We start from the raw sequence: 52,812 nt of genomic DNA on the forward strand, positions 1-52,812 counted from the left end.
ATCCAGGGCGAACACTGCGCTTGCAGTGACAGCGTTGATGGCCTTTTCGAGCGCGCTCAAGATATCGCTGACCATCGCAGCGTCCATCACCTCCCGCGCGTAATCGATGTCGAACACCAAAGCCCCTTCGGCGTTGGCCGAGAAGCGGATATCCATCGCCACTTGAGGCGTCTGGGTCAGCCCGCCACACAGGCTCATGGGGCTGTCCAGCGACGTGACCGGCCAGGAAAACCCGTTGGTGATCACCACCGGCAGCACCGGGCCCGGGCCATGGGATTCAAACAGCAATCGCGCCAGGTCCACACCGGAAAATGCCAGATGCTGCAGCCCTTCGAGCACGTCCACTTGCAGCTGGGTCGCCCGCTGCGCAAAACCGCCTGGCTCGGCGCTCCAATTGATCGCGATAAAGCTTGAGCGGTTGGCGAATGCACCTGTGGTTTGCGGCGCAACAGGTACCGCGACACACAAGTCACCCTCATCGACCCAGTGGGACAGCACTTCAAGCACCAGCGCCATCAGGGTGGAGTTCTTGAACAGTCGTTGCCGCGCGCCCAGTTTGCAGAACGCGCTGAACGCTGGCTTTGGCACCAGCAGGCTCTGTCGCTCATAACGCGAAGCACCCACCTGGTCCAGCGGTGTGGTCCATGGCAAGCGTGGCGCACCGCTGACGGCGGCGAGTTTGGCTTTCCAGTAAACGGCGTCCGCCTTGCGTTGGTCGGTGAGGTCTTGCGGCTCGGACGCACTCTCTGCGACGGGCTCTTCGTCTGTTGCACCGTCGAACAGTTCGACCATCAGCGTGGCGATTGAGCGTCCATCGAGGATCAACGCATCCAGGCGTACAAAGACGTGTAACTGGTCTTCCGGCAGCTTGAACAGCGTGACGTTCCAGGGCGAACGGTCGAGTTCGAACAGCCCGTGCGCATATGCCTCGCGCACTGCTGCAATGTGGGCCAGCGCATCTTCCGGCGACCTCTCGGTGAGATCGACTTCATCCAGGTTCAACTCCCCCACCTCACTGACACGCTGCACGAACTTCTGCGCATCGATGTGTGTCCGCAGGCTGGGGTGACGTTGCACCCTCTCGGCCAAACGACCGCGCAGCAGCGCAGGGTCCATGGCGCCGCGGTACTCGCGAAACTCTTGCATGGCCACGCCACCGAGTGGCATCTGCGCGCTGCGTCCCAGCAGATAAGCTTGCTGAAGCGAGGTCAATGGCTGCTCGACAACCGCCTGACGCAAGGGTTGATCCAGCACCGAGGCGCATACCGCGACCTCGCGCACGATTGCCACGAAACGTTCGAACACGTCCGACACCCAGGCCTGCGGCAGCGCATCCAGACGGATGTCCCAATTGATCAGAATGCCGCCGTCAGCGCAGGCGATCTGCGCATCGAGTGCCACTTGTGGCCCCTGGGAAATAACCCAGTTCATCGGCCCGAACACACGCCGCACGCGCGTTGAAAGAAGATCGCCACCGGGCATGTCCAGCGCCGCCGTAAACACCACCGGTGCCAGTTGCGGCGTGCCATGGTGGCGGGACAGGTCGCGCATCAGGTTCACCCCGGGATAGGCGCAATGTTCAAGCAGTTCGACCATCTTGCCCGCCAGTTGCGTACACAGCATGGCCGGGCTGCGGGAGGCCGCGATATCCACGTCGAGCATCAGTACGTTGGCAAAATCGCCGATCACACGCTCCACGTCATCAACCAGCGGCGGGCGCCAGAACGTGGGGACGTTGAGGCGAAAGACGCGGTCGCCGGTGTGCGTACCAAGGGCCGTTGCAAACAGCCCCATCATTAAGGTGGACAGGGTGATTCTGCGCTCGCGGGCTACCTGCTGCAGCGCGTGACGCTCGTCGGGGCCCAGCCATGTACTGAGACGATGACTGCGCGCCTGATCCGGCTGCACGTCGAGAAACGGCAACGTCGGCGCAGGGGCGACGTCCGCCAGCCGATCACGCCACCAGAGACGGTCGCGCTCGCGGGCCGTTTTCAGTGACGGGTCGGTGCGCGCCTTGTCGTACCAATCGAAGAAAGACGGCGTAGGCAGCGCGGCGCCTTCGGGGTCCTCGTAGAACTGTGCGAGGTCCTCCATCAACGTGCGGAAACTCGATGGGTCGATGGCGATCATGTCGGTATCGACATGCAGGCGGAACGCATCGTCCGCCAACAGGCTCACGGAAAATCGGGCCCCGCCCTCCTGGCTCAGATCCAACTGCTGATGGGTCCATTGCTCACGCTTGGACAACAGATGCTGCGTCACTTCCTGCTCGGTCATCGCACGCAGGTCTTCGACCTCAAGCGGCGGTGACGCGTCTGGCGCGGCAATGGATTGCAGTCCTTCGACATTCACTCTAACCCGCAGCATTGGGTGCAGCAGGCAGACCCGTTCAAGTGCTTTGCGCAGCCGCTCGAGATCAATGGCGAGGCCATCGAACTCGGCATACAGATGAGCCGAAACTCTCCCTAAAGACGCATGAGCAGTGCGCCCGATCCAACAGGCGGCTTGCATTGAAGTTAACTCTCTCATGGCTCACTCATATGATTGACAAATCTAAATGATTAGCGTCCCCTATTAGAAACAATAATGATTATATTTCAACATTTAATTTTTTGACTCACTGGCCACGGAGGCTTCCCCCAAAATGAGAACGGGTACCCTTAGAACGAACGAGATAGATGAGGTGCAAATCTTTGATGAAAAACGAAGTTTTTCATTCACCTCCGGCGACCGCGAGCTAGCGGTCACCGGGACACTGCAGAGAATCGAAACACCGGCCATTGGCGGTGATGACGCCAATAGCCTGTTTCAAAAAACGATTGCGCAGGCCTTCGATCGAGCGCGCAAGGCCGGCCAGAGCAACCCTATTATCGTCGGTGCAATCCCCTTCGATCCCACCGAAGCTTCTTGCCTCTACATTCCCGAACACGCGCACTGGCAACCCCGCAACACCCTCGCGCCAATCACCACGGCAACGTTGCCTGAACTCATCGAACAGAAAAACATCCCGGACGAGCACGCCTTCAAGCGCGCGGTGGAACACGCCATCGTCAACTTCCGCCTGAGCGACGTGCGCAAGGCTGTGCTGTCTGTGCAGCGCGAATTGGTCTTCGCTCAGGATGTGGACGTGAATGCCATGCAAACCAACCTGCGGGCGCAGAACCCCAGCGGCTATCACTTCCGTGTGCCGATGCCCGATGGTTCTACGCTGATCGGCGTCAGCCCCGAGTTGCTGGTGCGCAAGGAAGGCCTGAGTTTCCTGTCCAACCCGCTGGCAGGATCGGCCAAGCGCATGGCCGACCCGAAAGCCGACCGCCGCAACGCCGATTGGCTGTCAGCCTCGGAAAAGGATCATTACGAACACGGTTTTGTGACGCAGGACATCGTCAGCCAACTCGGCGAGCTGTGCACCCAACTGAACGTGCCACGGCGCCCCTCCCTCATCAGCACGCCTGCACTCTGGCACCTCTCCACACGCATCGAAGGCACGTTGGCCGACCCGAGCGTGTCGGCCTTGCAGCTTGCCTGCCGCCTGCACCCGACGCCCGCCGTCTGCGGCTTTCCCACTGAGCGTGCGCGACGCCTGATCCGCTTCGTCGAGCCCTTTGAGCGCGGCCTGTTCACCGGCATGGTCGGTTGGTGCGATGCCCAGGGCAATGGCGAATGGGTCGTGACGATCCGTTGCGGCACCGTCAAGCGCAACAGCGTTCGCCTGTTCGCCGGCGCCGGCATCGTCGAAGCGTCCAGCCCCGACGCCGAATGGACAGAAGTCCAGACCAAACTCGGCACCATGTTGCGCGCCTGTGGATTGGCCCACTAACTCGAATTTTCTGACGTGTGAACACTATGACTATTGAATTTAACCACTGGCCCCTGGACAGAGCGCAACGCTATCGGGACGAGGGCTACTGGATCGACAAACCGCTGACCCACATTCTCCAGACCCGCAGCCAGTCGCAACCCCACGCGCTGGCGATCGTTTGCGGCGAGCGCCGCTTCAGCTACGCCGAGCTGGATCAACTCTCCTCCAACCTGGCCACACGGCTGGCCGCCAGCGGGCTGGGCAAAGGCGACACCGCCCTGGTGCAACTGCCCAACATCGCAGAGTTCTACATTGTTCTGTTCGCCCTGCTCAAGGCCGGGATCGCGCCCCTCAACGCGCTCTACAGCCACCGAAAACTGGAGCTCAAGAGCTACGCCAAACAAATCGTGCCACGGCTGCTGATCGCCTCCCGCGAGCATGAGGTGTTCCGCAGCGACAGCTATATTGCCGACTTCAAGGAGGTCGGTACAAACCCTGAAATCACCTTGCTGCTGGGTGAAACACGTCACGAAAACAACCTCGCTGAGTGGATCGAAACCTCAGGCCGGCGCGCCGCGAACTTCTCCCCCACCGAGCCAGGTGAAGTGGCGTTGTTCCAACTGTCGGGCGGCAGCACGGGCACGCCCAAACTCATCCCGCGCACGCATAACGACTATCACTACAACGCCCGGACGAGTGCGCAAGTCTGCGAGCTCACAGCACAGACGCGCTTTCTGTGCGCCCTGCCCGCAGCGCATAACTTCCTGCTCAGCTCACCCGGCGCTCTGGGCGTCCTGTATGCCGGCGGCGCTATCATCATGGCCCCCAGCCCGGAGCCGCTGACCTGCTTTGCGCTCATCCAGCGTCATGAAGTGAATACAGTGGCCCTGGTGCCCAGCGCCGTCGCGTTGTGGTTGCAGGCAGCGCCGGAACATCGGGAACAGTTGCACTCCCTGGAATTCCTCCAGGTCGGTGGCGCCTGCTTCGCCGACTCGCTGGCCCACCAGGTTCCCGGCGTACTCGGCTGCAAGCTGCAACAGGTGTTTGGCATGGCTGAGGGGTTGATCAACTACACCCGCCTGGACGATTCCGACGAGCAGATCTTCACCACCCAAGGCCGGCCCATCAGCCCTGGTGACGAAATCAAAATCGTCGACGAACAAGGCATCCCCGTCGCCGACGGTGAGCCCGGCATGCTCGCCACCCGTGGCCCCTATACCTTCTGTGGCTACTACCGCAGCCCCGAGCAGAACGCCCAGGCATTCGACAATGAGGGTTACTACTACTCCGGCGATCTCGTCCAGCTCATGCCAACCGGCGATTTGCGCGTGGTCGGCAGGGTCAAGGACCAGATCAACCGTGGCGGTGAAAAAGTCGCCTCGGAGGAAATCGAAAACCTCATCGTCCTGCACCCGGACGTAACCCACGCCGGGTTGGTGGCCATGCCCGACGACCGCCTGGGGGAGAAGAGCTGCGCCTTCGTCGTGTCGCGCAACCCCAACCTGAAACCGCCCACGCTGCGCCGCCACTTGATGGAACTGGGCATCGCCGAATACAAGCTGCCGGACCGCATCCGGCTCATCGAAACCATGCCACTGACGGCCGTGGGCAAGATCGACAAGAAGCACCTGCGCCAACTCCTGGCAGCGGAAACCACGCGCACTTGGTTGCAAACCCGCGTGCTGCAACTGGTCGAAGACTGCGAAGACCTGGACCCGGAAGAAAACCTGATTTTCTACGGTCTCGACTCCCTGCAAGTGATGAAACTCGCCGCCGAACTCAAAGAGCGTGGCATCGCCGTCAGCTTCGAAGAACTGGCCGACTCACCCACGCTCGCCAGTTGGTGGTCGCTGGTAGACACACGGCAGAAAGCCGCCTGACCGAGCTGCTTCGCCCAGTCAATTTAAAAGGAGTTGAAAATGACCTTGTCCACTGCCGACCAACGTAAGCTTGAGAGCTTCTGGCAGCACTGCGTGACGCACCAATACTTCAATATCGGATACCCCGAATCCGCCGACTTCGACTATTCGCAACTGCATCGCTTCCTGCAGTTTTCGATCAACAACTGCGGGGACTGGAACGAGTACAGCAACTACCTGCTGAATTCGTTCGACTTTGAGAAGGACGTCATGACCTACTTCTCCGAACTGTTCAACATCGCGCTCGAAGACAGCTGGGGCTACGTCACCAACGGTGGCACCGAAGGCAACATGTTCGGCTGCTACCTGGCCCGCGAACTGTTCCCGGACGGCACCCTGTACTACTCCAAAGACACCCATTACTCCGTGGCGAAAATCGTCAAATTGCTACGCATCAAATGCCGTGCAGTCGAGTCACTGCCCAATGGCGAAATCGACTACAACGACCTGATGGCCAAAATAGCCGCCGACCAGGAACGCCACCCAATCATCTTCGCCAATATCGGCACCACCCTGCGGGGCGCAATCGATAACATCGCGATCATCCAACAACGCCTGCAACAGGCGGGCATTGCCCGTCACGATTACTACCTGCACGCCGACGCCGCGCTGAGCGGGATGATCCTGCCCTTCGTCGAACACCCGCAACCCTTCTCGTTCGCCGACGGGATCGACTCCATCTGCGTCTCCGGCCACAAGATGATCGGCTCGCCCATTCCCTGCGGAATCGTCGTGGCCAAACGCAAAGACGTCGCGCGTATCTCGGTGGAGGTGGACTACATCCTGGCTCACGACAAAACCATCAGCGGCTCGCGCAATGGCCACACCCCGCTGATGATGTGGGCGGCGCTGCGCAGCCAGTCACTGGCCGATTGGCGCCACCGGATCAGGCGCAGCCTGGACGCCGCGCAATATTCGGTCGACCGCTTCCAGGCTGCGGGGATCGATGCCTGGCGCAACAAAAACTCCATCACGGTGGTGTTCCCCTGCCCGTCAGAGCAAATCGTGAAGAAATACTGCCTGGCCACCTCCGGCAATACGGCCCACCTGATCACCACGCCCCATCATCACGACAACCGCATGATTGATGCCTTGATCGATGAGGTGATTGCCGAAACCCAACTGACAGCCTGGCAATCCGGGAAAACATCCAAACGAGCCGCCGGCTAAAGACGGCTCACTCATCTATTGATGGAGACACACCATGCAGCCACTGAAAGCACCTGAAGCGTGCGAAAACCTCAACGACATTCGAGCAGGCATCGACTTCTTCGATCGCCAGATCCTCGAATCACTGCAAAAACGCCTGCGCTATGTAAAAGCTGCCGCACAATTCAAAGCCAATGAACAAGACATCCCGGCCCCGGAACGGGTGGCGGCGATGCTGGAAGAGCGGCGTGAATGGGCAATGGAAGCGGGGTTCGACGTAGCGTTTGTGGAAAAACTCTACGAGCAGATTATTCACTGGAATATTCAGCAGCAGATTCTGCACTGGCGCGCGACCTATCCCGAGAGGGCTCAAGCATAAAACCCTATCAGGCAGCCAAGGCGCGGGGGCGCAGCGATCCCGCGCCCTGCGCTTTACATGTCGTAACGCAAAACCAATTACAGCCAGCGAATTCAACCTCCGGCTAAATCAGAACGTCACACTGGCAGTCAGGCGAGCGGTACGCGGCTCGCCCTCGTTCACCTGCAATTGACCGCTGCCCGTATTGGACGGGTAGTAGTGCTTGTCGAACAGGTTGTCCACGTTTAGCTGCAGGCAGGTCTTGTAGTCCGACACCGGCAAGTCCCAGCGCAGAAACGTATCGGCCACGGTGTAACTGTCCATCCAGAAGCTGTTGTCATTGTCGACAGGGCGTTTGCCTACGTAACGGCCCCCGCCACCGACGTGCCATTGCCCGGTCGCTTCTGGAAACACCGTGAGGTGGTGGCTCACATAGAGGCTGGCGGTATGCATGGGGGCGTTATTGAAGCGATTCCCCTCATCCTTGGGGTCGTCGAGGATTTCGGTGTGGGCATAAGCATAGGTGCCGATCACATCCCAACCTGGCGCCAGACGCCCAGTGACATCCAGCTCGATGCCGCGCGAGCCGACCTGGAAGTGCGCTGGCCGGAGATCGCCTGGCGCTGACCGGACAAGACATGCTGCGCCAATTACCGGGCGTCAGTCATGCCTTCCAGACGCTGGCGACTTTTATGCTTGTGGGTCAGGGCTTGCCTGTCGAAGCGCTGAAAACTGCTTTGCGCAATGCCCTTCCCGCTCATCCCGACAGCTATTTGGGGGTCAGCGCATTGCCCAACGATTGCGGGGTTGCATTACGCATCATGACCCTCGATGCCGTGTCGCTGCGCAACAGCCTTCACAACGCCTGGGCGTGTGTGCGTGAGCATCTGACCGGCGTGGCACCCCGTATGCGTCGCAAATGAGCGCTGCTGCAGGTCTTACCGGATAGAACACGCCGAGTTTCCAGGCAACCATGGTTGCGTTTGACCCATTCGCCTAGCCTAACAATGCAGTACTGACGCCACTGTAATACCCCGGCCGGTCCAAAGGCGTTAGAGCGGCGCCGGCTCCACCTCGTTGAATGTCAAACCCTGGCTATCACTCAGTTGCCAGGGGTTGGCAACACCCGTCTCGCTGAATACCACGCGATCAAAGCGCGAGTCTTTCAACCCATCGATACGCGCCCTGGCCGGGCCGCTGAACCGAACGCGCTCGAAGACCAGGCCCTGGTGGTAAGCGTTGTGCTCGCCGTCACCCTTTACCTCGATCGCAGCACCTTGGGCATTCTCGACGCTGACATCGCTCACGCGGATGTCCTTGAACTGCCCGGCAATTGTCGAGCGCCGGTAGTCGAGCTTCGCATTCGGGTCGTTGTAGTCGAGGGTAAAGATGAACGCCTGCTTGACGGTGTTGCGGATGGCAGAATCGCGGAACGTCACGTTGCGTGCCCCGCCCCCCATGAAATGGGTGCTTTTCATGCGCAACCCGGCGTCCGTACCGTCAGAGACGTTGTCCTCTGCCAGGATGTTCTGGATCCAGGCCCCGGTGTGGCTACCGGCAACCACCATGCCATGGCCTTTGCGGAAGTAGTTATTGAAGATCCAGGCATCTTCCTGGGGCCGCTGGTGCACCGCATCGGCGCCGGTACCGGCGGCGAAGTTGACGCAATCATCCCCCGTGTCGAAAAAGTTGTTGAATACCATCGCGCCCTTGCTGTTGGCGAACTCAATGCCGTCGCCGTTATTGGCGTCGTAGGTCTTGTGGGTGGTGTTGGCCAGCACCACGTTCTCGGTCTCAAGGTTCATGATCCCGTGGTACGCCGGATTCAACACGGTGAAGCCGCCATAGAACACGTTCTTCACATTACGCAGGGTGATCAGCGAGGAGCGCATTTGCCCATAGGCGTCTTTGACGTTCATGCCTCGCGCGACGGCCTGCTCCACCTGAGCCTTGGCCAGGACCCCGTCCTGCAAGTAACGGGTATTGTCGCTGGGCAGGTAGAACGGCAATGCCTGGCCACGCTCGTCACGGACGTCGGCGTTGCGCTTCCAGCCATTGCCATCAATCGTGCCCTTGCCAACGATGCGAATATTCTCGAACACCTGGTGCTGACGCGGATCGCGGGGCAAGGCGTTGATCAGGGAAGCCGGGCGCACCGTGCTGGAATAGGGATATTGGATGTAACCCGCCAACGGATAATCTTCAGCGCGTTCGGAACCCAGCAAGGTCGCGCCTTCGGCGATCTCCAGGGTCATGTTGCTCTTGAGATAGAGCGCACCGCTCTTGTACGTGCCCTTGGGCAGCAACACCTTGCCGCCCACCGGGCACGCATCGATGGCGCTCTGGATTGCCAGGGTATCGAGATGGATGCCATCGCCTTTGGCGCCGTAGGTGGTCACGTCGAACACGGCCGGGACTTTTGTGGTGCGCTGCACCACGGCGGCACTGTCGGCAGACTCTTTGCCGCTGCCATCTACCGAGCGCACGGTGAACCGGTATTGGGTGTCCGGCTTCAGGCCTTGCGCGGTGTAACTGTGAATGCCGATGCGATGGTGAAAGTTCGCGCGGTCCTGCTGGTAGAAATGGTCTATGTAGGGCTTGGCGGGTGACACCTGATCGTTATTGCCGTTGGCACTGCCCAGCAGTGTGCCGTTGACGTAGACCCGGTAGTCCTTGATATCGGCATGTGCGAGGGGCTTTTCCCAGACCAGGATAATCTGCTGGTCGTCATAGGCCAGGGTTGGCACTTGCAGCCTGGATGGCGCCTGCAGCGCCCAGGACAACGGGCTGCAACTGATTGCCACGAGGGCCAGCGCCCAACGGGCCGAGGTCTTTTGAAGGGGTTGATACGGCATATTGTTCTCCTTGTTTTTGCCAGTTATCACACCGGGGCAGTGTTACGCCTGCCGCCCGGCTGCTTCGAGGTAGTGGGGCATGGTGCAGATCCTTGCTAATGAACAGGACCGCGGCGCCACCGGGGCGCCGCAGACTGACGGGTTACTGGGCGCCCAGCGCCTGGATCAGCCCGTCCAACTGCTCCACTTCTTCGGGCAGCAGATCGGTCAGCGGCGCACGCACCGGACCTGCGTCGCGCCCCACCAGCCGCGCCCCGGCCTTGACGATACTCACGCCATAGCCTTCGCAGCGGTTGCGAATCGCCAGGTACGGCAGGAAGAAATCATCGATCAAGCGCCCCACGGTGGCGTGATCGTCGGCGGCCACAGCCTTGTAGAAATCCATGGCCGTCTTCGGGATGAAGTTGAACACCGCCGAGGAGTACACCGGCACCCCCAGCGCCTTGTACGCGGCCGCATAGACTTCGGCGGTCGGCAGCCCGCCGAGGTAAGTCAGGCGATCGCCCAGGCGACGGCGGATGGACACCATCGACTCCACCTCACCGATGCCATCCTTGAAGCCAATCAGGTTCGGGCAGCGCTCGGCCAGTTGCTCCAGGCTGTCGGCGTTCAGGCGGCACAGGTTGCGGTTGTACACCACGACGCCGAAATCCACCGAATTGCACACCTGCTCAACGTGAGCCACCAGGCCTTTCTGGCTGGCTTCGGTGAGGTAATGGGGCATCAGCAGAATACCGGCCGCGCCCAGGCGCTCAGCCTCTTGAGCGTAGGCGATGGCTTGGCGCGTAGGGCCACCGGCACCGGCGAGGATCGGCACCTGGCCTTTGCAGGTGTCTACAGCGGTCTTGATGATCTGCGTGTATTCCCTGGCTTCCAGGGAAAAGAATTCCCCGGTGCCCCCAGCGGCGAACAGTGCGCTGGCGCCGTACGGGGCCAGCCATTCCAGACGACGGGCGTAGGTGTCGGCGCGGAAGTCGCCGGCCGCATCAAAGTCGGTAACAGGGAACGACAGCAAGCCGGAAGACAGGACCGTTTTTAATTCTTGTGGAGTCATGGTTCGCAAACCTCAAATCGGAAAGTGAATGTATACCTCGAGAGGTACGTCATCGTACAACTACAAATAAAGATATGCCAACGAGATATTTCAGTTATCGAAATATTCCAAAAAAACTCAATTAAACAATGGCATTAGCACTGGATGCGCGAATTAGCACCCAGTAATCAAACCCTATGTTGTACGATGACTGCAGGTTTTTAGCCTATTTGGCGGCGCTCGGACTCCTGACTGAAGTCACGACTGGCCTGCACCAACATCCGCGTATAGTCGTGCGTTGCCAGGTCTTGGCTCAGCCCCTGGCTGTCCATCAGCTCGACAATCCTGCCCTGCTGCATCACCGCCACGCGGTCACACAAATGCGTCACGACCCCCAGGTCATGGGTCACCATCAGGTAGGTCAGCTTCTCTTGCTGACGCAGGTCCGTGAGCAAGTTGAGGATCTCGGCCTGAACGGAAACGTCCAGGGCCGAAGTCGGCTCATCCAGCAACAGCACCCTGGGCTGAAGGATCAGCGCCCGCGCAATGGCCACCCGCTGACGCTGGCCACCGGACAATTGGTGCGGGTAACGGAAACGAAAACTGTCGTTCAGGCCGACCTTGCGCAGAATCTCGTCGATCCGGTCGTCCTTGTCCCCTACCCCATGAATAATCAGCGGCTCACGCAACGCGGTGTCGATGGTGTGCCTGGGGTGCAAGGAGCCGTAGGGGTCCTGGAAGACCATCTGCACCTTGCGAAAGTGCTCCTTGGGAATCTTGTGCTGCAGCGGCACGCCAGCAATGCTCAGCTCGCCATGCCAGTGCCGGTATTGCCCGGCCAGGCAGCGCAGTACAGTGGTCTTGCCCGAACCGGACTCCCCCACCAGGCCAAAGGATTCGCCGTCGGCGACGCTGAGACTCACATCGTGCAGCACCTGATTGAGGGCAAGGCCTGTGCCGAAACTCAGGTTCAGCGCGTGGGCTTGGATCATGGGCATGGTCAGGTTCCTCAGTGGGTCAGCCAGAGCGGATCGCGCTTGAGCACCGGCAGGTGCACACGGCGGTTGTCCATGCTTGGCAGCGCAGCCAGCAGGCCACGGGTATAGGGATGTTCGGCGTATTGCAGGTCGCAGGCAGCCAGGGATTCCACGACTCGCCCGGCATACATCACCAGCACGCGATCGCAGTAGTTACGCACCAGATTCAGGTCGTGGCTGACGAAGATCAGCCCCATCTGCTGTTGCTCCACCAACTCCTCCAGCACGCTGAGCACTTGCTGGCGCACCGAAACGTCCAGGGCCGAGGTAGGCTCGTCGGCGATGATGACTTCCGGGCGGGTGATGACCATCATCGCGATCATGATGCGTTGCCCCATGCCGCCGGAGACTTCGTGGGGGTACAGGTTATAGACCCGCTTCGGGTCACGGATATGCACCTGCTCCAGCATCTGCATGACCCGCTCGCGGGCGTCGCTGCGGCTCGCCTTGTGGTGGGCCAGGTAGGCTTCGGCGATCTGGTCGCCTACCTTCACCACCGGGTTCAGCGAATACTTGGGGTCTTGCATGATCATCGAGATACGCTGGCCGCGGATCTTTTGCATGGCCTTCTCGCTGGCCGAGAGCAGGTCGATCTCACCGAACGCCATGGCCTTGGCGCTGATCCTGGCACTGGGCGGGTGCAGCTTGAGCAGGCTGCGCCCGACGGTGGATTTGCCCGAGCCGGACTCGCCGACGATGGCGAGTTTTTCCCGGCCCAGGGTGAACGACACATCACGCACGGCATGGGTTTCTTTCTGGCCGTTGACGAAGCGCACATTGAGCCCTTCAACGTTCAATTTGATGGCGGACATAAGGTGTACCTCCGTTATTCGCTACGCGGGTCAAGAATGTCCCGCAGGCCATCGCCCAACAGGTTGAATGCCAGGCTGACCAACATGATCGCCGCACCGGGCACGGCCACCAGCCACCAGCACTCCAGCATGTAGCGCCGCCCCGTGGAGATCATCGCCCCCCACTCCGGCAGTGGCGCCTGCGCGCCCAGGCCGAGGAAGCCCAAGGCGGCGGCGGTGAGGATGATCCCGGCCATGTTCATCGTCAGGCGAATAATCACCGACGACAGGCACATCGGCACGATGTGACGCAGGATAATCCGCGCCGGTGTTGCCCCTTGCAGTTCCACCGCCACCACAAAATCCGCGTTGCGCAAGGACAGGGTTTCCGCCCGCGCCAACCGTGCGATGGGTGGCCAGGAGGTCAGCGCAATCGCCACTACCGCGTGTTCCAGGCCAGGGCCGAGGGCCGCGATAAAGGCCAGGGCCAGCACCAGGCTGGGAAAGGAAATGAAGATGTCGGTCAAGCGCATAAAGACCGTATCGACGGCACCACCGAAGTAGCCCGACACAGTGCCGACAAACAGCCCGATGGGGCCGACAATCACGGTCACCAGGGCGATGATGTACAGGGTGATCCGCGAGCCGTAGACCAGGCGACTGAAAATATCCCGGCCATATTCATCGGTCCCGAACCAGTGCGCCGCACCTGGCGCCTGTAGCGCATTGGCGAGGTTTTGCGCGACCGGGTCATGGGTGGCGATCCAGGGCGCAAACGTCGCCACGACGATCAACAGCAGCGCCACCAGCAGGCCGGCCAGGGTCATCGGGTTACGCAACAGGTGGCGCAAAATCCGCACACCGCTTCTGCACAAGGCATCGAAGCTGGAGCCGGGCGTACGCTCCACCTGCCGCTTCGCCGTGGAATCAATGGAAGACAGATTGGCATTCATCAGCATGTTCTCTGTGTGAAATCAGGATTGCCAGGCAGGCCCGGCCCAACTCAGCGCTGCTTGTAAACACCCAGGTAGCGGGTGGCCTCGGCGTCGTCACCGGTAAAACCCTTGACGTCGGCGGCACTGACCACGGTGTCGGTCATCTGGGAAACCATCATGATCGGACCCACTTGCTGGTCGTAGAGCGTCTGCGCCTGCTGGTACAGGCTCAGGCGCCGGGCCGCGTCGCGCTCCACACCGGCCTGGTCGATCAGGTTGTTGAGCGGCGGGCTGAAGAACGAGGCGCGCCAGCCCTGGAAGTTCGGCAAGCCGGCGTCATCGCTGTTGTTGGGGTTGTAGGCGAAGGTACGCAGGCTGAAATAAGGGTGCGGATAACGCTCGGCACCCCGGGCAACGATGATGTCGAAGTTGCGTGCGCGCATCGCGCCATACACTTGGTTGCCAGTGCCGGTGACGATAGTGGCCTTGATCCCGCCTTCCGCCAGGGTCGATTGCAGGCGCGCCGCGATGTCGATAAAGGGCGGCTCGGACAAGGTGCGAATGGTGGTGCTGAAACCTTCGGGATAGCCGGCTTCAGCCAGCAACTGCTTGGCCTTGGTCACGTCCAGGTGATAGCCGGGATCCGGCAGGCGCGCCTCCAGGCCCAACTGCATCGGCTGCTGGTTTAGCGTGCCGTAGTAAGGCATTACCTGCTCATCAAGGCCTTTGTAGTCGATCAGGTTGCGCACCGCTTCGCGCACTTTGAGCTTGGCAAACTCTGGCTGTTTCATGCTCATGGCCACGTAATACATGGTGCCGCGCGGCAGGGACTGCACCTGGATTTTGTCCGAGCCGTCGATAGCCCGAATGTCCGGCGCGGCCATGCCGTAAGCCAGGTCCAGATCGCCGCGCTCGAGCATCAGGCGCAGGGATTGGGATTCGGTCATATGCCGTACCACCACGCGCTTGAGCTTCGCGGCGCCACCCCAGTAACCGTCAAACCGGGTCAGCAGCAGCGAGTCATTGGCACTCCATTTGGTCAGCACGAATGGCCCGCTGCCCGCCTCGTTGGTCACCAGCCAGGCAGCCCCCAGGTCAGCGTTTTTTTCATGGCCCAGCACCGTCTTGCGGTCCACTACCACGGCGCTTGGCGAAATGGCCAGGGAGTCCACCAACAATAGCGGGTCCATGACTTGGGGCAGATCGATGACCAGGGTGTGTGTATCGCTGGCACGAATCAGCGACTGGATATTGTCGACGCTGTAACCGTAGGCCTTCCACGTGGTGGCCAAGCCGAAGTTGAGCTTCATCACCCGGTACAGCGACCAGGCCACATCCTCGGCGGTCAGCGGGTTGCCGGAATGGAACTTAACGTCCTGGCGCAAATGGAACGTCACCTGCTTGCCGTCTTCGCTGATCGCCCAGCGCTCAGCCAATTGCGGCAAGTGCTTTTCCGGGTTGCCATGATCGCGCTTGATCAGCGTGTCGTAGAGATTGGCGTTGACCCCCGAGGCATCGAGACCCGGCGCGTTGGCCGGATCAATGGAGAACAGGTTGACCATGCTCATGCCAACGATCAGTTGATCGGCCGGCGTCTTGGCCTGGGCCAGTGTGATCGGCCCCAGCGCCAGGACGGCCGCCAACAAGCCCATGTGCAGTTTGCAACGTTGAGTCTTCATTCAAGGATCCTTCTTCTTATAGTTTTATCGGTACTGCCACGGCGCGACGCTTAACGCGTGCGCGGGTCGAACACTGTGTAGAGCGCATCGCTGATCAGGTTGAGCGCGACGAAAATCAGGCCGATCACCAGCACACAACCCATCACCGCGTTCATGTCGCCGAGCATCAGGCTGCTGGTCAGGTACTGGCCAAAGCCGGGCCAGGCGAATACGGTCTCGATGAGCACCGCGCCTTCGAGCAGCGAGCCGTAAGCCAGGGCCACCACAGTCAGCAGTTGCACGAGGATGTTGCGAAAGGCATGGCCCCACACCACCTGGCGCCGGGACAAACCCTTGACGCGGGCGGTGATGATGTATTCCTGGGACAACTGCTCCAGCATGAAGCTGCGGGTCATGCGGCTGATGTAAGCCACCGAGTTCAGCCCCAGGATCAGCGCCGGCAGTACGATATGCCGCAGTGCGCTGGCAAAGGCTTCCCAGTCACCGGCCAGGGCCGAATCGACCAACAGCAAGCCGGTCACGTCGGGCACCATGCCGTCGTAGGCCAGGTCAATGCGCCCCGCCCCACCGGCCCAGCCGAGCCAGGCGTAGAACACCAGCAAGCCCATCATGCCCAGCCAGAAAATCGGTGTGGAGTAACCAAACAAGGTGATCACCCGGGCCACATGATCGCCCATGCGCCCCTGATTGCTGGCGGCACACACACCCAGCGGCAGCCCGATGACGATGCCGAACAGGATCGCCAGGGTGGCCAATTCTATGGTTGCCGGAAATACCCGGCGAATATCATCAAGCACCGGGTGACCGGTCAACAGCGCATTGCCAAAGTTGCCGTGCAGCAAGTCGTTGAGGTACAGGCCGAACTGCGTCCATATCGGTTTGTCCAGGCCCATGGCCCGGTACACCTGGTCGTAGGTGGAGCTGTCGGCGTCCGGCCCGACCACCGCCAGCACTGGGTCCAGCGGCATGACCCGGCCAATGATGAAGGTAAGTGCCAGCAGGCCGAGCAAGGTCACCAGGACCGTGCCGGCACGTCGGGCAGTATTGGAGGCGCGAGCCCCCAATACCGAGGCAGTCAAAACAAACATGGTGAGCTCCTGATCAGTCGGTCACTAGGACGCGAGGCCAAATCCCGCGCCGCTTTCAGCGCGTCTTGTAAACGTTTTTGTAGCGGGTGGTAGCCGCCGTATGCCCCTGGAAATCGGTGACGTCGCTGTAGACCAGCACCGTGTCGGTCATCTGTGACACCGGCAGGATTGCGCCCACTTGCTCATCCAACTGCTCTTGAATCTGCCGGTACTGAGCCAACTGCTTGCCCGCATCGGGCTCGACCTCGGCACTCTCGATCAACTGGTTCAACTCGGGGCTGTAGAACGAGGTGCGCCAGCCCTGGAAGTTGCTCAACTTGGCTTCGTCGCGGTTGTCCGGGTTGTACACCAGGGTGCGCAAGCTGGAATGAGGATGGCGCTCCGCGCCGCCACCGCCGCGGCCGACAATGATGTCGAAGCTGCGCTCACGCATGGCACCGTAAATCTGGTTGCCAGTGCCGGTGATGATGCTGGCCTCGATGCCGGCCTGGGCGAGGGTCGACTGCAGGTTGGACGCGATATTGATAAACGGTGGCTCGGCCAGCACGCGGATCGTGGTCTTGAAACCTTCGGGGTAGCCCGCCTCGGCCAGGAGCTTCCTGGCGTCGTCGACGTTCAGGCGGTAGCCAGGGTCCGGCAGGCGCGCGGCCAGGCCCAGGGGCAGCGGGCGCTGGTTGATCAGGCCGTAGTGCGGCATCACCGTCTGGTTGATGCCCTGGTAATCGATCAGCGAACGCACCGCTTTACGCACCCGAGCGTCCGCGAACATCGGCTGTTTCACGCTCAGGGCCACGTAGTACAAGGTGCCTCGCTGCAGGGTCTGGGTGCGCACCTTGGGGTTGTCTTGCAGGGCCTGGATATCGGGAGCGGACATGCCTTTGGCAATGTCCAGGTCACCGCGCTCGATCATCAGCCGCAACGACTGGGACTCGGTCATGTTGCGCATGACGATCCGCTTGAGCTTGGCCGGGCCGTCCCAGTAACCGTCGAAGCGGGTCATCAGCAGCACGTCGTTGGCGCGCCAGTCGTTGAGCACGAAAGCACCGCTGCCGGCGGCATGGGTCACCAGCCAGGCGGCACCCATGTCGTTGCCCTTCTGATGTTCGAGAACCGTTTTACGATCAAGGATAAACGCGCTGGGCGAGGTCGCCAGGGTGTTGAGCACCAGGAGCGGATCGGTCGGTCGTGGCAGTTCGATCACGAAGGTCGTGGGGTCGGTCGCACGCATATAGCGCTCGACGTTTTGTGCACTGAAACCATAGGCCTTCCAGGTCGAGGCCAGCGCGAGGTTGAGCTTGAGCACCCGGTGCAGCGACCAGGCCACATCTTCGGCACTCAGCGAGTTACCCGACTGGAATTTCACATCGGAACGCAGGTTGAAGGTCAGCGTCTTGCGGTCCTCGCTGACCTGCCAGCGCTCGGCAAGGGCCGGCACTAACTGGTCGGGCCTGGCCACGTCCTGCACCAGCAACATGTCATAGAGATTGGCATTGATCTCCGACACATCCAGCCCGGTAGCCGCTGCGGGATCCAGGGACAGCAAATTGATCATGCTCATGCCGACAATCAACTGGTCGGCCGGAGTCTTGGCATGCGCAGCCGGCACTGCGCCAACCACCAGGGCCGCTGCCAGCACCCGCGCCCACAACGAAGGAAGAATGCTCATAGTAAAAACGCCTTTCTTATATTTATAGGGCTCTTGGGTTTCCCGGCGGTGGCCGGGAAACCTGAGTTCACATCAGAAGCGGGTGAGTGTGTTGGCCTCGATAAACTCGAAATCGATGTCCTCTCCCAGGCCAGGCAGGTCAGACAGATGAACAAAACCATCGCTGTCCATCGGGTCCACCAGGCGCTTGAGGTAAGCCGGGACTTCATCGTAATCCAGGTACGGATGCAGCAACCCGCGCTCGTACCAGGTGCAGTTCTTGATGGCCCCGACCACCGCCAGATTGGCCGCGCCATTGCCGTGAATTTCGCAATCCATCCCAAAGGATTCGGCCATGTGCGCCACCTTCAAGCAGGGTGCAATACCGCCGACTCCAGCCACGCCGGCACGCAGGATGTCGCACACATCATTCTTCACCCAACTGGCACGACTCAAGTGCTTGCCAGCCAGGGTTTCCGGCCCCAGCACCGGAATGTCCAACTGGCCGGCGAGCCACGCATAGGATTCGGCGGAGTCCTCCATCATGGGTTCTTCGAACCAGGCGAAATCTAGCTTCTGTAACTCGCGACCGATGTACAGGGCGTCAGTGCGGTTGTACCAGTGATAGCCGTCGAGCATCAGCGCGATGTCCGGGCCCACCGCCTCGCGCACTGCGGCACAGGCTTTAACGTCGATGCGCGGGCTCGGGGCGAATGACACCGGCGGCATCCAGGTGTGCAACTTGATCGCCTTGTAGCCGCGCTCGACCAGGGTTTCGGCAAAACGCCCATAGTCTTCAGGGGTTGCCAGGCCGCCGGGTAATTCGTCGCCACACATGGTTGAGCCGTAAGCGGGAACCTTGTCTCGGAAGCCGCCGATAAGTTTGTGCACCGGCACACCCAGCTTGCGCCCGGCCCAATCCCACAGCGCCTGTTCCACCAGGGCCAGGGCGCGGTCGGTCAACTGACTGGCGCTGCCACGCTGCCAGTGCACCAGGTCGTGCCAGATTTTTTCCCGATCAAAAGCGTTCTGCCCCAGCAGCACCTTGCGCACAAAACCATCGAGCACATAAGGGCGGATCAATTCCGGCGGCCCAAAGGCATAACCCTCGGCGCCCTCCTCGGTCTGAATGCGCAGCAGGGCCATCTTGGCCGGGGCGACTTCGCCTGGATGGGCGTGGCCGGCACTGTCTACGGCACGGCGAGTCGGATAGGAAAATACCTGGACGTTGACTGCGGTAATTCTCATGGACGTCTTTAGCCTTCTTATTGAATTTGTGACAGGAGCGTCGCCTGCTGAAAACGATCATAGGTCATCGTACAACATTTGAAAAGCCGCCAAATTCGCACCTTAATCCCTCCTGAATAACCCGCAAACCCGCTAAAAACCTCATTATTAAAGACAACTACAAATAACCTGATCCGATAATATCGCCGTATTCATTGAGCATATGTGTATCAATATGTTTCAAAATGACCATTAGTACGTAGACCATCGCCTAGTCATACGATAACGTATCTCTGCGCGCAAAATGTAACCAACCCGTAACAACTCACGGTCGATAGACCGGTAAAAAACTCCAACAAAAACAATAAAAGAAGACCGTATGAACACCACCCTACGTACACTTTTGACTGTCGCCACCATCAGCCTGCCCTTCTGCGCCAGTGCCGATTCCGCCAACATCAACTACCGCCATCAGTTCACCGAGGACGACAGCGCTCACGCTGACCGGATCAAGCTCGGCTACCGAATGGATAGCGGCCTGGGGTTCGAGGGGGAGTTGAAATACCGCACGGCCGGGGATCGCAAAGACGTCGCCTACGACAACATAATCAACAACGGCCACGAGCTCACAGTGAGTTATATCTACAAGCTCAGCCCGCAATCGACCCTGACCCCGGCTTTCCAGATGGACAGCTCGAAGGACTCGACAACCTATAAGGTCGGCCTCAAGTACAGCTACAAGATCAACGATGCCTTCTACGTCGCCACTCGCTACCGTCTGGACACCAAGAAGCTTGATCGTGACCAGATCAACGAGGACTTGCCTGACCGCATCAAGGACAACCAGCACACCAATCGCTTCGAGGGCTGGCTGGGCTATACCCCGGCCAGCAAGTGGGCCTTTGAATACCAGTACATCTATTTCAAGACCGACTACATCCGCTACGACAACAAGAAGAGCGACTACGAACAGAACATGATCGTGAAGTACAAGCTCACCAAGGAATGGGCCCCGTTCATGGAAATCGGCGACGTCAAAGTCAACTCCACCAGCGAAGACCGCCAGGCGCGCTGGCGTTTGGGGGTCCAGTACAACTTCATGTAACGCCAGGCCCTGCGTGGCGATGCTCGATGGATTGCCACGCAGGCTTCACCTCCACCGATAGGGAAGATTCAGCGTGACCACAACCAAACCCTTCAACCGCATTCTGCTGACCGGTGCCGCTGGCGGCCTGGGGCAAATCCTGCGGGAAACCCTGCAAGCCCACGCCAACGTCGTGCGCGCCTCCGACATCAGCCCCATGGCGCCCGGCGCCGGTGATCATGAAGAAGTCATTGAGTGCAACCTGGCCGACAAAAGCGGGGTTCACTCACTGGCCAAGGATGTGGATGTCATCGTCCACTTGGGCGGGATTTCCACTGAGAGGGCGTTCGAGGAGATTCTCGACGCCAATATTCGCGGCACGTTTCATATTTATGAGGCGGCGCGCAAACACCGGATCAAGCGCGTGGTGTTCGCCAGCTCCAATCATGTCACCGGCTTTCATCGTCAGGATCAGGAACTGGATGCCCGCAGCGAGCGCCGACCGGATGGTTATTACGCCCTGTCCAAATCCTACGGCGAAGACATGGCCACCTTTTATTTCGAGCGTTATGGCATTGAAACCGTCAGCCTGAGAATCGGCTCTTCATTTGCAGAGCCGCACAACCGACGAATGATGTCCACCTGGCTGAGTTACCGGGACCTGGGGCAACTGATGGAGCGCGCGCTGCTGGCTGATGATGTGGGGCATACCGTGGTGTACGGCGTTTCCGCCAACCGCAGCACCTGGTGGAATAACCGCCATGCCTCGCACCTGGGCTTTATCCCGCAGGACAGTTCGGAAGCGTTTCGCGAAAAAATCGAACGACAGCCCGCACCCGCGGCGAACGATCCCGATCTGCTGTTCCAGGGCGGCGCCTTCACCGCGGCCGGGCCGTTTGAAAACAATTGAGCCCGGCTCAGTCAGCGGGCGTTGCCGCCTCGTAAGACCGGCGCATACGCTCGCGGCTGTTGGACAAGTGCAAGCGCATGGCGGCGCGCGCCGCGTCAGAGTCGCCTCGCGCGATCGCCTGATAGATGGCTTCATGCTCGCGACTCAGACGCTCTACATACGGCTCCTTGTCGTTGTTGGCCTGGCGTGTGGAGTGCACCCGCGCACGCGGAAGTATGCTCACTTCAAGGTGCAACATGATGTCGGTGAAGTAGCGGTTTCCGGTGGACAGGGCAATCTGCTGGTGAAACTGAAAGTCCGCGGCTACGGCATAGTCGGCGCTGATGGCACTGGACTTGAGGATATCGAGGGAGTCACGCATCAACTGCAGTTGCTCACTCGTACGCCGGTGACTGGCCAGCCCGGCCGCTTCCACTTCCAGGCTGATGCGCAGCTCAAGCACCGCCAGCACGTCGCCCAGGGTGACAATACTGGCCGGGTCGATTCGAAAGCCGCTCGGGCTCGGAATGTCACAGACAAACGTGCCGATGCCATGCCGGGTTTCTACCAGGCCTGCAGCCTGCAGGCGGGAGATGGCCTCACGCACCACAGTGCGGCTGACGCCATGTTCTTGCATGACCTGTGACTCGGTGGGGAGCTTGGCCGAGTTCGCAAGCTCGCCGTCATAGATGCGCCGCGACAGCTCGGCGACCAACTCCTCGGCCATGCTGCGGTGCTTTCGACGAGCAGTGGGTTGGACGTTCGGGTAGTCCATCAGGAGCACTTATCTCGGTTTGCGAATGAGCACTCATAATAGCTCAAGCGGTTGTACGACAACATGCATCTCATACTCAGCGTTCAAGCCCTACGAGAAGAACAACCTGATTGGCTCAAGCGACAGCCGCACCACCGACGATGGCAAGCTCAAGGTAACAACCCACAACACCCCCGCTCGAGAACATCTCCGCGCGCGCTTCGGCCAGGCGGCATTAGCAACCACTTCACCGACTCATTCACCCGGGCGCGCCAGACCTACGGATGCTCCCTGGAGAAAATCTTCGCTGGCGTCGAAGAGTCAATGTGTTGCCTGGATGCTCATGCCCCGCCTATCCGACGCCTCAATGGATCCAATATAACCAGAACACAAAAAGACAAGTCCGATAATCGCACTATTAATGACCTTAAAACCAAAAAACACGATTGACTCCACTAATCGCCAGCCATTTAATGGATCCATTAAATAAGAACAATCACTTGCCTGGAGAATCGCCATGTATCCCAAGAACATTTGGTACGTCGCCTGCACACCCGATGAAATCGCTCAAAAGCCCTTGGGTCGGCAGATCTGCGGTGAAAAAATGGCGTTTTATCGTGGCCCGGAAGGCAACGTCGTGGCCATCGAGGACTTCTGCCCCCATCGCGGCGCACCTCTATCTCTGGGCTATGTCGAAAACGGTAATCTGGTTTGCGGCTACCACGGCCTGGTCATGGGTGGCGACGGCAAGACCGTCGAAATGCCTGGGCAGCGGGTGCGCGGCTTTCCGTGCAACAAGACCTTCGCTGCGGTTGAACGCTACGGCTTCATTTGGGTATGGCCAGGCGATCAGGCCCTGGCCGACCCCGCCCTGATCCATCACCTGGAATGGGCGGTGAGTGATGAATGGGCCTATGGTGGCGGCTTGTTTGACATCCAGTGCGATTACCGCCTGATGATCGACAACCTGATGGACCTGACCCACGAAACCTATGTTCACGCCTCCAGCATCGGCCAGAAAGAAATCGACGAAGCAGCGCCCGTGACAACGGTCGAAGGCGACGAAGTGGTGACCGCCCGGCATATGGAAAACATCATGGCCCCGCCGTTCTGGCGTATGGCCCTGCGCGGCAATAACCTTGCCGATGATGTGCCGGTGGACCGCTGGCAGATCTGCCGCTTCACGCCGCCCAGCCATGTGCTGATCGAAGTCGGCGTCGCCCATGCCGGCAAGGGCGGCTACAACGCCGCGCCCGAGCATAAGGCCGCAAGCATCGTGGTGGACTTCATCACCCCGCAAACCGATACCTCGATCTGGTACTTCTGGGGCATGGCGCGCAGCTTCAATCCACAGGACCAGGCACTGACCGCCAGCATTCGCGAAGGCCAGGGGAAAATTTTCAGCGAAGACCTGGAGATGCTTGAACGCCAGCAACAGAACCTCCTTGCCCACCCGACACGCAACCTGCTCAAGCTCAATATCGATGCCGGCGGTGTGCAGTCGCGCAAGATCCTGGAGCGCCTGATCGCCAAGGAACGCTCCCTCGAACCGCAACTGATTGCCACGACCACCGCCTGAACAACGCGGCAATACTCCGAGGACTGAATATGATCGATGTGGTGGTGGTCTCGCGTAACAACGAAGCCCAGGACATTTGCAGCTATGAGCTAGCCAGCGCCGATGGCAAACCGCTGCCGGCCTTCAGCGCCGGCGCCCATATCGACGTGCATTTGCCCGATGGGGTGATCCGTCAATATTCCCTGTGCAATCACCCTGAAGAACGCCATCGCTACCTGATCGGCGTACTCAAGGACCCGGCTTCCCGGGGCGGCTCCTGCAGCCTGCACGAACAGATACACAAGGGCGCTAACCTGAAGATCAGCGAACCGCGCAACCTGTTCCCCCTGGCACACGAAGCCCGACGCAGCCTGCTGTTTGCGGGCGGTATCGGCATCACTCCGATCTTATGCATGGCCGAACGCCTGGCCCATGGCGGTGCCGACTTCGAACTGCATTATTGCGCCCGCTCCAGCGAGCGCGCGGCCTTTGTCCAGCGCCTCAAGGACTCATCGTTTGCCGAGCGGGTATTCCTTCATTTCGATGAGCAGCCCCACACAGCCCTGAATGCAGCCGAGGTGCTGGCGACGCCCGGAGACAACGTGCATCTCTACGTCTGCGGCCCCGGCGGTTTCATGCAGCATGTGCTCGATAGCGCCCGTGCCCAGGGCTGGCAGGAGGATTGCCTGCATCGCGAGTATTTCGCTGCTGCCCCGGTGGACAGCAGCCTCGATGGACGCTTTTCGGTCAAGGTCGCCAGCAGCGGCCAGGTATTCGAAATACCGGCCGACAAGACGGTGGTCCAGGTCCTGGAAAGTCACGGCATCGAGATTGCCGTGTCCTGCGAACAAGGCATTTGCGGCACGTGCCTGACCCGCGTGCTGGAAGGCGTACCGGAGCACCGCGATCTGTTCCTCACCGAGCAGGAGCAAGCCCTGAATGACCAGTTCACCCCCTGCTGCTCGCGCGCCAAAACCCCACTGCTGGTGCTCGATATCTGAAGCGCGTTACTGCGCACGCAGGATGACCTTCATCCTTGCGTTTTCGGTCGCAGAGCTGAAGATCTCAGCGTAACGCAAGGTCGCGTTAGCGTGCTCGCGCATGATGGCTTCGGCACGCGCGCCCTGGCGACTGACCAGGGCGTCGAATACCGAATGGTGCTGCATGTGGGCATAGTTGAAGCGCCGGTATTCTCGGGCCATGTCCTCGCGATCCACCGCCAGCGCATTCACCGAAGCGAACGGCAGGTGATCATTGCGCGCCAGGGCATCGGCGATGGCCGGGTTATGGCTGCCTTCGACGATGACGTGGTGAAAACGCATGTTGAGATCGTGATACACCTCAAGGTCGTCCTCTGTCACGTAGCCCTTGGCGAACAGCTGATCGCCCTCCACCAGACACCGCTCAAGCACCACGCGCGCCTCGTCGGACAAGCCTCGCTCCGCGGCTTGACGCGCGGCAAGGCCTTCGAGCACACCCCGCACCTCGACCGCGCCAGCGATGTCACCGGGGCTGACCGAACGTACCTGGTACCCCCGCCCACCAAACGGCACCAGCAAACCTTCCTGTTCCAGGGTACGGAACGCCATGCGCACGGGCATGCGCGACACGCCGAACAACTGTGCCGTGGGAATTTCCATCAGACGTTCGCCCGCCGCCAACTCCCCGCTGGCAATCATTTTGCGCAGTGCAACCAGCACCAATTGACCGGGCTTACTCATCCAGGCAACTTCCAGAACATGTAGGCCGCCATAGTACCGCAAGCCTCGCTCCCCTCGGCAACCATCGTGGGTAATCTATCCACCCGCAGAACAAGCCACTATAGTCAACAACAGTCTTTTTGCCGGTGGTGGCCACTTATGAACGCTATACCTGCCCAGGAAGTCGCCGGCCATTGCCTGCAGGCTTTCACTCAGCTTGTTCATGTCAGTCAGGCCGCGTTTTACTGCGTCGATCGACAACTGCAAGCCCGTGATTTCCGATTGCACGGCATGAGCGGCGAGATGCATCGCGACTATTTGGACAACTACCGGCAGTTCGATCCGCTGCAACCGAGTAACTGCGCATCCAGCGGGTTGAACGTGGTGCCACTGAGCTTTGCCATGGCCAGGCAGCCTCAACGGGACAATCACCGTTATCAGGATTTCCTGTTGCGCTACGGGGTCGTCGATGTCGTCGAAATCCTCGCCCACCGCGCCGGCCAGCCTCAAGCGGCGATCTCTCTGTTACGCACCGCCGAACAAGGCGCCTTCACCCTTGATCAGCTAAGCCAGCTCAACGCCTTGCAGTCCCTGCTGCAACTGGCCGTCGCGAACATACAACCGAATGAAGACCCGCTGATCGACCTGACGCCCAGAGAGCGGCAGATCGCCTTATTGTTGCGCCAGGGCGCGAGCAACAAACAGCTGGCACAGGAACTGAACGTCGGCTTGCCGACCATCAAGACCCACCTGATCAACCTGTTCCGCAAGACCCACGCAAGTAGCCGCACCGAGTTGGTGGGGATACTGTTTCTCTAGTTCAACCATCCGGTTGATAGGCGAGACCTTCTGCGAACTGCATGCTCCAGCGTGTTAATTCACGCAACCGGAGTATTGCAATGACAACTTCTTCTGACTGGATTACCGTCGGCGCACTGGCCGACGGTTTCGCCCCTGAAGCCTTCATCCTGCCCAATCTGGCCGACCTGAGCGACAAGGTCTTCACCCTGAACTTCGCCAGCGGCGGGCAGATCGAACATCGTTTCAACGCCGAAACGCTGTCATGGTCTGCAGCCGATGGTCATTCCAGCGGCACGGCGCCCTACCGGGCCACGTCCATCCGCCCTGGTTTGTACCTGGTGGATTTCATCAAGCATGAGAACGACTTGAGCTCGTCCATCAGCCTGGTCCTGGACACTCACAGCGCTTCGTTCACCGCAGTCATCGGCCGTATGCCGACTCAAGCAAACAGCGCTGAAGGCCTCTACGGCCGAGCCCTGGCCGGCAAACCCCTGACATCCGTTGAGGTCGACTTCGTCCACGGCAGCCTCGACCGACCCTGGCAGGCAGGCCAGTGCCCGCACGTCCCCACCAACGAGCTGACCGGCCTGCGCAACCTGTATCGCTACAGCCCCAGCGAGGTCTACGAGCACATCTACCTCAACGATCAGTTCTATGCCTGGCAATGCCTTGAAGGTGTTGAGAAAGGCTTGTGTGATACCGATCGCTGCCATTACTACAAAATCGCCGATCAACTCTACCTGTTCGTCTGGCGCGAAAAGATCATCCCGACCCTCGGCCTGGTACTGATCGATATGCAACAACACCGCAGTGACGGCAAGATTTTCGGTTACGCCTCAGCGTCCTTCGATGAGTTGTCGAACTTCCCGGTCAGCTCTTACTGCCAGGTACTTAACCGCACGGAGTATCCTGATGCGTGAACCTCGTACCGTCGTTATCACCGGCGCCGGCACCGGCATCGGGGCCGCCTGCGCCCGACTGTACGCCGCCGAAGGGGCCAACCTGGTACTGATCGGCCGTCGTCGCGAACCGTTGGAGCAGGTAGCTGAAAAAACCGGTGGCTTGGTGCTGGTGGGCGATGCAGCCTGCCCAGCGACCTGGGAAGCTTTTGTCGCGCAGATCAGCCAGCGCTATGGTCGGCTTGATGTGTTGCTGGCCTGTGCCGGCGGCCACGGCCTGGGCAACGCCACGCAAACCAGCCCACAGACGTGGGAAGCGGCTCTGCGCAGCAACCTCGACAGCGCCTTTTATAGCGCACGAGCCTGCCTGCCGCTGCTGCTGGAGAGCGCAGGCAACATCGTACTGATTGGTTCGATCGCCTCCCTGGCCGCGGGGCCCGAAGTCTGCGGCTACACCACCGCCAAGCATGCACTGCTCGGTCTTAATCGCTCGCTGGCCCGGGATTACGGCCCTCGCGGCGTGCGGGTAAATGCGGTATGCCCGGGCTGGGTGCGCACGCCGATGGCCGATCAGGAGATGGAACCCCTGATGGAATTTTATGGCGAGACGCTGCAGCAAGCCTATGACCGGGTTTGCGCCGACGTGCCGCTACGCCGGCCGGCCAGCGCCGAGGAAATTGCCAGGGTCTGTCGCTTCCTGGCGTCCAGTGAGGCATCGATTATCACCGGCGCGACACTGGTGGCCGACGGCGGTTCGACCATCGTCGATGTGCCGACCCTGGCTTATGCCCACATGGAACCATCTCATGATTAAAGATCTGGATTTCAGCGGCCGCACCGTACTGGTAACCGGCGGCGCTCAGGGTATTGGTCGTGCCATTGTCGAAGCCTTCGCCTTGCGCGGTGCTCGTGTGGTAATCGCCGATCTGCAATTGCCCGCGGCCCAGGAACTGGCCAACGAGCTGTCAGGACGCGCTTGCCAGGTTGAAGCGGTGAGTGTCGATCTGGCGGAATCTACGGCCGTGTTTAATCTGGTTCAAGCGTTGGAAGAACGTCTGGGGCGGCTGGATATTTTGGTACATAACGCCGGATATTTTCCACTGACGCCATTCGCCGAGATTACACCAGCAATTCTTGAACGGACCCTGGCGGTCAACCTCTCGGCGTTGTTCTGGCTGACCCAGGCAGCGTTACCCATGTTCCACCGCCAGGGTCACGGCTGCGTGCTGGTGACCTCGTCGGTCACCGGCCCGCGTGTGGCCTATCCGGGGCTGAGTCACTACGCCGCATCAAAGGCCGGGGTCAACGGATTCATCCGCAACGCGGCGCTGGAGCTGGCGGGGGTGAATGTGCGGGTCAACGGTGTGGAGCCCGGAATGATCGCAACGCCTGCCATGGGGAATTTGGGGGATGATCAGCTGAATGAAAATATCGCCAGCCGGGTGCCCTTGGGCCGACTGGGCAAACCGGCCGATATCGCTGGGGCCATGTTGTTTCTGGCGTCAGACCTGGCGGCTTATATTACTGGGCAGACGCTGGTGGTCGACGGCGGGTCTACCTTGCCGGAAGTTTGAAACCAGGCGACTGAACGTGGAGAAGGGGCTGCACAAGCCCCTTCTCCCCTTCCGTCACTATGAGTGTTTGTGCTGATGCAGCATCGTCTGAATCTGCTGCGTAGCCTGACGGGTATTCTCCGCCAGCTTGCGCACCTCATCGGCCACCACCGAAAACCCGCGCCCGACATCACCCGCCCGAGCCGCTTCAATGGCCGCGTTCAACGCCAACAGATTGGTCTGGTCAGCAATGCCTTTGATCACCCCCACCACCGTTGCAATCTGGCTATAGGTCGCCTCATTTTGCTCAAGCATTTGCTGGTGGGTCGCCTTGGCCGAACGCTCATCACTGATATCCCGTACCGCACCGATCACACGGGTCAAACGTCCCGACTCATCACGCACTGCAAGCCCTCGTTCACGACACCAGATGTAGTCGCGGGTTTTGTGGCGCATCCGGTATTCGAAGACGTACTCGGCGCTGCCGTGAGAACTGAGGATTTCCCGGTCGAAGATCGCCATGATTTTCGGCAAATCCTGCGGATGCGTGATACCGACCTGCGCATCCCAGCCATCGGGTAACTCATGGGGCGCATAGCCCATCAGCAGGCGAAACTGATTGGAAAAGCGCATGCAACTGGCCGGGTGCTGAATATCACCGTTGACCACGCAGATGTCCCAGCAGCCTTCAGTCAGCGTCGATTGCAACAACTCCCAGATGTGCGCCTCATGTTGATGGTGCAGGGTCCGTTGAGTGTGCTGGCTCAACTCGGCCTGAAGACTCTTTTCGCGATGCCGAGCCTGCTCGAGTTCCTCACGAAGCGTTTCCAGCGCTTGCCCGCTGCGCTCCAGCAGGACGGCCTGATCCTTGGCCAACTCCGCGGCCAACAGTTGCTGCTGCGCGAACCGGGCCCTTTCGTGCGTGAACTGTTCCAGTTGCAAGGCCTCATCGAGTGCCTGCTGCTGTTTATGCTTTTTGAAGAACATCAGCCTGTCCTTTGTTCATCGAGTCGAAACACTGGATCTGATCGCAAACCAAGCATGATTGCTTGCACCAGGTTGCGGCCCTGCTTGTTCCAGCCTGCCATAAGAAAAACGGCGCCCTCAGGCGCCGTAAACAATCGATGGTTATCAGCAATGACTGATCACAGTCGTGAAGGCGGCCGCTGACAAGCATTGAATGGCGGCACCTGACCACGCCAGGGTTGAGCACGCTCAAGCTGTGCGGCGAGTGCCAATAACGTACTTTCCTCGCCAAAGCGCCCCGCAAAATGCGCGCCCATCGGCAGTCCACCGGCGCTCCAATACAACGGCACCGACATCGCCGGCTGACCACTGGCGTTGAACAGCGCAGTGAACGGCGAGTAACTGTGGAAACGCTCGATCAGTTCTTCAAGGCTCATGCTGTCGTCTTGCAAATCAAGTTCGCCAATGGGTACCGGCTCACGTGTCAGGGTCGGCGTCAGGATCACATCGTAGTTCTGCATGAACACCGCCAACTGCCGGCCCAAGGCATGAATCCACTCCACCGCGCCCGCATATTGCGCGCCGCTGACGTCACCCTTGCTACGCAAGATAATCCGCGTCCGGGCTTCCAGTTCTTCAGGCTGCACCGCAAACCCGCGCATCTGGCCCAATACATCGACATAGTGACGAGTACTCGCGCCAATGATTGTAAAGACCTGATCCAGAAACTCCGGCAACACCACCGGCAAGCTGACCGGTTCAACACGGTGGCCGAGGGACTGGCACAATCTGGCGGCCTGGCGCACCGCTTCCAGGCTCTCAGTCGAGGTCGGCCAGGGCCCTAACTGCTCAACCAGCCCGATACGCAGTGGACGCGGATCACGCTGCACGGCCGCGAAGTACGGTAGCGTCTGCACCGGCGCAGCGTAAGGCGCACCCAGATCGATCCCCGCCGTCGCATCGAGCAACGCCGCGCTGTCACGCACCGATAAGGTGACAGCATGCGGTGTACCCATTCCGGCCCAGCCCTCTCCGACCATCGGTCCCGAAGGCAGCAGCCCGCGGCTCGGCTTGAGCCCGAAGACCCCACAGCAGGAGGCTGGAACCCGCAATGATCCGCCGCCATCATTGCCATGGGCGAAAGGTACTACGCGTGCGGCAACCAGCGCGGCTGCCCCGCCGCTGGAACCACCCGCACTGTGCGCGAGGTTCCAGGGGTTGCGCGTGGCGCCAAAACGGCTCGATTCGGTGGAGTAAGAGGTACCGAACTCCGGGGAGGTGCTGGTCCCGACAATCAAGCAACCCGCACCTCGCAAACGCGTCACGATTTCAGATTCAAAATCTGCCCGAAAACCTCCCAGCGACTGCGAGCCATTGGTCATCGCCGCCCCATTGACTGGAGAGAAAAGGTCTTTGATCAGCGTCGGTACGCCGCTGAAAACACCGTCCCTGGACCTCGACTCGCGTGCCGCCTGACGCGCCGAGTCGTAAAGCCGTTCGGCCACCGCGTTAAGCTGCGGCTCAACCAGTTCAATACGATCAATGACCGCTTCAAGTAGCTCGCCGGGCTGCACTTCACCGCGCTTAACCCACTCGGCCAGACCTGTGGCGTCTTCAATGTCCAGCAAGTTCTGGATGTCTTGCATACCCATGCTCCTAGTACCTATAAATTACGAATGACTTGATCCAACAGCGGCGACAATGGCTTTACGTCGCGCCTGCACGCCGGCCAGTGCCCAAACCAATGCTGAGGCAAAACTGGCGACCGCCAACCACTGGATCGAATGGCGCAGGTCACCCGCAAAAGCACTGATCAGTGCCACCACCAGCGGGCTGACAAATTGGCCAAAATATAGAAAGGCAGTGAACCCACCCAACCCGCGCCCGCGGGTTTTGGCAGTCAGGGCATTCATCACGGGGGCCATCGCATTGGGCACCAAAAGCCCGGCACCCAGACCGTGGATGAGCACCGCCACCAACACCTCGTTGTAGCTTTGCGCGCGCATCAGCAGCCATAGCCCGAGCCCCAGCATTGCCAGCAACAACGCATTGCAACCCGCGACACCGATGCGTCGGCGCAACAGCGGCCACATCAACGACCCGCCCAGCGTTGCCAGCAGGCTCAATCCTGCCGACAGCCCGATCAACGTGCTCGAGGTGACGCCCAGACTGACCAACAGAACAGGGGCCTGAATCGGTACGATAAAACTCAACACCATCCCGCTGAGGATCAGCATGTATCCGATGATCAGTGGCACCACAGCGACCTTTCCTGTATCGGGCTCCTCGAACTGTTGCTTACCCGTCGCAGGTTCCCACAACACTTTCATCATCACCGGCACCAACAGCAGCGGCAGCAAGTAGAGCAAGAATGGGAGCCGCCAGGAGTGCTCACCCAACGCCCCGCCGACGACAAAAAACAGCGAACCCACCAGGCCAATGGTCACCACTTGGCGATTGACGTAGCGCAGCCGTTCCTCGCCCCGCCAATAGTCCGCAATCAACGTGGCGCAACAGGTCATCACCGCCGCTTCAGCGCAGCCAAACAGCAGGCGTACACCCACAATGGCCGACAAGTTATCCAGCACTGCCGGTACCGCTCCCAGCAAGGCATACAGCAGGGTTGCGAGCACAAGTAACGCCTTGCGTCCTACCCGATCGGCTAACCACCCAGCCAAGGGGGCGCACAAAGCGATGGCCAATGCCGGCCCAGTGATAGCCAGCGGCACCAGTAAACCCGCCTGGGGGTTAAGGGGGCCAAACTCGGCGCCGAGCTTGGGCAGGATCGGCGCAATCATCACCGAACCCATGATGGTCAGGCTGCTGCCAAGCATCAGTACCAGCCCCTCACGTCGCCCAGTGGCTTGACGCGGCGCAGACAGGGTCGCGGGTGAAACTGCGTGTGATTGATTCATAGCACCTCCTCAAAAACTTTGAGAAATACGCAACGCGACGGTATAGCCCTGGGCACGGTTTTGCGCGTCGAACTCCTTGTAGGCGTGGAGCCAGACAGGTGGCAGCCCTGGCTTGAAGTAACTGACCGCAGGGCCGACAGCCAGCACACGCGCGCGATTTCCCGTTTCCAGGCCGGGTGCATTGTCATCGGTGAACTGACGGTAGTAGTAGCCACCCAGCCCCACGGTCCATGGCCCTACGTGCTGGCCCACCGCAAATTCGTGTCGGTACTCAATACCGTTTTTGTAATCGGTGGCGTTGTTACGTGTATTGATGTCGGCTTCAAAGCTTGAAGACACTTCGAAGCCGCTGTCACTGATATAGGTGGCGTTAACTATTGGCGAGAAGGTCCAGTGATTCAGGCCCGGGGACACCAAACGATTCTTGTCGTAGTCACCGGTAGGCGCCTGAATTTGGAACTGCGTATTGATGAATAGATTCGGCGACACGTTCCATTGCAGGATCAATGGCAGAAACTGCACATCGGCCATACGGAACGGGTCGGCTTCCAGGCTCAGCGGCCCTACGGGCGTGGGCACTTTGATCGAAGCGTCCATTTTGAAGAACGGCACGATAACGCCAAACCCATACTTGGCGCCCAGGACAGTGTTATCTGTCATGCGCATATAGGCGACGCCGATGGAGAGCACGTCCAGGGAAAGATGGTTATCGACTGAGCGCCCTTCACGGTCCTTCTGAACATTGGTCGAGTAGAACGCGGTTCGCAGACCAAGCGTGCCGAACGGAGTCGCCGGGGGCGACATTCCCGCACCAAAATCATAAACGCCGACGGCGGTGGTCGGAGAGCCGTTTTCAGTGCCATGAGCACCGGTGCACAGACCCACCAGCCCCAAAGTGATCAACGTAAATTGTCTGACGCTTGCGTTGTTTTTATGGTTCATCGAATGCCCTCCCACCCCATTGGTGTAGGAGTCATCCTAGTAAGCGAAACCTTTAACTTGTTATCCGATTTCAGCAGAGTTGAGTGCGGCGCAATGTCTGTGAAGGGTTTTCTCCGAACATAATTCGGTAGTCACTGGAAAACCGGCTCAAGTGCCAGAATCCCCACCGAGCGGCGACTTGCTGGACGCCATGAAGTTGAGTGCTCGTTCGCAGTTCACGGCGCACCGCATTGAGGCGCAACGCGCGCAGATAGGCCACCGGATTGATCCCCAGGGTTTCCTGGAAACAGTATTGAAGTTTACGGCGACTGGCGCCGATGTGATTACACAGGTCAAGGATCGACAACGGCTCGTCGACATGAGACAGCGCATACTCACGCGCCCGGTCGACCATCCGTTTGCGCGCCGTGGGGTTAAGTGGCGGCGCATGATCCGGTGCAACCAACTCAAGCACATGCAGCATGACTACATCACGAATACCCCGGCGGATTGAGTCATAGCCGAGCAGCACATCATGCGCCTGATCACTGCTCGTCAGCTCCTCGAACAACGTAGCAAGTTCTGTTCGAACCGTTGAGTTGCCCAAGCGGTAACACTTGGGAAGATCGGTAATTCGAAAGTGACTACCCTGGCGCTCAAGCACATGTTCAAGCGTGCGCTCATCAATCGCCACGCCCAGCAAGTCCAGATGCTGCGGTGTGCTCAATTCAGGAAGATTGTCACCGCGGGCGACCAACATACTGGGCTCGTGAATCGTATGCCCAGAGCAAAAAACCGGGCCATGAGCACTCAACGGTATGCTGAAGGTAATAGCGCCTTTCCAGGCCACGCCGCTTTTGGTCATGGCCTGATTAGAGCGGTCGCGCACCAGTTGCATCCAGTCTGCACGAAACTCAATCAGCTCACCCTCGAAGCGCCCGGGGGTCAGTTGATCGTAGCGAACTTGCCACCCCTCCATGTTCTGCGCGTGCTCATCAATGTCACTCGCGATAAAACGATGGATGGGTAATACAGGCATTGAGGGCGCCGAAATCAGCAGATTATTATTGTTCATGACCCAACCCTTATCAGTTCAGGAGCTTGCATACCTACCGTATGCAAGCGCCATTCCGAATGGGCCTGTGAACCTTCACTTGTGCCGAAATGGGATAGTCCACGCGGCTCGGCTTAACGTGCACAGGGTATTTTGTATCGGGTATTACCGCTGATGCGCTGACTGGCGGTGGAATGCGCCACCGAGAACGTGGCGCAGTTCTTATCGAACTTAAAATAACTTACTGATTTTAAAGGGTTAAAATTTCAACCTAAAGTGTTGAGTCTTGCATAAACACTTTCAGGCGACCGCATTCTTGTGGCAAGCGGGCTTGTCCCGCGTTGGGCTGCGCAGCAGCCCCAAAACCAGGCGCAGAGGAGTGCCCGATACACCGCATTCGTCTTCATCAGGGGCGCTTCGCACCCCAACGCGGGACAAGCCCGCTCGCCACAGAGGTCCCAGTTTGCTGCGCGACAGCGCTACGTCGAAGAGGTAGTGGGACCTCCCTTCATACAAACGGTAGCGCTTCGCAGGCGTTCTCTATCGCCACCCGATACTGCGCTACCCGAGACGGCAGATAGTTGAAAAAGAACCTGGCGCTTTGCAGCTTGTCAGCGCGTAACGGATCGTCTTCGGGCAACGCCCTGGAGACCCGTGCGGCCCTCGCCCAGGCCAGCGCCAGTAGCGTCACGCCGCACAACTGGAGGAAATCCCCGGCGGCCCGATAAGGGTATTCGCTGTCCTCGCGGGCACGTGCTCGTATGCCGGAGACCACGACCGTCAGCACCTCGCACAGGTTGCCCAGCGCAGCGGCAAAACCAGCACATTCAGCCCATTCGCCGCCCTGCTCGGCCTCGTCACGCAGCTCCGTCAGCAGCAGCCCGAAGGCACGGCCCTCGTCCCCCAGCACCTTGCGCAACAACAGGTCATTGGCCTGAATCTCATTGCTACCTTCGTAGATCATTGCGATGCGGCTGTCGCGCAGAGTCTGCTCGATGGCGAACTCGGCGACGTAGCCGTAACCGCCGAACACCTGCAGGGCATTGCTCGCCTGGCGAAACCCCTGTTCGGTGAAAAACGCCTTGATGATCGGCGTCAATAACTGCGCGAGCTGCCCGGCCCGCTGCTGTGCCTGTGGGTCCGGGGCATGCTCGGCCTGATCCAGCAAATGCGCCGCCCAATAGCCGATGGCCCGCAAGCCTTCGCTGGTGGTGCGTAACTCCAGCAGCACCCGGCGCATGGCAGGGTGATAAAGAATCGGATCCGCCACCTGAGCCAGCACCCCGTCGGGCCTGAGCGGAGCTCGCATCTGCACCCGCCCGGCAGCATACTCCAGGGCATTCTGCCAGGCCGCTTCAACGTGCCCCAGGCCTTGCAGGCCCACATGCAGGCGCGCCGAATTCATCATCACGAACATGGCCGCGAGGCCCTGATTGGCATCGCCGATCAGCCAGCCTTGGGCACCTTCGAAGATCAACGAACAGGTGGCGCTGCCCTTGATACCCATCTTGTGTTCAATGCCGTCGCAATGCACGCCATTGGCCCGGCCATCGTCCAGTTGCTTGGGGACCAGGAACAGGGAAATTCCGCGACTGCCCGGCGGCGCATTGGGCAATCGCGCCAGCACCAGGTGCAGGATATTGGTCGTGAGGTCGTGCTCGCCGCCGGAGATAAATAGTTTGTTGCCGTGCAGGCGATAACTGCCGTCGCCCTCGGGGGTCGCGCGACAACGCAGCAGCCCGACATCGCTGCCCGCTTGAGGCTCGGTCAGGCACATGGTGGGCAAGGCCTGGCCACTGACGATCTCGGGCAGGTAGCGCGCCTGCAGCCAGGGCGCTGCATGGGCCTTGAGGCACAGGTAAGCACCATGGGAAATGCCGGTGTACATGGCCCAGGCGTGATTGGTGGCGTAGAGCATCTCTTGCAACGCGGCGTCGAGCAGTTGCGGCAACCCCTGCCCGCCCAGCGCCTCGGCGCACGCCAGTGACGGCCAGCCACCGTCGACATAGGCCCGATACGCCTCGGCAAAACCGTCTGGCGTGCTGACCTGGCCCGCCGTCCAACGGCAGCCCTGACGATCACCGCTGCTGTTCAGGGGCGCCAGCACGCCCTGGCTGAAGCGCCCCGCTTCTTCCAGCACCTGCACGGCCAGCGGCATGTCCAACGCCTCGAACGTCGGGCTACGGCTCCACGCTTGGGGCGCTTGCAGCCAATGTTCAAGCACAAATTGCATGTCGCGCAGGGGCGCCTGATAGCTCCACATGGGAAACCTCACGGGATAGAAAAAGTCGCCCGCCACACCGGGCGGACAGCTGAAACCTCAGGCGCGATACGCCGGGTTCTCGATCAACAACGCCATGCCCTGCCCGCCGCCCACACACGCAGCGGCAATCCCGTAGCGCAGGTTGTGCTGGCGTAATTGTCGGGCCAGGGTCATGACCAGGCGCAGGCCGGTGGCAGCCAACGGATGCCCGAGCGCGAGGGAGCCTCCCTGGACGTTGAGCCGGGCGCTGTCCAGCTCCAGCTCCTGAGCCACCGCCAGCACCTGGGCGGCCTGGGCTTCGTTGATCTCGAAACGGCCAATGTCGCCCAGGCTCAACCCGCTGCGTCGCAGCAGCAGGCGGATCGCCGGTGCAGGGCCGATGCCCATAAACTCCGGTGCGACGCCGACCACCGCGCTGGCCAGCAAACGGGCCAGGGCCGGACGCGTGCAGGCCGAGGCGCGCCCCACCAGAGCTGCCGCTGCACCATCAACCACAGCACAACTGTTGCCGGCGGTTTGCACACCATCGGCATGCACCGCGCGCAAGCGTGCCAGGGCCGCAAGGTCCGTGGGCCGCGGGTGGCTATCCTCGGTGACGGCACCGGCCCGGCGCGCCAGGGCGATGCCTCTCGGCTGGTACCCCTCAAGCTCAAACACTTGGTTATCGACAGCCACGATCTCTTCGCCCCAGGCCCCGGCACGCTGTGCCTGCAACGCTCGCAGATGGCTGTCGCAGGCATAGCGGTCCACCGCCTCGCGACTCAGGCCATAACGCCGCGCCAGGTTGTCCGCGGTGGCAATCATGTCCAGGCCCGGAGCCGGGTCGTACAGCGCTTCCCACAGAAAATCCTTGAACTGCACTTCGCCGCCGAGACGAAACCCGCCCCTGTGGGTGTACGCCGCAATGGGGTTGCGCGACATCGATTCACTCGCCACGCACAGCGCCAGTTGCACGTCGTCACGCAGTTGTTCAGCGGCCTGGCGCAACAGCTCGAAACCGGTGGCGCAGATGCGCTGCACCCCCAGCGCCGGGACCGATTGCGCCACACCGCTGTACAACCCGATATGCCGTGGCAGCAAGTAGGCATCGAAGCTGGCCTGGGCCATGGAGCCGGCCAGTACGCTGTCCACCGCCATGGGATCGACACCCGCCCGGGCCAGTACTTCGCGTCCGACCTTGATCCCAAGGTCGATAGGTGACACCTGGGCCAGCGCGCCGCCGATGTCGACCCAGGGGGTGCGTACAGCGTCGAAAATCGCCACATCGGCAAACGCCGAATACTGCCCGGCGCTGCTCAAGGCTTGGGCCCGGCACGCAGGATCGTGGTGTCTTCACCGCGATACAGCGCCTCGACCTTGGCCGCGCGCCATTGCAGTACGGCGCGCTGGTTGATCGAACCTTTATCCGTAATTTCCCCACGGTCGATGGACGCTGCTTCGTCGAGCAAGGCAATCCATTCCAGGCGACTGGCATTACCGGTGGCCTCTCGATTGAGCCGTTGCAACCAGTTGCCGAACCATTCGCGCACCGGCGCGCTGGCCAACACGTCGGCGTCGCTGGCCTCGCTATTCAAGCCCGCCAGCCGGCGGCATTCGTAGAGCCTAGGGAACACGAGCGCGCCCAGGCACTCGCGGTCCGGCGCAGTAATCACAAGGTCCTGAACATAGGGCGAGCCTTCAAGCACCGCTCGATTGCGCAACGGACCGACGCTGACAAACACCCCGGAGGACAGCTTGAAGTCTTCGGCAATTCGCCCGTCGAACATCAGGCCCAGTTGTGGCTGATGCGGGTCGGCGAGCTTGATCGCGTCCCCGAACAGTAGAAGCCCTGTTCGTCGAACACTTCGGCGGTTTGCTGCGGTGCCCGCCAGTAACCCGGCATGATGTGCGGGCCGCGAAAGCGCCCTTCGAACTTGCCGTCCACCGGCACCAGGCGCACCTCACAGCCTGGAGCAGGCAAACCGATATAACCGGCCATGGACAACGGCCCTGTGGTGAAGGTGCAGGACGGCGCGGCTTCGGTCATACCGAGCCCGGCCATCATGCGGATGCGTTCGCCGCAGTGCTGCTCGGCCACGCGGTCGAGGCGATCCCAAATACTTTGGGACAGGCCGGCAGCGGCGAAGAAGAACAGCTTCATGCGGGCGAAAAAGCACTCGCGTAGCTCGGCGTCCTGCTCCAGGGCGTTCACCAGTTCTTCCCAGCCCTTGGGCACCGTCAGGTAAGCCGTAGGGGAAACTTCCTTGAGGTTGCGCAAGGTTTGAGCAAAGCCTTGGGCCGTGGGCTTGCCATCGTCGAGGTAAAAGGTGCCGCCGTTGTAGAGCACGATGCCGACGTTGTGGCTGCCGCCAAAGGTGTGGTTCCACGGCAGCCAGTCCACCAGCACGGGTGGTTCTTCACCGAACACCGGAAACGTCTGCAACAGCATTTGCTGGTTGGCGCACAGCATGCGCTGGGTAGTGATCACCGCCTTGGGCAACTTGGTCGAGCCCGAGGTAAAGAGAAACTTGGCGATGCTGTCAGGGCCCGTGGCGTTAAACGCTTGCTCGGCCTCAGCACCACCCGGCGTTTGCAGCAGGCTGGCAAAGCTCGCCTGACTGCGTCCCGGGACTTGGCCGCGCACAGTAATCAGCGGTGTTTCGGCCGGCAATACGGCGTCGATGGCACGCTGGTACGCTGCTGCGTCGCTGACGAACACCAACCCCGGTTGCAGCAGGTCGCACACATGCCGCAGCTTGGCAAAGTCCTGGGACAACAACGAATACGCCGGCGACACCGGGCAGTAAGGAATGCCGGCGTACATCGCGCCGAGGGCCACCTGCAAATGCTCGATGTCATTGCCCGACAGCAGCGCCAGCGGCTTGTGTGCAGAGAGCCCATAACTCAGCAGGCTCTGGGCAATCGCCCGCACACTCTCGAGCATCTGCCCATAGCTGACACGGCGCCAGTCACCGTCGGCCTCGCGCGCGGCAATAAACGTCTGATCGGGCCGCACCTGGGCCCAATGCACCAGACGATCGAGCAAGCGCGCCGGCAACTCGGCCAGTGGCTCCAGCGAACGCATATGCAGCACGCCCAGTTCTTCAGTGACCTGCACCGGCGCATGGCCGATGGACACCTCGCGGTATCGCGGCGTGTACTGCTCAGGCTGAGGTTGCGGTCTGAATTCGGAACTCACAGGGATGTCCTCTATCAAGGCACGCCGAAAGGCGCCCCGGGGGCAGCTCGTGGCTGCCGCCTTGTTATTGTTATGTACGGCCAACTCGAAGCGGCGACGCCGGTTCAGATTGGGTAATGCCGTGGCCCGTTCTGCAAGGTCACCCAGCGCAATTGCGTGAAGTGCTCAATGGAAGCCTTGCCGCCAAAGCTGCCGTAGCCACTGGACTTGACTCCGCCAAAAGGCATCTGCGCCTCGTCATGCACGGTCGGGCCGTTGATATGGCAAATGCCCGACTCCACCCGCTGTGCCAGTGCCAGTGCACGCCCTGTGTCGCGACTGAAGATCGCCGCCGACAGGCCAAACTCCGAGTCGTTGGCCAGGCGCAGCAGTGCTTCATCACCGTCACCGCGCAGCAACACCGCCACCGGCCCGAAGGACTCTTCGCGGTACAGGCGCATGCTCTCGGTGACGCCATCGATCAGGGTCGGCTGCAGGATGCTGCCGCCCAGTTGGCCGCCCACTACCAACCGCGCACCCTTGTCCAGGGCATCGTCGATCAGGGCCTTGATGCGCGTACCGGCACTGGCGTCCACCAGAGATCCCAAGACCGAATCCACCGCAGCGGGATCACCCGCGCGCAGGGTCGCGACCTTGGCCGCCAGCTTGGCGATAAACACATCGGCAACCTTGGCGTCGACGATCAGGCGTTCGGTGGACATGCAGATTTGCCCCTGGTTGAAGTAAGCACCAAAGGCCGCCGCCGCCACAGCGGCATCCAGGTCGGCGTCGTCGAGTACCAGCAACGGCGCCTTGCCGCCGAGTTCCAGCAAGGCAGGCTTGAGGTGCCGCGCCGAGAGTTCGCCGACAATACGCCCGACATGGGTCGAGCCGGTAAAGTTGACGCGGCGCACCGCCGGGTTGGCAATCAGCCGTTCAACGATGGCAGCGGCATCCGCCGGGGCGTTGCTGATGACGTTGACCACCCCATCGCCAAGGCCCGCATCCTGGAGTACCTGGCCAATCAGACGGTGCACCGCGGGGCTTAACTCCGAGGCCTTGAGCACCACGGTATTACCGCAGGCCAACGGCATGGCGATGGCGCGAGTGGCGAGGATGACCGGGGCATTCCACGGCGCGATGCCCAGCACCACGCCGCAGGGCTGACGCAGGGCCATGGCGAAACTGCCAGGCACATCGGAGGGAATAACGTCGCCCGTGATCTGGGTGGTCATCGACGCCGCTTCGCGCAGGATGTTGGCCGCCAGGCGAACGTTGAAGCCATACCAGTTGGCCATGGCGCCGGTCTCGCCGGCGGCGGCGATGAATTCGGCGCTTCGCGCCTGCAATTGCTCTGCCGCATTGAGCAAACGGGTGCGGCGCTCATTGGGCGCCAGCGCGGCCCAGCCAGGGAATGCAGCCTGGGCTGCCGCTACGGCGGCGTCGGCATCTTCCAGGGTTGCGGCGGCAACCCGCGAGACCACTTCACCGGTCACCGGGTTGCGGCGTTCGAAGGTTCGACCGTCGCGGGCGGGGCACGACTGGCCGCCGATCAACAGGGGCACGTCCAGCATGGTGATTCCTCTTTATTGTCTTTATCGGGAATGCAGTGGAGCGGTGTAACAGTAGCGCCGGCAGGCGGCAGCGAACAGCGGGATGCGCCCGCTATTCGCCTGCGTGCTTCAGCGTTTGTAAGCCTGAAGGCCGGGTTTGATGCTCTTGTCGTCGAGGAACTGCTTCATGCCCTGCTCGCGACCGCCTTCGGTGTCGAGCAGGCGCGACTGATCGAGCTTGGCGTAGAGGTAATCCTCGTTCTGCTCCCAGGTCAGTTCGCGGCAGCGCTTGAAGCCATGCTTGGCCGCACGCAGCACCACCGGGTTTTTCTCCAGCAGGTTGCGCGCCAGTTCGACGGTGACTTCACGCAGCTGTGCCAGGGGTACGCTCTCGTTGACCAGGCCCATTTCAGCGGCTTTTTGCCCGCCAAAAGTCTTGCCGGTCATGATGTAGTAAAGCGACTGGCGATGGCCGACGGTATCAGCCATCGCCTTGCTCACCAGGTTGCCAGGCGGGATGCCCCAGTTGATTTCCGAGAGGCCGAAGGTCGCTTCGTCGGCGCAGATCGCCAGGTCACACGCCACCAGCGGGCTGAAGCCACCGCCGAAGCACCAGCCATTGACCATGGCGATGGTGGGCTTGGTGTACATGCGCAACAGTTTCCATTGCCATTGCGAGGCTTCGCGACGGATTTTTTCCTGGAGAATTTCAGGGCCGGCATCCACTTCGCGAAAGTATTCCTTGAGGTCCATGCCGGCGGTCCATGCCTCACCCGCACCCGTCAGCACCAGTACCCCGGCGGCCGGATCCTGCTCGAGGGTTTCCAGTACGTCGATCATTTCCCGGTTCAGGGTCGGGCTCATTGCGTTACGTTTTTCCGGACGATTGAGAATGACCCAGGCAATGCCTTCCTCGATCTCTACCTTGACGGTGGTCCAGCGGCCTTCGTAATTGCTCATGGTGGTTGCTCTCTTGTTCTTGACGTGAAGATGATTCGAAATTAAACCGCAAATATAGTTATTTCAATTAACTATTAATTTCAATAACCAATATTTCCCTAACGTAAACCTGCAATGTTCCGGCGTTGCGAAAACCCGGCATAGCCAATGCTTGCCAACCCCGGCAAACTAGATAGCCTTCTTAACCTCCACCTTTTGAGGATTGCACTGTTAATGGCCAAGCCTTCCAACATCGCTGACGCCAGCCAGGCCCGGCCCCACAACACCGAGGTGCGGCCGCCGCTGGATTCGGCTCTTGACGAGCTGATCGGCTACGCCATGCGTCGCGCCCAGCTCAAGCTGTTCCAGAATCTGATCGGCCGGTTGTCGGACCACGATCTGCGCCCCGCTCAGTTCTCGGCCCTGGCGATCATCGACCAGAGTCCCGGCCTGATGCAGGCCGATCTGGCGCGCGCCCTGGCCATTGAGCCGCCCCAAGTGGTGCCCTTGCTGAACAAGCTGGAAAGCCGCGCCCTCGCGGTGCGGGTGCGCTGTAAGCCGGACAAACGCTCCTATGGGATTTTCCTCAGCAAAACCGGCGAAACCCTGCTCAAAGAGCTCAAGGAGATCGCCGCCCAGAGCGACCTCGACGCCACAGCAGCTCTGGATAGCCAGGAACGTGAGGAGCTGCTGCGCTTGCTGAAGAAGGTGTATCAGGACTGATCCGCGCCCATTGCGTGGCGCTTACCAGAGCGCCACGGTGTAGAGCACCAGGAAACGGGTCTGGTTTTCATCGCGAAACGCCGCACCGCCAGGGAAGTCATTGCGGTAGATCGATTTGCGCGCCATCAGCCCGACGTTCTTCAGGGGGCCGCTCTGGATCACGTAACCCAGTTCCAGCTGGAACTCGCGCTCCTTGCGGTCATCGGCATTGAAAGCCGCCAACTCGATATTGCGATTGACCTGATCACGGGATTTTCCTGCCCGTCTGGCGAAGGCCTGCAGCGGTAAATTACTCGAAGCCTCATCAGTGGCTAACATTTCGCAGCGCTGGCGTTGGATGTCGGACACGTAGGGCCTGCGCGACTTTTCAGTCTGAATTGGAACGGGTATGACCGGCAACTGGTGGGGCACGATGAGGGCAGGCTTGCTGCTGACTAACACCTTGGAGACCAGGTTGGCCGGGTGTCGCCAGCCAATTCAGGCGCTTAAGTTCACTTATACAAAATCGCCTGATGAATATCCTCCAGCGCCATGATGCGCTGGGCGGCGTTGAGCTTGATGGCCTCCTTGGGCATGCCGAACACCACGCAACTGGCCTCGTCCTGGGCCACCGTGGCGGCTCCGGCCTCGAGCATCTCCTTGAGCCCGCGCGCGCCGTCGTCGCCCATGCCGGTCATGATGATGCCGGTGGCATTCCTGCCGGCGAACTTGGCCACCGAGCGAAACAGTACATCCACTGACGGCCGATGCCGGTTGACCAGCGGCCCGTCGATCACCTGGGCGTGATAATAGGCGCCACTGCGGGTGACCATCAGGTGCTTGCCGCCAGGCGCGATCAGGGCCAGGCCGGGCAGGATGCGGTCGTTGTTGCGCGCTTCGCGCACCTCGATTTCGCAGACGCTGTTGAGGCGTTCGGCAAAGGACGCGGTGAATTTCTCTGGCATGTGCTGCACGATCACCATGCCCGGGCACACCCTCGGCAGTGCCGTCAGCACCGCCTCCAGCGCCTGGGTACCGCCGGTGGAGGTGCCGATGGCGACGATGCGTTCAGTGGTCTGTGCCATGGCATGGCCATTGGCGGCGGGCAGGATCGCATCCGCGCTAAGCTTGCTGGCCGGGGCCAGTGATGGCGCCGGGCGGGCGCTGCGCTGCCCCAGGTTCCTGACGTTGGAGTTCGCCGCGGCGCGGATCGCTGCCACCAGCTCGGCCGCCGATTCGATCAGGAAACTCTTCAACCCGGTCGTGGGTTTGGTGATGATTTCCACAGCGCCCGCCGACAGCGCCTGCAGCGAGGTTTCCGCGCCTTTCTGGGTCAGCGAGGAACAGATCACCACCGGCGTCGGCCGCTCGCTCATGATTTTCTTGAGAAAGGTGATGCCGTCCATGCGCGGCATCTCCACGTCCAGCACAATCACATCCGGCCATTCCCGGGCGAGTTTGTCCATGGCGAAAATCGGGTCGGAGGCGGCGCCCATAACGTGAATATCCGGCGTATCACTGAGAATCGCCAGCAGCACCTGACGCACGACGGCCGAATCATCGACCAGCAGCACACTGATTTTTTTGGTAGGCATCTTGTTGAAGTATTCCCATTGGTTGGTGCCGAACCCAGACGTTGCCGTTCCACAGGTCGAACATGATCGTGCGGTAACCGGTACTGCCCATGTCTTGAGCAGTCAGGTGCAGGTGATAGCGCTCGGCCAGGTCCAGCGCCGCGCGAATATTCAGGCTGGCCACGTCCTGCGTCGGCTTGTGGCGCTGCAGCTCAGGAAACATCTTGCCGCCGCCGAACAATTTGACGTGGTAATCCCGTGCATGCGTGCCATTGACGTGGGCGTGGCGCAGCAGCAGTTCCAGGGCCTCATCGGCATATCTGCCGTCCAGGGGCTGTTGGCTGTGCAAGCGCCTCGGAAGCATGAAGTGACACATGCCGCCGATCAGTCGTTGCGGGTGCCAAAAAGTGATCGCCACGCAGGAACCGAGCAAGGTGCGCAGGCGCGTCGGCCCTGTCGCAAAGCTGACCTGGCCAGGTGCCAACACCACTTCGGCCGCGCCGACAGGCTTTTTCATGGCTTGCGGTAAATCGACGGCGCCACCAGCTTCAAGGTGTCATTGACACCGTGCAGGCTCTCCGAGTGACTGATGATCAAGTAACCGCCGGGTTTGAGCAGCGGCAGCAGGCGCGCGACCACCTGGATCTTGGTCTGCTGGTCGAAATAAATCATCACGTTGCGCAGGAAGATCACCTCGAACTCCCCAAGGGCGGGCAGCGCTTCGTTGAGGTTGACCTGGACAAAATTGACGCGGTTACGCAAGGATTTGTCGATCAGGAAGGTGCCCTCCTCGCGACCAATACCCTTGAGGCAATACTTGGTCAGCAGCGGCTGGGGCAATGTCCCGGCGCGCTCCATGGAGTAATGGCCAGTGCGCGCCCTGGCCAGCACTTGGGTGCTGATGTCCGAGCCGACCACTTCCCAGGGCGTAGTGCCGAGGCTTTCGGCCAGGGTCATCGCCAGGCTGTAGGGCTCTTCGCCCGAGGAGCTGGCCGCGCTCCACACGCGAAACACCTTACCCGGCGCGGCCTGGGGCAGCACCTGCTGACGCAGGAAGTCGAAGTGCTTGGGTTCGCGGAAAAAATAGGTTTCGTTGGTGGTCAGCAAATCCAGGGCAACCTGCAATTCGCCCTTGCGCTGGTCATTCATGATCAGCTTGAAATACTCACCATAGCTCTGCAGTTCATAGTGCTTGAGGCGCTTGAACAGGCGCCCGGCCACCAGGGCTTTCTTGGCCGGCGACAGGTTGATGCCTGCCGCACGGTACAGCCAGGACTGGAACTGACCGAATTCACGATCATCAATGGAGGCGTTGTCTAGCATGATCGGGCCTCAACGCGGGTCGAGGTCGAGGGCCGCCACCTGGCCGCCCTCGGCGAGGCTGGACATCTCATCGATGGACAGCACCTTGTCCACCTCCAGCACAATCACGAACTTGCCATCGACCTTGGCCATGCCGCTGATGAAATCGGCGCGAATCCGCGCGCCGAAGTTGGGCGGCGGCTCGATCTGCGCGGCCGGGATTTCCTGCACGGCAGAAACCGTATCGACCAGCAGCCCGATGTCCTGGGGCTGGCCATCTTCGGTACTCGCCTCGATGATGATCACGCAGGAGCGCCGGGTGATCGCCGAGTTGGCCCGGCCAAAGCGCGCCGACAGGTCGACCACCGGCACCACCGCACCGCGCAGGTTGATCACCCCGCGCACGAAGGCGGGCATCATCGGCACCACGGTCAGGCTGCCGTATTCGATAATTTCCTTGATCCCCATAATGCCGATGGCGAACATTTCACCGGCGAGCATGAAGGTCAGGTACTGCGCATCCTCATCTACCGCAACCGCGGTATGCCGAGTCGTCATCACTGCGCCCATGTCACTCTCCCTAGTAGGCCCGTATTGATCGTGCGATCAGAAGCGGGTGAATTCCGATTCGTCCGGGGCGCTGGCCATGCTGTAGGCGAACGCCTTGCGCGGTGCCTGTGGTTTCGGGCGTGGCGGCTGCCGGTTTGGCTTGCTGCCGGGGCTGTCCACGCTGCTGTTTTGAACGGCGGCCTTGGGCGTTGAATCCAGCACGAAGAAACTCATGGCCTGTTGCAGTTGCTCGGCCTGGCTGCTCATTTCTTCGGCCGTGGCCGCCAGTTCCTCGCTGCTCGAGGCATTTTGCTGGGTCACTTGGTTGAGCTGGGTCATCGCCGTGTTGATCTGCGCGACACCTGCGGCCTGTTCCTCGGACGCGGCGCTGATTTCCTGCACAAGGTCGGAGGTCTTGTTGATGGAGGGCACCATTTCGTCGAGCAACTTGCCCGCTTTCTCGGCCATGTCCACGCTGCTGGAGGACAGTTCACCGATTTCCTGCGCGGCGACCTGGCTGCGTTCGGCCAGCTTGCGCACTTCGGCCGCCACCACTGCGAAACCCTTGCCATGCTCGCCGGCCCGAGCGGCCTCGATGGCGGCATTGAGGGCGAGCAAGTTGGTCTGGTAGGCGATGTCATCGATGATGCTGATGCGCTGGGCGATTTTCTTCATCGCCACCACGGTCTGCTGTACCGACTCGCCTCCCTCGGTGGCTTCCTTGGCGGCCTTGCTGGCCATGCCATCGGTGACCTTGGCGTTTTCGGTGTTCTGGTTGATGCTGGCGCTCATCTGCTCGACCGATGCACTGGTTTCCTCGACGCTGGCGGCCTGTTCACTGGTGGCCTGGCTCATCGATTGCGCGGTGGCGCTGACTTGCTCGGAGGCGCTGGCCAGGTTATCGGCGGCGTTGCGCACTTCGCCGATGATATGTGCCAGCTTGCCGACCATGTTGCGCATGGCGTTGAGCACCATGCCGGTTTCGTCTTTCCCACCGGGCTCGATGTGGGCGTTAAGGTTGCCTTCGGCCAATTGCTCGGCGGCGCTGGCGGCCTGGCGCAACGGGCGGGAAATGATCCGCGCGATGAATACCGCCAGACCCAGGCCGATCAACAGAGCCGCGACCAGCACCGCGATGATCGACACGCGTGCATTTTCGTACAGCGCCGAGCCCTTGTCGCCGGTGGCACTCGCGCCGGCGTCATTGAGCTCGACCATTTTCTGCAGGCGGTTGGTCACTTCGTCGAAATGCACCTTGGACTCCCCCCTGAGCAAACCGCGCGCCTGGGCTTCCTGGTTCTGCCGGGAAAACTCGAGCAACTGCTTGCTGGCTACCAGGTAGGCGTCCCAAGCGCTTTTCACGCTGGCCAGGAGCTGCCGATCTTCATCGTTCGACAGCAATTGTTCGTAGGTGCCCATGCGGGTTTCGAACTGTTGGCGCGCGTCGGCGGCTTCACGCTCGGCCTGGGCCTTTTCCTCGGCAACCTCGGTACCGATGTGGCGGTTTTCTTTCAAGCGATAGTTGGCAGCAAAAAAACGCATGCCTGCCGCTGCGCGCATGGACGGCATCCAGTTGCCCTTGATGTCCTGGGCTGCGTGGTTGACGGCTCCGAGCTGGAGGATGGCGAAGCCGCCCATGGCCGCTGTGAGCGCCAGGACCACCAGGAATGAGCAGATCAACTTGGTGGAAATTTTAAGATCGTAGAACCATTTCATCGGGGAACCTCCATGGAATTGCAAATACTTCAGCGAGCAACGACCGGTGGCGAGGGAGGCGCCTGAGTCGTGCGGGCTTCCAGTTGTACGATTTGGTTGAGCAGTGCCGGTATATCCAGGATCAGGGCAACCGCGCCGCTGCCCAATATGGTCGAGCCGCTAATTCCGCGCAGCGCGCCGAACAACTTGCCCAGGGGTTTGATCACGGTCTGGAACTCACCGAGCAGGTCATCCACCACCAGCCCGGCCTTGTGCTCGGCGTAGCGCACTACCACCACGTTCTGACGCCGGGCGGCGGGGCCTTCGTGGCTGAAGTGGTCGCGCAGGTGCACCAGCGGCAACACCTCGCCACGCAGGTCCAGATAGCCCTGGTCGCGGCTGGACTGACGCTGGTGTTTATCCAGCTCGATACATTCCTGGACCATGTCCAACGGAATCACGTAGGTGGATTGGTCGATGCCCACCAGAAACCCATTGATGATCGCCAGGGTCAGCGGCAGGCGAATGCGCACCACGGTGCCCTGGCCGGGGCGGCTGTCCAGGTCGACGGTACCGCGCAGCAGCGTGATATTGCGCTTGACCACGTCCATGCCGACGCCACGCCCGGACAGGTTGGTCACCGCCTCGGCGGTGGAGAAACCCGCTTCGAAGATCAGGTTGTAGATCTCCTGGTCGGTCAGCACCGCACCGCTGGCCACCAACCCGCGTTCCTGGGCCTTTTCCAGGATGCGTTCGCGGTTCAGCCCGGCACCGTCGTCGGCGATTTCGATAACGATGCTCCCTGAGTCATGGTAGGCATTGAGGTTCAGATGACCCTTGGCCGACTTGCCCGCCGCCCGCCGCGCATCGGCGCTTTCGATACCGTGGTCCATGGCGTTGCGCAGCAGGTGCATCAGCGGGTCGCCGATCTTCTCGACCACCGTCTTGTCCAGTTCGGTTTCCGCGCCGCTGATGATCAGTTCGATGTCCTTGCCCAATTCCTGGCTGATATCGCGCACCACGCGGCGGAAGCGGTTGAACGTGTCGCCGATGGGGATCATGCGCAAGTGCAGGGCACCATCGAGGATCTCTTCGACCAGCCCCGAGACCGTCGACGTGGCCTCTTGCAGGGGGTCGTTGTTACAAGAACGGGTCAGCAGGCTCGCGCCAGCGCTGGCGATCACCAGCTCGCCGACCAGGTTGATCAACTCGTCGAGCTTGTCGGCATTGACGCGCACGTAATTGCCGTCGCGGGTTTTCGCCTCGCTGGCTGCCGGCAGGCGCTGCGGCGAGGGCGTCATGGGGGCTTGCTCTGTCTGCGTGACCAGCTCGCTCCCCATGGCCGCAGGGCTGTCGGGCGCTTCGTCGACGGCAACGATGTGTACTTCACAGTCATCACGCACGAAATCGAACACTTCGTTGAGGGTGGCGTGGCTGGCCGTCGAGCGCAGGTCGATCTCGAAACCCAGGTAGCAGCTTTCCGGGTCCCAGCTGTCCATGGGCGGGATGCTGTCGGTCAGTGTGGTGACCTGCATCATCTGCCCCAAGGTCTCGAGGTAGCGCAGAAACGACAGCGGATCCATGCCATTACGGAACACGTCCACGCCGAAGCGCAGGGAGATGTGCCAGAGCACTTCGACCGCCGCGTCGTCGGCCACCTCAGCGGTTTCGACGCTGGCAGTGGCGGTTCGCATCGGCTGATAGGCACTCAGCGCCTCGCGCAATGCCTCACCGCGCTCCAGAGCGGCAGGCGTCGGCGCCTCACCGCGGTTGGCGACCACTTCGACCAGTTCGAGCATGTGATCGCCGCACTTGAGCAGCAGCGCGATCAATGCGGCGTCCACCGCCACATTGCCTTCGCGCAGGCGGTCAAGCACGTCTTCGACGATATGCGTGAACCCCACGATCGACGCCAGACCGAAAAGACCCGCCGAACCCTTGATGGTGTGCGCGGCGCGGAAAATCGCGCCGATGGCGTCCTGGTCGCCGGGCTCGCTTTCCAATTGCAGTAGGGATTGCTCCATGGCCTGCAACAGCTCGCGCGCCTCGACGATGAATGTCTGCTGTGCCTGATCGAGATTGATACTCACCTGGACTTTCCTTGTCGATCAATGAACGGGGGTCGCGCTGACTACGAGGCCGCGCCGCGACACAGTTGGAGTGCCTGCGTCACCGCCTGGCTCTGGCCGGTCACGCTCAAGGCGGTGCCGGCAATGCCGGCTTCACGCTGGATGACCGCGAGCAATTGCAGGCCGGCGCCATCCATTTCCGTGACCTGCGACAGGTCCAGCTCCAAGCGCGGCGCCGCGCCCATCTGCGGCAGCAGCTCACCCGCCAGCTCGGCTACGGTATAGATCGTGAGCTCGCCTTCAATGCGCACATGGACGGTGTCGTCGAGTATTTCACTGGTGATTGGCATGGGAGCCTCCCTGGCGCCTGGGGTCAGGGCAGGATTAGTTTTGAGACCGCTGCCAGCATCTGCGCCGGCTGGAACGGCTTGACCACCCATGCCTTCGCGCCGGCGGCCTGGCCCTCGGCCTTCTTCGATTCCTGGGACTCGGTGGTCAGCATGATGATCGGGGTGAACTTGTAGTTGGCCAGCTTCTTGACCTCCTTGACGAAGGTGATGCCGTCCATGTTCGGCATGTTCACGTCGCTGATGATCAGGTGCACCTTCTGCCCGGTGAGCTTGCCCAGGGCATCCCGGCCGTCGCAGGCCTCGATCACGTCGTAACCGGCGCTTTTCAAGGCAATGCCGACCACTTGCCGCACGCTGCTGGAGTCGTCGACCACTAATACATTCTTCGCCATGATGTGCTCCTAAAAGAAGGTAATGTCTTGAGAATTCTGCTGCACGGCCGCCTCGCCATGATGGATGCGCCGTTGCTCCTCGGTGGCATAGGTCGCTTCCATGCGCGCCAGCCACTGCCGGGCGTCGATGGCCTCGGCCTGGTCAGGGGCCTGGCTGGCCTGCAAGAGGTGGTCATGCAAGGCGTGCATGTTGTCCCGCACGTGGCTGAGGATCTGGCTGACCCGGTCCTGGAATTGCAGGTTGACCAGTACCTCGGTCATCTCATCACGAATGCCGTAGCTTTCCTGCTTGAGCAGGTCGGCGGAGTCGGCCAGGCGCCCGGTGATGTTCTGGAAGCGCTCGAGCACCACTTGGATACTGTTTTCGGACGCCGCCACCGAGTGGCTATCCTGGTCAGCGCTGCTGGACGCGGCCTGCACCAATTGAGTAATGGCGTTATTGATGATGTCGACCTTGGCCGACATCTGCTGGCCGGTTTCACTGGACTTACTCGACAGGCTGCGCACCGCATCGGCCACTACCGCGAAGCCGCGACCGGCTTCACCGGCACGCGCCGCCTCGATGGCCGCGTTGAGCGCCAGCAGGTTGGTTTGCGCGGCAATCGCCGCCACGTCGGCGGCCATGGTGCGCAGTTCGCCGGTATAGGCGGTGAGGCCGCGTACCTGGGCCAGGGTCTGGTCACGGCTGGTTTGAGTGGCCTTGAGCGAATTGATCACCTGGCTCAGCTCGCTGTCGCTGCGCGCCAGCACCTCGAGCGCGCCGTCAGCGGCTTGCCCATCCAGTTCGCCGGCCGCGTGCTGCGAGGCTTGTACCGTTTCCTGCAGGCGTGCGGCGATCCCGGTGAAACGGTTGGCCAGGCTCACAATGGCTTCTTCGGTCTGATGGCGCGAGCTTTCCACCTGCTTGGCCCAGATCGGCATGGCGCCGAGCAACACCTCATCGAGTTGTGCCCGCGAGCCCGTGCCGTTGCGCGCCGCGTCCGAGTCGGCCTGATCCGCCTGCGCCTGCGCAATGGCTCGCAACACCGCATCACGCTGCGAACCCGCGCTCCAGGCGCAGGCACCGAGGCCGATCAGCACCAGTACCGCGCAGGCCACCAGGTTGTCCGGCGCGGTCGACTGTACGAGTATCCAGATAACGGCGGGGACGACCGGGATGAAAGCGAACCAGCGAAAACGCGGATGACCTGGAAGGGGAATGCGGCTGGATTGACGCTGGGTCATGAGTTCGGTCCTTGAACGTTGTTGCGGATATAAACAACATAGGGGTTATCTGCCCCGTGAGTAGCAACTTTAGACATCCTGCGTGCCTTCCGTCTGGTTTATGACCAGCAGGTTACCGACCAGGGTGTTTGAGTCCCCCGAGCATGCACCTTTCTAGAGTCTAAAAAATAAGTGCGCTGATCGGGTGTGGCATAACGCAACTCCCCCGTGCTAACACCTGTCCACCGCAGCAGGTAGGGATTGTTCGTTACAGGAGGTTTGTAAGCGCTCCATAAACCCCACCGACTTCAAGATGGGTAATGCGCCTAGCTAGGCGATGCCGGCGAGCAGTTCCACGGTAACAGCGCTTCGTAATCTTCAACCGAGGTCGCCATTGGCAGCCGTTCTAATGCGTGGCGCAGCCACGCATAGGGCTCTTGGCCGTTGGCTTT

At 60.8% G+C, this 52,812-nt stretch carries 44 protein-coding genes and 4 pseudogenes (1 of these 48 only partly in view); 14 read left to right on the forward strand and 34 right to left on the reverse strand.

Annotation, left to right across the window (positions count from 1 at the left end; translation table 11 throughout):
- Nucleotides 1–2,511, reverse strand: the 5' portion of a protein-coding gene (locus ACR52_RS28530; RefSeq protein WP_236692213.1) for an amino acid adenylation domain-containing protein. It extends 1,818 nt beyond the left edge of the window; only the first 2,511 of its 4,329 coding nucleotides appear in the window; its start codon is at nucleotides 2,509–2,511; the stop codon falls past the left edge of the window.
- A 133-nt stretch (nucleotides 2,512–2,644) separates the two neighbouring features.
- On the opposite strand from ACR52_RS28530, the gene ACR52_RS28535 reads away from it, so the two are divergent.
- The 4 genes from ACR52_RS28535 to ACR52_RS28550 are packed head-to-tail and all read left to right on the forward strand — an operon-like array spanning nucleotide 2,645 to nucleotide 7,249.
- Nucleotides 2,645–3,820 carry an isochorismate synthase gene (locus ACR52_RS28535; RefSeq protein ID WP_082143274.1) on the forward strand — a complete coding sequence of 392 codons (1,176 nt, stop codon included), beginning with the start codon at nucleotides 2,645–2,647 and terminating at the stop codon, nucleotides 3,818–3,820.
- Between the two features lie 26 nt (nucleotides 3,821–3,846).
- The gene (locus ACR52_RS28540; RefSeq protein ID WP_048731720.1) at nucleotides 3,847–5,682 is read left to right on the forward strand and encodes a (2,3-dihydroxybenzoyl)adenylate synthase; all 1,836 of its coding nucleotides are present in this window, start codon (nucleotides 3,847–3,849) and stop codon (nucleotides 5,680–5,682) included.
- Nucleotides 5,683–5,721: 39 nt separating this feature from the next.
- Complete coding sequence (locus ACR52_RS28545) at nucleotides 5,722–6,891, forward strand: histidine decarboxylase (RefSeq protein WP_048731721.1); 1,170 nt, start codon at nucleotides 5,722–5,724, stop codon at nucleotides 6,889–6,891.
- A gap of 34 nt (nucleotides 6,892–6,925) precedes the next feature.
- Entirely contained in the window at nucleotides 6,926–7,249 is a 324-nt protein-coding gene (locus ACR52_RS28550; protein WP_048731723.1) for an isochorismate lyase, read from the forward strand.
- 108 nt (nucleotides 7,250–7,357) lie between these two features.
- Here the strand turns inward: ACR52_RS28550 and ACR52_RS28555 are convergent.
- Nucleotides 7,358–7,822, reverse strand: a pseudogene (locus ACR52_RS28555) (TonB-dependent receptor domain-containing protein); the annotation flags it as partial.
- On the opposite strand from ACR52_RS28555, the pseudogene ACR52_RS28565 reads away from it, so the two are divergent.
- Nucleotides 7,822–8,151, forward strand: a pseudogene (locus ACR52_RS28565) (urease accessory protein UreD); the annotation flags it as partial. The pseudogenes ACR52_RS28555 and ACR52_RS28565 sit on opposite strands and share 1 nt — an antisense overlap.
- Nucleotides 8,152–8,280: 129 nt before the next feature.
- Here ACR52_RS28565 and ACR52_RS28570 read toward each other — a convergent pair.
- From ACR52_RS28570 to ACR52_RS28610, 9 genes are all read right to left on the reverse strand, one after another.
- Nucleotides 8,281–10,083, reverse strand: a complete 1,803-nt coding sequence (locus ACR52_RS28570; RefSeq protein ID WP_048731728.1) for a glycoside hydrolase family 28 protein — start codon at nucleotides 10,081–10,083, stop codon at nucleotides 8,281–8,283.
- A 142-nt stretch (nucleotides 10,084–10,225) separates the two neighbouring features.
- Entirely contained in the window at nucleotides 10,226–11,137 is a 912-nt protein-coding gene (gene kdgD, locus ACR52_RS28575; protein ID WP_048731729.1) for a 5-dehydro-4-deoxyglucarate dehydratase, read from the reverse strand.
- A gap of 200 nt (nucleotides 11,138–11,337) precedes the next feature.
- Nucleotides 11,338–12,114 (reverse strand): ABC transporter ATP-binding protein, encoded by a 777-nt coding sequence (locus tag ACR52_RS28580; RefSeq protein WP_048731731.1) that lies wholly within the window; start codon nucleotides 12,112–12,114, stop codon nucleotides 11,338–11,340.
- A gap of 11 nt (nucleotides 12,115–12,125) precedes the next feature.
- On the reverse strand, nucleotides 12,126–12,965 hold the full coding sequence (locus ACR52_RS28585; protein WP_048731733.1) for an ABC transporter ATP-binding protein: 840 nt from the start codon (nucleotides 12,963–12,965) through the stop codon (nucleotides 12,126–12,128).
- 14 nt (nucleotides 12,966–12,979) lie between these two features.
- The gene (locus ACR52_RS28590) at nucleotides 12,980–13,897 is read right to left on the reverse strand and encodes an ABC transporter permease (protein ID WP_048731827.1); all 918 of its coding nucleotides are present in this window, start codon (nucleotides 13,895–13,897) and stop codon (nucleotides 12,980–12,982) included.
- Between the two features lie 50 nt (nucleotides 13,898–13,947).
- Complete coding sequence (locus ACR52_RS28595; RefSeq protein ID WP_048731735.1) at nucleotides 13,948–15,558, reverse strand: ABC transporter substrate-binding protein; 1,611 nt, start codon at nucleotides 15,556–15,558, stop codon at nucleotides 13,948–13,950.
- Nucleotides 15,559–15,608: 50 nt separating this feature from the next.
- A complete protein-coding gene (locus ACR52_RS28600) occupies nucleotides 15,609–16,646 on the reverse strand; it encodes an ABC transporter permease (RefSeq protein WP_048731737.1) in 1,038 nt (345 codons plus the stop codon).
- Nucleotides 16,647–16,701: 55 nt separating this feature from the next.
- On the reverse strand, nucleotides 16,702–18,312 hold the full coding sequence (locus ACR52_RS28605) for an ABC transporter substrate-binding protein (protein WP_048731738.1): 1,611 nt from the start codon (nucleotides 18,310–18,312) through the stop codon (nucleotides 16,702–16,704).
- A gap of 72 nt (nucleotides 18,313–18,384) precedes the next feature.
- Nucleotides 18,385–19,539 (reverse strand): mandelate racemase family protein, encoded by a 1,155-nt coding sequence (locus tag ACR52_RS28610; protein WP_048731739.1) that lies wholly within the window; start codon nucleotides 19,537–19,539, stop codon nucleotides 18,385–18,387.
- A gap of 358 nt (nucleotides 19,540–19,897) precedes the next feature.
- On the opposite strand from ACR52_RS28610, the gene ACR52_RS28615 reads away from it, so the two are divergent.
- The gene (locus ACR52_RS28615) at nucleotides 19,898–20,623 is read left to right on the forward strand and encodes an oligogalacturonate-specific porin KdgM family protein (protein WP_048731741.1); all 726 of its coding nucleotides are present in this window, start codon (nucleotides 19,898–19,900) and stop codon (nucleotides 20,621–20,623) included.
- Between the two features lie 73 nt (nucleotides 20,624–20,696).
- Complete coding sequence (locus tag ACR52_RS28620) at nucleotides 20,697–21,512, forward strand: NAD-dependent epimerase/dehydratase family protein (protein WP_048731743.1); 816 nt, start codon at nucleotides 20,697–20,699, stop codon at nucleotides 21,510–21,512.
- A gap of 7 nt (nucleotides 21,513–21,519) precedes the next feature.
- Here ACR52_RS28620 and ACR52_RS28625 read toward each other — a convergent pair whose 3' ends face one another.
- The gene (locus ACR52_RS28625; protein WP_048731745.1) at nucleotides 21,520–22,266 is read right to left on the reverse strand and encodes a FadR/GntR family transcriptional regulator; all 747 of its coding nucleotides are present in this window, start codon (nucleotides 22,264–22,266) and stop codon (nucleotides 21,520–21,522) included.
- Nucleotides 22,267–22,762: 496 nt separating this feature from the next.
- On the opposite strand from ACR52_RS28625, the gene ACR52_RS28630 reads away from it, so the two are divergent.
- Both ACR52_RS28630 and ACR52_RS28635 read left to right on the forward strand, forming a co-directional pair.
- Complete coding sequence (locus ACR52_RS28630; RefSeq protein WP_048731746.1) at nucleotides 22,763–23,824, forward strand: aromatic ring-hydroxylating oxygenase subunit alpha; 1,062 nt, start codon at nucleotides 22,763–22,765, stop codon at nucleotides 23,822–23,824.
- Between the two features lie 29 nt (nucleotides 23,825–23,853).
- A complete protein-coding gene (locus tag ACR52_RS28635) occupies nucleotides 23,854–24,804 on the forward strand; it encodes a PDR/VanB family oxidoreductase (protein ID WP_048731747.1) in 951 nt (316 codons plus the stop codon).
- Between the two features lie 6 nt (nucleotides 24,805–24,810).
- Here the strand turns inward: ACR52_RS28635 and ACR52_RS28640 are convergent, their stop codons facing one another.
- Complete coding sequence (locus ACR52_RS28640) at nucleotides 24,811–25,524, reverse strand: GntR family transcriptional regulator (protein ID WP_048731749.1); 714 nt, start codon at nucleotides 25,522–25,524, stop codon at nucleotides 24,811–24,813.
- A gap of 138 nt (nucleotides 25,525–25,662) precedes the next feature.
- Between ACR52_RS28640 and ACR52_RS28645 the strand changes: the two genes are divergently transcribed.
- The 4 genes from ACR52_RS28645 to ACR52_RS28660 all read left to right on the forward strand — a co-directional run bounded on the left by ACR52_RS28645 (nucleotide 25,663) and on the right by ACR52_RS28660 (nucleotide 28,777).
- Nucleotides 25,663–26,322, forward strand: coding sequence for a helix-turn-helix transcriptional regulator (locus ACR52_RS28645; protein ID WP_048731750.1), 660 nt, complete (start codon nucleotides 25,663–25,665; stop codon nucleotides 26,320–26,322).
- A gap of 80 nt (nucleotides 26,323–26,402) precedes the next feature.
- Entirely contained in the window at nucleotides 26,403–27,224 is an 822-nt protein-coding gene (locus tag ACR52_RS28650) for a molybdenum cofactor biosynthesis F family protein (RefSeq protein ID WP_048731752.1), read from the forward strand.
- Nucleotides 27,217–28,017, forward strand: a complete 801-nt coding sequence (locus tag ACR52_RS28655; RefSeq protein WP_048731754.1) for an SDR family NAD(P)-dependent oxidoreductase — start codon at nucleotides 27,217–27,219, stop codon at nucleotides 28,015–28,017. The genes ACR52_RS28650 and ACR52_RS28655 overlap by 8 nt, the downstream gene beginning before the upstream one ends.
- Complete coding sequence (locus ACR52_RS28660) at nucleotides 28,010–28,777, forward strand: SDR family oxidoreductase (RefSeq protein ID WP_048731755.1); 768 nt, start codon at nucleotides 28,010–28,012, stop codon at nucleotides 28,775–28,777. Before ACR52_RS28655 ends, ACR52_RS28660 begins: the two co-directional genes overlap by 8 nt.
- A 57-nt stretch (nucleotides 28,778–28,834) precedes the next feature.
- Here ACR52_RS28660 and ACR52_RS31635 read toward each other — a convergent pair whose 3' ends face one another.
- The 10 genes and pseudogenes from ACR52_RS31635 to ACR52_RS28710 all read right to left on the reverse strand — a co-directional run bounded on the left by ACR52_RS31635 (nucleotide 28,835) and on the right by ACR52_RS28710 (nucleotide 42,545).
- Nucleotides 28,835–29,743 (reverse strand): methyl-accepting chemotaxis protein, encoded by a 909-nt coding sequence (locus ACR52_RS31635; protein WP_048731757.1) that lies wholly within the window; start codon nucleotides 29,741–29,743, stop codon nucleotides 28,835–28,837.
- A gap of 158 nt (nucleotides 29,744–29,901) precedes the next feature.
- A complete protein-coding gene (locus ACR52_RS28670; protein WP_173439356.1) occupies nucleotides 29,902–31,374 on the reverse strand; it encodes an amidase in 1,473 nt (490 codons plus the stop codon).
- A gap of 18 nt (nucleotides 31,375–31,392) precedes the next feature.
- Entirely contained in the window at nucleotides 31,393–32,637 is a 1,245-nt protein-coding gene (locus ACR52_RS28675) for an MFS transporter (protein ID WP_048731760.1), read from the reverse strand.
- A 9-nt stretch (nucleotides 32,638–32,646) separates the two neighbouring features.
- On the reverse strand, nucleotides 32,647–33,579 hold the full coding sequence (locus ACR52_RS28680) for a SphA family protein (RefSeq protein ID WP_048731762.1): 933 nt from the start codon (nucleotides 33,577–33,579) through the stop codon (nucleotides 32,647–32,649).
- A gap of 70 nt (nucleotides 33,580–33,649) precedes the next feature.
- Nucleotides 33,650–34,633, reverse strand: coding sequence for a helix-turn-helix domain-containing protein (locus ACR52_RS28685; protein WP_048731764.1), 984 nt, complete (start codon nucleotides 34,631–34,633; stop codon nucleotides 33,650–33,652).
- Nucleotides 34,634–35,120: 487 nt separating this feature from the next.
- Entirely contained in the window at nucleotides 35,121–36,875 is a 1,755-nt protein-coding gene (locus ACR52_RS28690) for an acyl-CoA dehydrogenase family protein (protein ID WP_048731765.1), read from the reverse strand.
- Nucleotides 36,876–36,932: 57 nt separating this feature from the next.
- Nucleotides 36,933–38,174: a thiolase family protein gene (locus ACR52_RS28695; RefSeq protein ID WP_048731767.1), complete on the reverse strand. Its 1,242-nt coding sequence runs from the start codon at nucleotides 38,172–38,174 to the stop codon at nucleotides 36,933–36,935.
- Nucleotides 38,171–40,053, reverse strand: a pseudogene (locus tag ACR52_RS28700) (feruloyl-CoA synthase). The gene ACR52_RS28695 and the pseudogene ACR52_RS28700 overlap by 4 nt, the downstream one beginning before the upstream one ends.
- 104 nt (nucleotides 40,054–40,157) lie before the next feature.
- Nucleotides 40,158–41,606: an aldehyde dehydrogenase gene (locus ACR52_RS28705; RefSeq protein WP_048731770.1), complete on the reverse strand. Its 1,449-nt coding sequence runs from the start codon at nucleotides 41,604–41,606 to the stop codon at nucleotides 40,158–40,160.
- Nucleotides 41,607–41,714: 108 nt separating this feature from the next.
- Complete coding sequence (locus ACR52_RS28710) at nucleotides 41,715–42,545, reverse strand: p-hydroxycinnamoyl CoA hydratase/lyase (RefSeq protein WP_048731771.1); 831 nt, start codon at nucleotides 42,543–42,545, stop codon at nucleotides 41,715–41,717.
- A gap of 213 nt (nucleotides 42,546–42,758) precedes the next feature.
- On the opposite strand from ACR52_RS28710, the gene ACR52_RS28715 reads away from it, so the two are divergent.
- Nucleotides 42,759–43,247: a MarR family winged helix-turn-helix transcriptional regulator gene (locus ACR52_RS28715; protein WP_048731774.1), complete on the forward strand. Its 489-nt coding sequence runs from the start codon at nucleotides 42,759–42,761 to the stop codon at nucleotides 43,245–43,247.
- A 21-nt stretch (nucleotides 43,248–43,268) separates the two neighbouring features.
- Here ACR52_RS28715 and ACR52_RS28720 read toward each other — a convergent pair.
- The 11 genes and pseudogenes from ACR52_RS28720 to ACR52_RS30015 all read right to left on the reverse strand — a co-directional run.
- Nucleotides 43,269–43,478, reverse strand: a pseudogene (locus ACR52_RS28720) (OprD family outer membrane porin); the annotation flags it as partial.
- Nucleotides 43,479–43,738: 260 nt separating this feature from the next.
- Nucleotides 43,739–44,821 carry a protein-glutamate methylesterase/protein-glutamine glutaminase gene (locus ACR52_RS28725; RefSeq protein WP_048731776.1) on the reverse strand — a complete coding sequence of 361 codons (1,083 nt, stop codon included), beginning with the start codon at nucleotides 44,819–44,821 and terminating at the stop codon, nucleotides 43,739–43,741.
- On the reverse strand, nucleotides 44,784–45,317 hold the full coding sequence (gene cheD / locus ACR52_RS28730; protein WP_048731778.1) for a chemoreceptor glutamine deamidase CheD: 534 nt from the start codon (nucleotides 45,315–45,317) through the stop codon (nucleotides 44,784–44,786). The genes ACR52_RS28725 and cheD overlap by 38 nt, the downstream gene beginning before the upstream one ends.
- On the reverse strand, nucleotides 45,314–46,123 hold the full coding sequence (locus ACR52_RS28735) for a CheR family methyltransferase (RefSeq protein ID WP_048731781.1): 810 nt from the start codon (nucleotides 46,121–46,123) through the stop codon (nucleotides 45,314–45,316). The genes cheD and ACR52_RS28735 overlap by 4 nt, the downstream gene beginning before the upstream one ends.
- 9 nt (nucleotides 46,124–46,132) lie before the next feature.
- Complete coding sequence (locus ACR52_RS28740) at nucleotides 46,133–46,672, reverse strand: chemotaxis protein CheW (protein WP_048731784.1); 540 nt, start codon at nucleotides 46,670–46,672, stop codon at nucleotides 46,133–46,135.
- A 36-nt stretch (nucleotides 46,673–46,708) separates the two neighbouring features.
- Complete coding sequence (locus ACR52_RS28745; RefSeq protein ID WP_048731786.1) at nucleotides 46,709–48,367, reverse strand: methyl-accepting chemotaxis protein; 1,659 nt, start codon at nucleotides 48,365–48,367, stop codon at nucleotides 46,709–46,711.
- 29 nt (nucleotides 48,368–48,396) lie between these two features.
- A complete protein-coding gene (locus ACR52_RS28750) occupies nucleotides 48,397–50,436 on the reverse strand; it encodes a chemotaxis protein CheA (RefSeq protein ID WP_048731788.1) in 2,040 nt (679 codons plus the stop codon).
- A 41-nt stretch (nucleotides 50,437–50,477) separates the two neighbouring features.
- Entirely contained in the window at nucleotides 50,478–50,765 is a 288-nt protein-coding gene (locus ACR52_RS28755; protein WP_048731790.1) for an STAS domain-containing protein, read from the reverse strand.
- 23 nt (nucleotides 50,766–50,788) lie between these two features.
- Complete coding sequence (locus ACR52_RS28760) at nucleotides 50,789–51,157, reverse strand: response regulator (RefSeq protein WP_024076566.1); 369 nt, start codon at nucleotides 51,155–51,157, stop codon at nucleotides 50,789–50,791.
- A 9-nt stretch (nucleotides 51,158–51,166) separates the two neighbouring features.
- Nucleotides 51,167–52,381 carry a methyl-accepting chemotaxis protein gene (locus ACR52_RS28765; RefSeq protein ID WP_048731792.1) on the reverse strand — a complete coding sequence of 405 codons (1,215 nt, stop codon included), beginning with the start codon at nucleotides 52,379–52,381 and terminating at the stop codon, nucleotides 51,167–51,169.
- Between the two features lie 305 nt (nucleotides 52,382–52,686).
- On the reverse strand, nucleotides 52,687–52,812 hold a 126-nt coding region (locus ACR52_RS30015), incomplete at its 5' end, for a transposase domain-containing protein (protein ID WP_152687716.1).

The organism is Pseudomonas fildesensis, from assembly GCF_001050345.1.
In the GTDB taxonomy this organism is placed as follows: Bacteria; Pseudomonadota; Gammaproteobacteria; order Pseudomonadales; family Pseudomonadaceae; genus Aquipseudomonas; species Aquipseudomonas fildesensis.

Excerpts from the sequence above, each read along its gene's own strand:
- ACR52_RS28650 (WP_048731752.1), top strand. The coding sequence starts at position 26,403 with ATGACAACTTCTTCTGACTGGATTACCGTCGGCGCACTGGCCGACGGT.
- ACR52_RS28625 (WP_048731745.1), bottom strand. The coding sequence starts at position 22,266 with ATGGACTACCCGAACGTCCAACCCACTGCTCGTCGAAAGCACCGCAGC.
- ACR52_RS28735 (WP_048731781.1), bottom strand. The coding sequence starts at position 46,123 with ATGCTAGACAACGCCTCCATTGATGATCGTGAATTCGGTCAGTTCCAG.
- ACR52_RS28705 (WP_048731770.1), bottom strand. The coding sequence starts at position 41,606 with ATGCTGGACGTGCCCCTGTTGATCGGCGGCCAGTCGTGCCCCGCCCGC.
- ACR52_RS28610 (WP_048731739.1), bottom strand. The coding sequence starts at position 19,539 with ATGAGAATTACCGCAGTCAACGTCCAGGTATTTTCCTATCCGACTCGC.
- ACR52_RS28600 (WP_048731737.1), bottom strand. The coding sequence starts at position 16,646 with ATGTTTGTTTTGACTGCCTCGGTATTGGGGGCTCGCGCCTCCAATACT.
- ACR52_RS28545 (WP_048731721.1), top strand. The coding sequence starts at position 5,722 with ATGACCTTGTCCACTGCCGACCAACGTAAGCTTGAGAGCTTCTGGCAG.
- ACR52_RS28725 (WP_048731776.1), bottom strand. The coding sequence starts at position 44,821 with ATGCCTACCAAAAAAATCAGTGTGCTGCTGGTCGATGATTCGGCCGTC.
- ACR52_RS28670 (WP_173439356.1), bottom strand. The coding sequence starts at position 31,374 with ATGGGTATGCAAGACATCCAGAACTTGCTGGACATTGAAGACGCCACA.
- ACR52_RS28645 (WP_048731750.1), top strand. The coding sequence starts at position 25,663 with ATGAACGCTATACCTGCCCAGGAAGTCGCCGGCCATTGCCTGCAGGCT.
- ACR52_RS28605 (WP_048731738.1), bottom strand. The coding sequence starts at position 18,312 with ATGAGCATTCTTCCTTCGTTGTGGGCGCGGGTGCTGGCAGCGGCCCTG.
- ACR52_RS28640 (WP_048731749.1), bottom strand. The coding sequence starts at position 25,524 with ATGAGTAAGCCCGGTCAATTGGTGCTGGTTGCACTGCGCAAAATGATT.
- ACR52_RS28745 (WP_048731786.1), bottom strand. The coding sequence starts at position 48,367 with ATGAAATGGTTCTACGATCTTAAAATTTCCACCAAGTTGATCTGCTCA.
- ACR52_RS28685 (WP_048731764.1), bottom strand. The coding sequence starts at position 34,633 with ATGAACAATAATAATCTGCTGATTTCGGCGCCCTCAATGCCTGTATTA.
- ACR52_RS28680 (WP_048731762.1), bottom strand. The coding sequence starts at position 33,579 with ATGAACCATAAAAACAACGCAAGCGTCAGACAATTTACGTTGATCACT.
- ACR52_RS28690 (WP_048731765.1), bottom strand. The coding sequence starts at position 36,875 with ATGTGGAGCTATCAGGCGCCCCTGCGCGACATGCAATTTGTGCTTGAA.
- ACR52_RS28635 (WP_048731747.1), top strand. The coding sequence starts at position 23,854 with ATGATCGATGTGGTGGTGGTCTCGCGTAACAACGAAGCCCAGGACATT.
- kdgD (WP_048731729.1), bottom strand. The coding sequence starts at position 11,137 with ATGACTCCACAAGAATTAAAAACGGTCCTGTCTTCCGGCTTGCTGTCG.
- ACR52_RS28675 (WP_048731760.1), bottom strand. The coding sequence starts at position 32,637 with ATGAATCAATCACACGCAGTTTCACCCGCGACCCTGTCTGCGCCGCGT.
- ACR52_RS28540 (WP_048731720.1), top strand. The coding sequence starts at position 3,847 with ATGACTATTGAATTTAACCACTGGCCCCTGGACAGAGCGCAACGCTAT.
- ACR52_RS28760 (WP_024076566.1), bottom strand. The coding sequence starts at position 51,157 with ATGGCGAAGAATGTATTAGTGGTCGACGACTCCAGCAGCGTGCGGCAA.
- ACR52_RS28715 (WP_048731774.1), top strand. The coding sequence starts at position 42,759 with ATGGCCAAGCCTTCCAACATCGCTGACGCCAGCCAGGCCCGGCCCCAC.
- ACR52_RS28655 (WP_048731754.1), top strand. The coding sequence starts at position 27,217 with ATGCGTGAACCTCGTACCGTCGTTATCACCGGCGCCGGCACCGGCATC.
- ACR52_RS28710 (WP_048731771.1), bottom strand. The coding sequence starts at position 42,545 with ATGAGCAATTACGAAGGCCGCTGGACCACCGTCAAGGTAGAGATCGAG.
- ACR52_RS28740 (WP_048731784.1), bottom strand. The coding sequence starts at position 46,672 with ATGGGCGCAGTGATGACGACTCGGCATACCGCGGTTGCGGTAGATGAG.
- ACR52_RS28630 (WP_048731746.1), top strand. The coding sequence starts at position 22,763 with ATGTATCCCAAGAACATTTGGTACGTCGCCTGCACACCCGATGAAATC.
- ACR52_RS28765 (WP_048731792.1), bottom strand. The coding sequence starts at position 52,381 with ATGACCCAGCGTCAATCCAGCCGCATTCCCCTTCCAGGTCATCCGCGT.
- ACR52_RS28615 (WP_048731741.1), top strand. The coding sequence starts at position 19,898 with ATGAACACCACCCTACGTACACTTTTGACTGTCGCCACCATCAGCCTG.
- ACR52_RS28755 (WP_048731790.1), bottom strand. The coding sequence starts at position 50,765 with ATGCCAATCACCAGTGAAATACTCGACGACACCGTCCATGTGCGCATT.
- ACR52_RS28595 (WP_048731735.1), bottom strand. The coding sequence starts at position 15,558 with ATGAAGACTCAACGTTGCAAACTGCACATGGGCTTGTTGGCGGCCGTC.
- ACR52_RS31635 (WP_048731757.1), bottom strand. The coding sequence starts at position 29,743 with ATGTTCTTCAAAAAGCATAAACAGCAGCAGGCACTCGATGAGGCCTTG.
- ACR52_RS28660 (WP_048731755.1), top strand. The coding sequence starts at position 28,010 with ATGATTAAAGATCTGGATTTCAGCGGCCGCACCGTACTGGTAACCGGC.
- ACR52_RS28590 (WP_048731827.1), bottom strand. The coding sequence starts at position 13,897 with ATGAATGCCAATCTGTCTTCCATTGATTCCACGGCGAAGCGGCAGGTG.
- ACR52_RS28585 (WP_048731733.1), bottom strand. The coding sequence starts at position 12,965 with ATGTCCGCCATCAAATTGAACGTTGAAGGGCTCAATGTGCGCTTCGTC.
- ACR52_RS28570 (WP_048731728.1), bottom strand. The coding sequence starts at position 10,083 with ATGCCGTATCAACCCCTTCAAAAGACCTCGGCCCGTTGGGCGCTGGCC.
- ACR52_RS28550 (WP_048731723.1), top strand. The coding sequence starts at position 6,926 with ATGCAGCCACTGAAAGCACCTGAAGCGTGCGAAAACCTCAACGACATT.
- ACR52_RS28580 (WP_048731731.1), bottom strand. The coding sequence starts at position 12,114 with ATGCCCATGATCCAAGCCCACGCGCTGAACCTGAGTTTCGGCACAGGC.
- cheD (WP_048731778.1), bottom strand. The coding sequence starts at position 45,317 with ATGAAAAAGCCTGTCGGCGCGGCCGAAGTGGTGTTGGCACCTGGCCAG.
- ACR52_RS28535 (WP_082143274.1), top strand. The coding sequence starts at position 2,645 with ATGAGAACGGGTACCCTTAGAACGAACGAGATAGATGAGGTGCAAATC.